Source organism: Jannaschia sp. L-14R (assembly GCF_056857695.1).
In genome coordinates, this window is the sequence record NZ_JBSXNP010000009.1 from 673,144 (window position 1) to 728,416 (window position 55,273).

60 protein-coding genes and 1 pseudogene (2 of these 61 running past the window's edge) are annotated in these 55,273 nt (G+C 63.4%); 35 read left to right on the top strand and 26 right to left on the bottom strand.

Translation table 11 applies throughout. The features are described 5' to 3' along the window. Positions 1-467, top strand: the final stretch of a protein-coding gene (locus AC13C2_RS07745) for an aldo/keto reductase (RefSeq protein ID WP_482886427.1). 559 nt of this gene lie to the left of the window's left edge; 467 of the gene's 1,026 nt are visible here — the last part of the coding sequence; its start codon lies beyond the left edge, outside the window; it ends in the stop codon at positions 465-467. A 30-nt stretch (positions 468-497) separates the two neighbouring features. Here the strand turns inward: AC13C2_RS07745 and AC13C2_RS07750 are convergent, their stop codons facing one another. Both AC13C2_RS07750 and glpD read right to left on the bottom strand, forming a co-directional pair. Further along, positions 498-695, bottom strand: a complete 198-nt coding sequence (locus AC13C2_RS07750) for a hypothetical protein (protein ID WP_482886428.1) — start codon at positions 693-695, stop codon at positions 498-500. A 300-nt stretch (positions 696-995) separates the two neighbouring features. After that, complete coding sequence (glpD, locus tag AC13C2_RS07755; protein WP_482886429.1) at positions 996-2,540, bottom strand: glycerol-3-phosphate dehydrogenase; 1,545 nt, start codon at positions 2,538-2,540, stop codon at positions 996-998. Between the two features lie 150 nt (positions 2,541-2,690). On the opposite strand from glpD, the gene AC13C2_RS07760 reads away from it, so the two are divergent. From AC13C2_RS07760 to AC13C2_RS07785, 6 genes and pseudogenes are all read left to right on the top strand, one after another. Then, positions 2,691-3,320 (top strand): methyltransferase family protein, encoded by a 630-nt coding sequence (locus tag AC13C2_RS07760; RefSeq protein ID WP_482886430.1) that lies wholly within the window; start codon positions 2,691-2,693, stop codon positions 3,318-3,320. An 89-nt stretch (positions 3,321-3,409) separates the two neighbouring features. Beyond that, positions 3,410-3,600 (top strand): annotated as a pseudogene (locus tag AC13C2_RS07765) (2Fe-2S iron-sulfur cluster-binding protein); the annotation flags it as partial. A gap of 23 nt (positions 3,601-3,623) precedes the next feature. Further along, the gene (locus AC13C2_RS07770; RefSeq protein ID WP_092764833.1) at positions 3,624-3,977 is read left to right on the top strand and encodes a hypothetical protein; all 354 of its coding nucleotides are present in this window, start codon (positions 3,624-3,626) and stop codon (positions 3,975-3,977) included. A 102-nt stretch (positions 3,978-4,079) separates the two neighbouring features. Beyond that, the gene (locus AC13C2_RS07775; protein ID WP_482886431.1) at positions 4,080-4,319 is read left to right on the top strand and encodes a hypothetical protein; all 240 of its coding nucleotides are present in this window, start codon (positions 4,080-4,082) and stop codon (positions 4,317-4,319) included. Between the two features lie 173 nt (positions 4,320-4,492). Then, on the top strand, positions 4,493-4,972 hold the full coding sequence (locus AC13C2_RS07780; protein WP_482886432.1) for an HAD hydrolase-like protein: 480 nt from the start codon (positions 4,493-4,495) through the stop codon (positions 4,970-4,972). An 83-nt stretch (positions 4,973-5,055) separates the two neighbouring features. Continuing rightward, the gene (locus tag AC13C2_RS07785; RefSeq protein WP_245737657.1) at positions 5,056-5,520 is read left to right on the top strand and encodes an NUDIX hydrolase; all 465 of its coding nucleotides are present in this window, start codon (positions 5,056-5,058) and stop codon (positions 5,518-5,520) included. A 77-nt stretch (positions 5,521-5,597) separates the two neighbouring features. On the opposite strand, the gene AC13C2_RS07790 is transcribed toward AC13C2_RS07785, so the two are convergent. Next, positions 5,598-5,735 carry a hypothetical protein gene (locus AC13C2_RS07790; protein ID WP_175495925.1) on the bottom strand — a complete coding sequence of 46 codons (138 nt, stop codon included), beginning with the start codon at positions 5,733-5,735 and terminating at the stop codon, positions 5,598-5,600. A gap of 118 nt (positions 5,736-5,853) precedes the next feature. Further along, positions 5,854-6,672, bottom strand: a complete 819-nt coding sequence (locus AC13C2_RS07795; RefSeq protein WP_482886433.1) for a protein-disulfide reductase DsbD domain-containing protein — start codon at positions 6,670-6,672, stop codon at positions 5,854-5,856. 137 nt (positions 6,673-6,809) lie between these two features. Between AC13C2_RS07795 and AC13C2_RS07800 the strand changes: the two genes are divergently transcribed. After that, positions 6,810-7,382, top strand: a complete 573-nt coding sequence (locus AC13C2_RS07800) for a YqgE/AlgH family protein (RefSeq protein WP_339647035.1) — start codon at positions 6,810-6,812, stop codon at positions 7,380-7,382. Between the two features lie 2 nt (positions 7,383-7,384). Here the strand turns inward: AC13C2_RS07800 and AC13C2_RS07805 are convergent, their stop codons facing one another. Next, positions 7,385-8,356 carry an L-threonylcarbamoyladenylate synthase gene (locus tag AC13C2_RS07805; protein WP_339647038.1) on the bottom strand — a complete coding sequence of 324 codons (972 nt, stop codon included), beginning with the start codon at positions 8,354-8,356 and terminating at the stop codon, positions 7,385-7,387. A 74-nt stretch (positions 8,357-8,430) separates the two neighbouring features. On the opposite strand from AC13C2_RS07805, the gene AC13C2_RS07810 reads away from it, so the two are divergent. From AC13C2_RS07810 to AC13C2_RS07835, 6 genes are all read left to right on the top strand, one after another. Next, positions 8,431-10,113: an acyl-CoA dehydrogenase gene (locus AC13C2_RS07810; RefSeq protein WP_482886434.1), complete on the top strand. Its 1,683-nt coding sequence runs from the start codon at positions 8,431-8,433 to the stop codon at positions 10,111-10,113. A 9-nt stretch (positions 10,114-10,122) separates the two neighbouring features. Continuing rightward, entirely contained in the window at positions 10,123-11,175 is a 1,053-nt protein-coding gene (locus tag AC13C2_RS07815) for an MBL fold metallo-hydrolase (protein WP_482886435.1), read from the top strand. Between the two features lie 46 nt (positions 11,176-11,221). Next, positions 11,222-11,719, top strand: a complete 498-nt coding sequence (locus AC13C2_RS07820; protein WP_482886436.1) for a hypothetical protein — start codon at positions 11,222-11,224, stop codon at positions 11,717-11,719. Positions 11,720-11,782: 63 nt separating this feature from the next. Next, on the top strand, positions 11,783-11,920 hold the full coding sequence (locus AC13C2_RS07825; RefSeq protein ID WP_092764849.1) for an aa3-type cytochrome c oxidase subunit IV: 138 nt from the start codon (positions 11,783-11,785) through the stop codon (positions 11,918-11,920). 5 nt (positions 11,921-11,925) lie between these two features. Beyond that, the gene (locus tag AC13C2_RS07830) at positions 11,926-12,549 is read left to right on the top strand and encodes a hypothetical protein (protein ID WP_175495927.1); all 624 of its coding nucleotides are present in this window, start codon (positions 11,926-11,928) and stop codon (positions 12,547-12,549) included. Between the two features lie 117 nt (positions 12,550-12,666). Beyond that, complete coding sequence (locus AC13C2_RS07835; protein ID WP_482886437.1) at positions 12,667-14,085, top strand: MFS transporter; 1,419 nt, start codon at positions 12,667-12,669, stop codon at positions 14,083-14,085. 45 nt (positions 14,086-14,130) lie between these two features. On the opposite strand, the gene rpsU is transcribed toward AC13C2_RS07835, so the two are convergent. Next, a complete protein-coding gene (gene rpsU / locus AC13C2_RS07840) occupies positions 14,131-14,337 on the bottom strand; it encodes a 30S ribosomal protein S21 (protein WP_092764853.1) in 207 nt (68 codons plus the stop codon). Between the two features lie 120 nt (positions 14,338-14,457). Here rpsU and AC13C2_RS07845 point away from each other — a divergent pair, with 120 nt between their 5' ends. The 4 genes from AC13C2_RS07845 to AC13C2_RS07860 all read left to right on the top strand — a co-directional run bounded on the left by AC13C2_RS07845 (position 14,458) and on the right by AC13C2_RS07860 (position 18,822). Then, positions 14,458-15,144 (top strand): COQ9 family protein, encoded by a 687-nt coding sequence (locus AC13C2_RS07845; RefSeq protein ID WP_482886438.1) that lies wholly within the window; start codon positions 14,458-14,460, stop codon positions 15,142-15,144. Positions 15,145-15,198: 54 nt separating this feature from the next. Beyond that, positions 15,199-15,894: a 5,6-dimethylbenzimidazole synthase gene (gene bluB / locus AC13C2_RS07850; RefSeq protein ID WP_482886439.1), complete on the top strand. Its 696-nt coding sequence runs from the start codon at positions 15,199-15,201 to the stop codon at positions 15,892-15,894. Positions 15,895-16,580: 686 nt separating this feature from the next. Further along, positions 16,581-17,567, top strand: a complete 987-nt coding sequence (locus AC13C2_RS07855; protein ID WP_482886440.1) for an NAD(P)H-quinone oxidoreductase — start codon at positions 16,581-16,583, stop codon at positions 17,565-17,567. 112 nt (positions 17,568-17,679) lie between these two features. Next, positions 17,680-18,822 carry an alpha-hydroxy acid oxidase gene (locus AC13C2_RS07860; RefSeq protein WP_482886441.1) on the top strand — a complete coding sequence of 381 codons (1,143 nt, stop codon included), beginning with the start codon at positions 17,680-17,682 and terminating at the stop codon, positions 18,820-18,822. Here the strand turns inward: AC13C2_RS07860 and glpK are convergent. After that, the gene (glpK, locus tag AC13C2_RS07865) at positions 18,819-20,303 is read right to left on the bottom strand and encodes a glycerol kinase GlpK (protein ID WP_482886442.1); all 1,485 of its coding nucleotides are present in this window, start codon (positions 20,301-20,303) and stop codon (positions 18,819-18,821) included. The two genes, AC13C2_RS07860 and glpK, sit on opposite strands and share 4 nt — an antisense overlap. 336 nt (positions 20,304-20,639) lie before the next feature. Between glpK and AC13C2_RS07870 the strand changes: the two genes are divergently transcribed. Further along, positions 20,640-20,975, top strand: a complete 336-nt coding sequence (locus tag AC13C2_RS07870; RefSeq protein WP_092764870.1) for a hypothetical protein — start codon at positions 20,640-20,642, stop codon at positions 20,973-20,975. An 84-nt stretch (positions 20,976-21,059) separates the two neighbouring features. On the opposite strand, the gene AC13C2_RS07875 is transcribed toward AC13C2_RS07870, so the two are convergent. Further along, entirely contained in the window at positions 21,060-21,761 is a 702-nt protein-coding gene (locus AC13C2_RS07875; RefSeq protein ID WP_482886443.1) for an arylesterase, read from the bottom strand. On the opposite strand from AC13C2_RS07875, the gene AC13C2_RS07880 reads away from it, so the two are divergent. The 7 genes from AC13C2_RS07880 to AC13C2_RS07910 all read left to right on the top strand — a co-directional run bounded on the left by AC13C2_RS07880 (position 21,760) and on the right by AC13C2_RS07910 (position 30,395). Then, the gene (locus AC13C2_RS07880) at positions 21,760-22,449 is read left to right on the top strand and encodes an ABC transporter ATP-binding protein (protein ID WP_482886444.1); all 690 of its coding nucleotides are present in this window, start codon (positions 21,760-21,762) and stop codon (positions 22,447-22,449) included. The genes AC13C2_RS07875 and AC13C2_RS07880 overlap by 2 nt on opposite strands. Then, positions 22,446-24,968 (top strand): ABC transporter permease, encoded by a 2,523-nt coding sequence (locus tag AC13C2_RS07885; protein WP_482886445.1) that lies wholly within the window; start codon positions 22,446-22,448, stop codon positions 24,966-24,968. The genes AC13C2_RS07880 and AC13C2_RS07885 overlap by 4 nt, the downstream gene beginning before the upstream one ends. Positions 24,969-25,190: 222 nt before the next feature. Beyond that, complete coding sequence (locus AC13C2_RS07890; RefSeq protein ID WP_092765036.1) at positions 25,191-26,141, top strand: ABC transporter permease; 951 nt, start codon at positions 25,191-25,193, stop codon at positions 26,139-26,141. A 22-nt stretch (positions 26,142-26,163) separates the two neighbouring features. Continuing rightward, entirely contained in the window at positions 26,164-26,967 is an 804-nt protein-coding gene (locus AC13C2_RS07895; RefSeq protein ID WP_423787154.1) for an ABC transporter permease, read from the top strand. Further along, positions 26,964-28,505, top strand: a complete 1,542-nt coding sequence (locus AC13C2_RS07900) for a dipeptide ABC transporter ATP-binding protein (protein WP_482886446.1) — start codon at positions 26,964-26,966, stop codon at positions 28,503-28,505. The genes AC13C2_RS07895 and AC13C2_RS07900 overlap by 4 nt, the downstream gene beginning before the upstream one ends. After that, a complete protein-coding gene (locus tag AC13C2_RS07905; RefSeq protein WP_092764882.1) occupies positions 28,502-28,963 on the top strand; it encodes a hypothetical protein in 462 nt (153 codons plus the stop codon). Before AC13C2_RS07900 ends, AC13C2_RS07905 begins: the two co-directional genes overlap by 4 nt. A gap of 1 nt (position 28,964) precedes the next feature. Beyond that, a complete protein-coding gene (locus tag AC13C2_RS07910) occupies positions 28,965-30,395 on the top strand; it encodes an aldehyde dehydrogenase family protein (RefSeq protein ID WP_482886447.1) in 1,431 nt (476 codons plus the stop codon). A gap of 15 nt (positions 30,396-30,410) precedes the next feature. Here the strand turns inward: AC13C2_RS07910 and AC13C2_RS07915 are convergent, their stop codons facing one another. Beyond that, entirely contained in the window at positions 30,411-30,776 is a 366-nt protein-coding gene (locus AC13C2_RS07915) for a SnoaL-like domain-containing protein (RefSeq protein ID WP_482886448.1), read from the bottom strand. 123 nt (positions 30,777-30,899) lie between these two features. On the opposite strand from AC13C2_RS07915, the gene AC13C2_RS07920 reads away from it, so the two are divergent. Genes AC13C2_RS07920 through AC13C2_RS07930 form a run of 3 tightly spaced genes read left to right on the top strand, consistent with a single transcriptional unit; the run spans position 30,900 to position 32,958 of the window. Then, positions 30,900-31,640, top strand: a complete 741-nt coding sequence (locus AC13C2_RS07920; RefSeq protein ID WP_482886449.1) for an SDR family oxidoreductase — start codon at positions 30,900-30,902, stop codon at positions 31,638-31,640. 33 nt (positions 31,641-31,673) lie between these two features. Beyond that, on the top strand, positions 31,674-31,973 hold the full coding sequence (locus AC13C2_RS07925; RefSeq protein WP_092764890.1) for a hypothetical protein: 300 nt from the start codon (positions 31,674-31,676) through the stop codon (positions 31,971-31,973). Positions 31,974-31,977: 4 nt separating this feature from the next. Next, complete coding sequence (locus AC13C2_RS07930; protein WP_482886450.1) at positions 31,978-32,958, top strand: P1 family peptidase; 981 nt, start codon at positions 31,978-31,980, stop codon at positions 32,956-32,958. A 16-nt stretch (positions 32,959-32,974) separates the two neighbouring features. Here the strand turns inward: AC13C2_RS07930 and AC13C2_RS07935 are convergent, their stop codons facing one another. Then, complete coding sequence (locus tag AC13C2_RS07935; protein WP_482886451.1) at positions 32,975-33,418, bottom strand: nucleoside deaminase; 444 nt, start codon at positions 33,416-33,418, stop codon at positions 32,975-32,977. Between the two features lie 75 nt (positions 33,419-33,493). Between AC13C2_RS07935 and AC13C2_RS07940 the strand changes: the two genes are divergently transcribed. Next, positions 33,494-35,050 (top strand): pseudouridine synthase, encoded by a 1,557-nt coding sequence (locus AC13C2_RS07940; protein WP_482886452.1) that lies wholly within the window; start codon positions 33,494-33,496, stop codon positions 35,048-35,050. 21 nt (positions 35,051-35,071) lie between these two features. Here AC13C2_RS07940 and AC13C2_RS07945 read toward each other — a convergent pair whose 3' ends face one another. From AC13C2_RS07945 to ftsY, 5 genes are read right to left on the bottom strand one after another with little or no spacing between them, the layout of a single operon-like run. Then, on the bottom strand, positions 35,072-35,680 hold the full coding sequence (locus AC13C2_RS07945) for an inner membrane-spanning protein YciB (RefSeq protein WP_339645722.1): 609 nt from the start codon (positions 35,678-35,680) through the stop codon (positions 35,072-35,074). A 47-nt stretch (positions 35,681-35,727) separates the two neighbouring features. Continuing rightward, entirely contained in the window at positions 35,728-36,624 is an 897-nt protein-coding gene (locus AC13C2_RS07950; RefSeq protein WP_482886453.1) for an EamA family transporter, read from the bottom strand. Next, positions 36,621-36,845, bottom strand: a complete 225-nt coding sequence (locus AC13C2_RS07955) for a hypothetical protein (RefSeq protein WP_474520857.1) — start codon at positions 36,843-36,845, stop codon at positions 36,621-36,623. The genes AC13C2_RS07950 and AC13C2_RS07955 overlap by 4 nt, the downstream gene beginning before the upstream one ends. Beyond that, positions 36,842-37,039, bottom strand: coding sequence for a hypothetical protein (locus AC13C2_RS07960; RefSeq protein ID WP_482886454.1), 198 nt, complete (start codon positions 37,037-37,039; stop codon positions 36,842-36,844). The genes AC13C2_RS07955 and AC13C2_RS07960 overlap by 4 nt, the downstream gene beginning before the upstream one ends. Continuing rightward, positions 37,036-38,247 (bottom strand): signal recognition particle-docking protein FtsY, encoded by a 1,212-nt coding sequence (gene ftsY, locus AC13C2_RS07965; protein ID WP_482886455.1) that lies wholly within the window; start codon positions 38,245-38,247, stop codon positions 37,036-37,038. The genes AC13C2_RS07960 and ftsY overlap by 4 nt, the downstream gene beginning before the upstream one ends. A 103-nt stretch (positions 38,248-38,350) precedes the next feature. Between ftsY and AC13C2_RS07970 the strand changes: the two genes are divergently transcribed. Further along, positions 38,351-39,241 (top strand): lytic transglycosylase domain-containing protein, encoded by an 891-nt coding sequence (locus AC13C2_RS07970; RefSeq protein ID WP_482886456.1) that lies wholly within the window; start codon positions 38,351-38,353, stop codon positions 39,239-39,241. Positions 39,242-39,252: 11 nt separating this feature from the next. Here the strand turns inward: AC13C2_RS07970 and AC13C2_RS07975 are convergent, their stop codons facing one another. Then, complete coding sequence (locus AC13C2_RS07975; protein WP_482886457.1) at positions 39,253-41,031, bottom strand: NAD(P)H-dependent oxidoreductase subunit E; 1,779 nt, start codon at positions 41,029-41,031, stop codon at positions 39,253-39,255. Positions 41,032-41,361: 330 nt separating this feature from the next. Between AC13C2_RS07975 and AC13C2_RS07980 the strand changes: the two genes are divergently transcribed. Beyond that, the gene (locus AC13C2_RS07980) at positions 41,362-41,775 is read left to right on the top strand and encodes a hypothetical protein (RefSeq protein WP_482886458.1); all 414 of its coding nucleotides are present in this window, start codon (positions 41,362-41,364) and stop codon (positions 41,773-41,775) included. Positions 41,776-41,904: 129 nt separating this feature from the next. Here the strand turns inward: AC13C2_RS07980 and AC13C2_RS07985 are convergent, their stop codons facing one another. Both AC13C2_RS07985 and AC13C2_RS07990 read right to left on the bottom strand, forming a co-directional pair. Further along, positions 41,905-42,681 carry an FG-GAP repeat domain-containing protein gene (locus AC13C2_RS07985; RefSeq protein ID WP_482886459.1) on the bottom strand — a complete coding sequence of 259 codons (777 nt, stop codon included), beginning with the start codon at positions 42,679-42,681 and terminating at the stop codon, positions 41,905-41,907. Next, positions 42,678-43,001 carry a 2Fe-2S iron-sulfur cluster-binding protein gene (locus AC13C2_RS07990; RefSeq protein WP_092764917.1) on the bottom strand — a complete coding sequence of 108 codons (324 nt, stop codon included), beginning with the start codon at positions 42,999-43,001 and terminating at the stop codon, positions 42,678-42,680. Before AC13C2_RS07990 ends, AC13C2_RS07985 begins: the two co-directional genes overlap by 4 nt. Positions 43,002-43,299: 298 nt before the next feature. Between AC13C2_RS07990 and AC13C2_RS07995 the strand changes: the two genes are divergently transcribed. Next, the gene (locus tag AC13C2_RS07995) at positions 43,300-43,674 is read left to right on the top strand and encodes a peptidoglycan-binding domain-containing protein (RefSeq protein WP_482886461.1); all 375 of its coding nucleotides are present in this window, start codon (positions 43,300-43,302) and stop codon (positions 43,672-43,674) included. Beyond that, the gene (locus AC13C2_RS08000; RefSeq protein WP_092764921.1) at positions 43,671-44,399 is read left to right on the top strand and encodes a heparan-alpha-glucosaminide N-acetyltransferase; all 729 of its coding nucleotides are present in this window, start codon (positions 43,671-43,673) and stop codon (positions 44,397-44,399) included. Before AC13C2_RS07995 ends, AC13C2_RS08000 begins: the two co-directional genes overlap by 4 nt. Before the next feature lie 70 nt (positions 44,400-44,469). On the opposite strand, the gene AC13C2_RS08005 is transcribed toward AC13C2_RS08000, so the two are convergent. The 6 genes from AC13C2_RS08005 to AC13C2_RS08030 all read right to left on the bottom strand — a co-directional run bounded on the left by AC13C2_RS08005 (position 44,470) and on the right by AC13C2_RS08030 (position 51,515). Beyond that, on the bottom strand, positions 44,470-45,873 hold the full coding sequence (locus tag AC13C2_RS08005) for a Do family serine endopeptidase (protein WP_482886520.1): 1,404 nt from the start codon (positions 45,871-45,873) through the stop codon (positions 44,470-44,472). A gap of 351 nt (positions 45,874-46,224) precedes the next feature. After that, positions 46,225-47,310, bottom strand: a complete 1,086-nt coding sequence (gene hflC / locus AC13C2_RS08010; RefSeq protein WP_482886462.1) for a protease modulator HflC — start codon at positions 47,308-47,310, stop codon at positions 46,225-46,227. Beyond that, on the bottom strand, positions 47,310-48,470 hold the full coding sequence (hflK, locus tag AC13C2_RS08015; protein WP_092764925.1) for an FtsH protease activity modulator HflK: 1,161 nt from the start codon (positions 48,468-48,470) through the stop codon (positions 47,310-47,312). Before hflK ends, hflC begins: the two co-directional genes overlap by 1 nt. Before the next feature lie 68 nt (positions 48,471-48,538). Further along, positions 48,539-49,897 carry a glutathione-disulfide reductase gene (gene gor / locus AC13C2_RS08020; RefSeq protein ID WP_482886463.1) on the bottom strand — a complete coding sequence of 453 codons (1,359 nt, stop codon included), beginning with the start codon at positions 49,895-49,897 and terminating at the stop codon, positions 48,539-48,541. A 96-nt stretch (positions 49,898-49,993) separates the two neighbouring features. Next, complete coding sequence (gene rpiA, locus AC13C2_RS08025; RefSeq protein ID WP_092764929.1) at positions 49,994-50,782, bottom strand: ribose-5-phosphate isomerase RpiA; 789 nt, start codon at positions 50,780-50,782, stop codon at positions 49,994-49,996. Between the two features lie 28 nt (positions 50,783-50,810). Further along, on the bottom strand, positions 50,811-51,515 hold the full coding sequence (locus tag AC13C2_RS08030) for a thiamine diphosphokinase (protein WP_482886464.1): 705 nt from the start codon (positions 51,513-51,515) through the stop codon (positions 50,811-50,813). Positions 51,516-51,637: 122 nt separating this feature from the next. Between AC13C2_RS08030 and AC13C2_RS08035 the strand changes: the two genes are divergently transcribed. Continuing rightward, positions 51,638-53,935 carry a midas domain-containing protein gene (locus AC13C2_RS08035; RefSeq protein ID WP_482886465.1) on the top strand — a complete coding sequence of 766 codons (2,298 nt, stop codon included), beginning with the start codon at positions 51,638-51,640 and terminating at the stop codon, positions 53,933-53,935. 766 nt (positions 53,936-54,701) lie between these two features. On the opposite strand, the gene AC13C2_RS08040 is transcribed toward AC13C2_RS08035, so the two are convergent. Both AC13C2_RS08040 and AC13C2_RS08045 read right to left on the bottom strand, forming a co-directional pair. Beyond that, positions 54,702-54,947 (bottom strand): DUF2842 domain-containing protein, encoded by a 246-nt coding sequence (locus AC13C2_RS08040; RefSeq protein ID WP_092764933.1) that lies wholly within the window; start codon positions 54,945-54,947, stop codon positions 54,702-54,704. Positions 54,948-54,950: 3 nt separating this feature from the next. Continuing rightward, positions 54,951-55,273, bottom strand: the 3' end of a protein-coding gene (locus AC13C2_RS08045; protein ID WP_482886466.1) for an adenylosuccinate synthase. Its footprint extends 973 nt past the window's final position; the window shows 323 of its 1,296 coding nt (coding positions 974-1,296); its start codon lies beyond the right edge, outside the window — the gene reads right to left on this strand; the stop codon is at positions 54,951-54,953.

Here is a 55,273-nt window from a genome sequence, read left to right on the forward strand (position 1 = left end):
CGGGCGTGAACGAATGGGAAGTTTGCGAAACACTACTGAAACGCGGCGACTTCGACATCTTCCTGATGGCTGGCCGCTATACCTTGCTGGAGCAGGAGGCGCTGACGTCTTTCCTGCCGCTCTGCGAAGAACGCGGTGTCGGCATCGTGACCGGCGGTCCGTATAATTCGGGCATTCTTGCCACCGGCCCGGTGCCTGGCGCCTATTACAACTATGAACCTGCCACTCCGGTTATCCTCGACCGCGTTACTCGGATCGAAACCGTCTGCAAGGCCCATGATACCCGCCTGATCGACGCGGCTTTCCAGTTTCCGCTGCTGCATCCCTCCACGGTCTCGGTCATTCCGGGCGGTCAGGGTCTGACTGAATCCGAGGGCAACCTGCAAGCGGCCAAGGCACGGATCCCTGCGGGCCTGTGGGCCGACCTGAAGGCGGAAGGCCTGATCCGGCAGGACGCCCCGGTCTGACTGGCGAATCGTGCAATAGACCGAACAGGCTCAGAACTGCTGTTGCCCGCGCTGGCAGACTCCGCGAAAAGCTGGCATCCACTTGCTCTGGGACACATAGAATGACCCATCGTAACGGTTGACGTTGATTGCCTGCTGGTCCACGCCGCTGACCTTGCGACAGGTGTAGGACCGATCCGACGCCGACAGGCTGAAGTCTCCGCCGATGGTCTGATTGGAATCGACCATGCATTGTCGCCCTGCGATTTGAATGGTCATCTGAATGCGCAATGGATCGAAGAGCAAACCCTTCTCTGACTGGCCCCGGCAATCCAGCACTACGCCATCTTGCGCAGAAGCGCGTGTGCTAAGGTGCGTGGCAGTCATAGCGAAGAGCGCCAACGCAATTAGTCTAACGGAAGAAAAACGTAACACGTCATCACCATATAACCTGTTTCGCTAGACAGAACGGATGAGCGATACGGCTAGCACGGCGCGAACTTACGAAATTTCAACCAAAATTGATAGTCGGCCGCCGAAATCTGGTGATTAGGGCGCGGAGGCCATGAACCTCTCCAACTCCGCCACCTGCACCGCATCCATCCGCAGCCCCAGCTTGGTGCGCCGCCACAACACGTCGTCTGCCGTCCGCGCCCACTCCCGGTCCATCTGCCAGACGACTTCCGCTTCGGTCAAAGTATGCCCGAAATCCTGCCCCAGATCATTCGTCGTTTTCGCATCCCCCAGAACCTGAGCCGCCTGCGTCCCGTAGGCCCGCACCAGCCGCAGCGCCCAGTGATCGGTCAGGAACGGATAGAGCGCACGCAGCTTGCCAACCTGCGCCATCTGCCCGTCCACCGGAAAGTCGCCACCGGGCAGCGGCGCGTCATGGGTCCAGGGTCCGGTGACGTTCAGATGCTCGCCGATCTTCACCATCGCCGCATTGGCCAGCTTGCGGAAAGTCGTGATCTTGCCACCGAAGATGTTCAGCACCGGCGCGCCCGTCGCATCTACCTTCAAAACGTAATCCCGCGTCGCCGCCGTCGCCGAGGTCGCACCGTCGTCATACAGCGGGCGCACCCCGGAATAGGTCCAGACCACATCGGCATCGGTCAGATCGCGTTTGAAATAGCCATTCGCGAAATCCAGCAGATAGGCCTGTTCCTCGGGCGTGCAGACGGGCTTGACGTCAGGGTCCATGTGCTCGGCATCGGTCGTGCCGATCAGCGTATAGTCATATTCATAGGGGATCGCGAAGATGATCCGCCCGTCCTTGCCTTGGAAGAAATAGCATTTGTCATGATCATAAAGCCGCTTGGTCACGATGTGCGACCCGCGCACCAGCCGCACGCCTTCTGTCGCATTCGACCTCACCACACCTGCAATCACCTCGCCGACCCAGGGCCCGGCGGCGTTCACCAGCATCCTGGCGCGCACCTTGCCCGCGCGTTCGCCGTTCAGCGTGACGACCCATTCATCGCCGTCCCGCTCAGCACGGGTGACGCGGGTGCGCACGGCGATATCGGCCCCCCGGTTGGCCGCATCGCGGGCGTTCAGAACGACCAGCCGCGAATCCTCGACCCAACCGTCGGAGTATTCGAACGCCTTGATGAACCGATCTTCCAGCGGCGCGCCCTCGGGCGTATCGACCAGCGAAATCGTCGTCGTCCCCGGCAGAAGGCTGGACCGACCCAGATTGTCGTACATCGCCAGCCCCGCCCGGATCAGCCAGTCCGGCCTGCGTCCGCGCAGCCACGGCATCACTATGCCCAGCAGAGTGGAGGTGGGAGTACCGCCCTCGAACCGCATGTCCGACGACAGGGGCAGCACGAACCGCAGCGGCCAACTGATATGTGGCATGTTGCGGATCAGGATATCGCGTTCGCGCAGCGCCTCGCGGACCAGCCGCATCTCCCAGTATTCGAGGTATCGCAGACCGCCGTGGAACAGCTTGGTCGAGGAACTGGACGTCGCGCCCGCAAGGTCGCCCATCTCGGCCAGACCGACCGACAACCCCCGGCCCGCCGCATCGCGCGCGATCCCGCACCCGTTGATGCCGCCGCCGATGATGAAAAGATCGTAGGACTCGCGCATGGGATTCCTTCGAAAGCGAACTTGAACGAACGTCTAGACGGAACCAACCACGCCATCAACGCCAGCCCCGGTCGCGACCGATCATCCGTCATCTCGGACGGCTATGCAAAGCGCTTGCACAGGCGTAGCAGACGGGCATCTATCCTGTGAATGGACCCTACAGTGACCGAAACTTACAGCCAGCCCGCCAACCAAAAACGCCGCATTGCAACGCTTCGGATTTCGATGGCGCTGTGCCTTCCGGCGATCCTGTTCACACGTTCGGCCGATGTCCTGCCTGAATTGGCAATGGAGCTTATCGAATCCACCGGCATCTTGCTGATCATTGCAGGGGTGCTGGGCCGGTTCTGGTCGATCCTGTATATCGGTGGGCACAAGAACGCCTCGATCTTTCAGGACGGGCCGTATTCGATTTGCCGGCACCCGCTCTATCTGTTTTCGACGATAGCTGCGGCAGGCTTCGGCATGATGCTGGGCAGCCTTGTCCTGATGACGGTATTGACCGGTGCGGTGCTGATTATCCTGTCGGACATTGCCGCCAAGGAGGAACGGTTTCTGCGCGACAGGTTTGGCCTTGCCTATGACGCCTATGCCGCCAAGGTTCCGCGCATCCTTCCGCGCGGGCGCGGGTTTTCAACGCCGAAACAGGTGACATTCGATGTTCATGTCCTGCGCCGAAATCTTTCCGACGCGCTTGTGTTCCTCAGCCTGATCCCGCTGGGAGAGTTGATGTCATATTTCAAGGAAGAACCCCTCTGGCCGATGATCCCGATCTACTGACTCAGGATCAGTCCCATGGCCGATCTGAACCGGCTGGTTCACCGTCGCGACCTGCCGTAAGCACTATTCCGGCTTGAACCGGAGACCAGGCCACGCAGGTCGCGCAATGCGGCTACTGCCAGTCCGGCCAGATCATGCAGGCCGCGGCCCTACTGGCTCTGAACCGGCCCCAACGGATGACGAGATCGACGCGGCCATGTCCGACAATCTCTGCCGCTGCGCCACCTATTCCCGTATCCGCGCCGCCATTCGCCGCGTCCTCCAGGGCGAGGGCACATAGATGGGTCGCGCCATTCCGGGGGCGTGGCCTTCGGGGTCCATGCCTATCGCAAGCCGGTCGAAAACCCGATTCTGGCAGACCTGCCCCCCGGTGCATCGTCTCTGAATCCCTTCGTGCTGATCGACGCGACGGGCATCACGCTGATCACACCGCGCGCCGACGTCGGGCAGGGCGCGGTCTCGATCCAGACCCATCTTCTGGCCGAGGAACTGGACGTCGACCCCAGACCGTTCGCACCGGTTTCGGGCCGGTGTCGGGGGCCTACTACAACTCCAGAGTCGCGGCCGAAAGCATTCCGCTGGCCGCATGGGACAAAGGATTTGCGGCGCGTAGCGGACGGGTGGCCGGGGCCGTCGCCACCAAGTTCCTGGGCCTGAACATTCCCCGCGGGTCGACGACAGTGCCGGATTCCCACGACAGGCTGCGGGCCGCCGGTGCCTCGGCCCGCGAAACGCTGAAACAGGCTGCCGCCGACCGGCTTGGTCTGGGCCGCGCCCCGAAATCCGTCCGGCTGGCGCTGGCCGGGCAAACCGTTCCTGCGGACGGACATGGTGGCGAACTCCACCGGCACCTTCCGGTATGGCGGCGATCTGGTGCAGGACCGGATGATCCATGCGACCGTCGTGACCATCCCGGCGATGGGCGGCGGCGTGCTGTCCGTCGATGATCGGCAGGATGGCCGTGACGCCGCCCATTCCGTGGCCGAGAGCCAGATCTGACGCACGGGCCTTCCCGCCATAGGACACGACGTTGCCATCGTCGCTGCCGCCTGGGACGCGCCCTCTGTGCTCCCGGATCGGCGGGTAACGGGCTACCGCGTCCCGGCAGGTGTCAGTATTTCATCCTGGCGGTCGGTCGGCGCATCGCACAACGGCTTTTTCATCGAACCTTCATGGACGAACCGATCCTGGAGGCCGGGGTGGACCCGATCGCCGAACACCTCCGCCTGATCCATCACGAGCTGTCGCGCAGGGTCGTCGAAGCGGTCGCCGAGATGACGTCCTGGGACGGGGCAACGCCCGCGCCGGGGGTCGGACGCGGCATGACATTTACCTTCGCCTTCGGGGTGCCCTGCGCCCGGATCATCGAGGTTTCAGACACGCCCTACGGCATCCGCCTCGACAAATTATGGCTGGCCTCCGATGTCGGTTGCAAGCCGGACCCTGCACCGCTGCTTCGGGTCATTTCCGATCTGGATACCGATCCCGGCAACACGGTTTGTGTCGGCGACTCGGTGACCGATTGGCAGACGGCCCTTGCGGCAGGTGTCGCCTATGCCCATCTTGCCGGAGGGTATCAGCGCACGCCGATCCCCGGCCTCGCACCCTGGCTTAATCTTGCCGATCTGCGGGACCTGAAAAGCGCCTTTTGACGGCTGCTGAAATCCGGCATTTGCATGCGAATCACCTGTATGGCATGATCGGAACCGGCGCGTTGCGCCCAAGGAGCCAATCGGTGAAGAAGCCCAGAGAGCAGATAGCGGCCCTCCCGCTGCGATGGAAAGACGATGAAACGGTTGAAGTCCTGATGATCACGTCCCGTGATACGGGTCGATGGATCGTGCCGAAGGGATGGACAATGAAGGACGTCAAACCCTGGGCCGCCGCCGCGATCGAGGCCCTGGAGGAGGCCGGGGCCGAAGGGCACATAGCGCGCGAGGTATTCGGCACCTACGGATACGACAAGATCCTGGATGACGGGACAGCGCTGCCATGCCGCGTGCGCGTCTACCCGATGATCGTCGATAATCTGAAAACCGACTGGAAGGAAAAGGGCGAGCGCACCCGCAAATGGTTTCCGCTGTCCGAAGCCGTCAAGCTGGTGGATGAGCCGGAACTGGCGGACATGCTGGCCCGTCTGACGGTCAAGCCCAAGAAGGTTCCGGTCGCCGGACCCATGCTGCGCCGGGCCGCATCCTGAACTTCACCTGGCGCGAGACAGTATAAATGTCGCGTAGGACCGGTTGAGCTGATTGGTAAGGTCGTCGCCTGCCTGACCTAGCGCGGGCGGCGCTTATCGGTGCGAACCGGAATCGGAACAGCCTCCGGTTGAGGGACGAGCCCGTCGAGAAGGTCCGAAAGACGGTCAGTCACCGCATCGATCAGTTTTCCGAAGCTACCTTGTTTCACAGCCATCGTAGTCTCCCTTCTCATACATTAGATGGAGCGGTCGCGGCCCCGCTTCAAGTCGGGCCCGGCCGATTTGCGGAAATTCGCCGCCCGTGCCGGTGACATTCCTGCCGGTTGCCATGCCTCAGCCTGTGCAGCCCATCACCTCGACCGCGCCCCGGTCACCGATGACGGTGATCAGGATGTCGCTGCGGTCGACCGACAATTCGCCCTCGCCCATGACCAGCATGTCCGCGACCCCCGTGATCCGGTCGCCCTGTCGTACGGTATCCGCATCCGTGACCCAGATCGTCGGGTCAGGCACCTCGAATACGACTGTCTCGGAGGTGCCCTGATGCGGCACGTCGATCTGGCCGGTCACGGACATTCCGTCCTCGATGGGCCGCAACTGACACCGCGCGGCGGCGCGAAGGCGGCGGGGCCGGTCGGCCAGCGCCGCCTCGATTCTTCTGTCGACGCTGGACGACGGCTCCAGCACGGCGGCGACCGACAGTCGGGCGGGCAGGCAGATGTCCGCGCAGACCCCGACGTCCAGAACGCCATTCAGCCGGATCGGCCCGGCATCACGGGGCGCGATCAGCAACGGCAGGATGAAGTCACGGTCAAAGCCGATCGAAAGACTGCCACCCTGACGGAACACCTGCGGCGTAGGCCACATCGGCGTGACCGAATGCATGTTATCCGACCCGCGCCAGTTCATCTGAGGCGAGATACCCGCCGCACCGGCGGCGCGCCAATACGTCTTCCATCCCGGTTTCAGCGTGATCAAAAGTCCCGCGACATGCACACCGTCGGCGCGCCGCCAGCCGGGCAGAACTTCGAGCTCCATGACCTGCGATACATCGGTGATCTGCGCGGTGGCGGGCCGGGGGATACCCGCTCCGAACGCCAGCAAGGCAGCCGTCAGAAAGGCAAAAGCTAAATGCGGGTAAATTCTGGCCATGCGCCCATCTATGCCCGAAGCGACGCCGGGGGGAAATCACGGCTTTGCCAGTGCGGATCTCCGGGATGCGCGGGATATAATCAATTCGATACTCAGCATCGTTGATTGAAATCGCGAATGGTCGTATCCGTCCCCGCATGCTGATCCAAAATCTGCCCGGATGCCTGACCGGCACCTTGCTGGTTGCCTCTCCCGCCCTCACCGAAGCCGGGTTCCGTCGATCCGTGGTCTTTCTGTTCGCACATTCCCCGGACGGGGCGATGGGGCTGATCGTGAACCGTGCGCTTCGGACGGGTTCGGCCCTTCGTCACCTGCGGGACAGTGGCGTTGCGGATGTGTCAACCGATCCGCGCCCCCTGCACATCGGCGGACCGCTGGATCGGGCGCGATGCCTGCTGCTTCATTCCGATGACTACTACGCCGTCGAAAATACGGTGCGGACGCCTGTCGGTCTGGGTGTGACCGCGTCGGATGATGCCCTGCATGCGGTGGCCAACGGGCGCGGCCCGGAAAATTGGCTTCTGGCGCGGGGTCATGCCGCCTGGGCACCCGGCCAGCTGGAACAGGAACTGAACGAGGGGGCCTGGCTGACGGCCCCGGCCCTGGACTGGACGATCTTCCGGTGTGACGACAACCTGAAATGGCCCGCCGCCCTGCGCGGCCTTGGCATCGCGCCCGAAGGGTTGTCGGCCCAGATGGGCCGCGCCTGAAATTACCGTGGCGATGCGGCGCGGCGCAGCCGGTCGTTGATCGCGCGGCCCAGCCCCGCCTCCGGCACCGGGGCAATGTCGATCCACAACGCCTCTTGCGCACGCGCCAGCCTATCGGCCCGGTGCAGCATATCGAACAGGTTTGCCGCCGCCTCGACAACATCGCCCTCCGCCGACAGGGTCAGGTCGCCCGCGACGGCCCCGAACCCGATCAGCACGGCGTCCGGCGTCGGCTTCGTCACGTCCAGATGAACGGGCCGCGCCGGGGCATAGTGCGACGACAACTGCCCCGGCGCCTGCACCTTGCCCGGCGTGGTATCGCGCGACAGCGGCTGCCCCACCGCCGCCTCGATGGCTTCGGCGGACAGCCCACCCTCGCGCAACAAGGCCAATGGCGCAGTCCTCAGGATCGTCGACTCCAAACCGACCGCGCAGGCCCCGCCATCCAGAACGCCGTCGATCAGATCGCCAAGACCGTCCCGCACATGCTCCGCCCGCGTCGGTGACACACGCCCGGACGGATTGGCCGAGGGCGCGGCCACCGGACGTCCGACCGCCACCAGCAAACGACGCGCAAGCGGTGCGGACGGCACACGGATCGCCACGCTCTCCAGCCCGGCGGTCACTAATGGCGACAGACCATGGCCTTCGCGCAGCGGCAGAACCAGCGACAGCGGACCGGGCCAGAACCGCGCCGCCAGATCGCGGGCAAGATCGTCGAATACCGCCAGACGTTCCGCTGCCGCCAGATCGACCACATGCACGATCAGCGGGTTGAACACGGGCCGCCCCTTGGCCGCAAAGATACGCGCGACCGCCTGCCCGTTGGTGGCGTCGGCACCCAGTCCATAGACCGTCTCGGTCGGAAAGGCCAAAAGCCCCCCGTCCCGCAGGATCTGTGCCGCCAAAGGCACCTGATCCGGTGTCAGGCGACCCTGCTTTTGAGTGTGACGTTGTGTTTTGGTTGATGCCATGCGCGGGCGCACCCTAGGTTGCAGCTAAGTCAGTGCCCTATACTGCCCTTTTTTCCCGAGTGGGAGGTTTCTGAATGCCCTATCGCGCCCCTGTCTCCGAGTTGAAGTTCGTCCTCGACAAGGTAGTCGGTTTCGACCGCGTCGCCGCCACAGACAGGTTTGCCGAGGCGACGCCCGAAACCGTCGACGCGATCCTGACCGAAGCGGGCCGTATGTGCGAAGAGGTCCTGGCCCCCCTGAACCGTGCGGGCGACCTGCATCCCGCGCATCTGGAAAACGGCGTCGTCCGCACGTCGCCCGGTTTTGCCGAAGGCTTCGCCGCGATTGCCGAAGGCGGTTGGCTGGGCATGTCCGCCGACCCGGACTACGGCGGCATGGGCCTGCCCATCGCGCTGACCATGGCGGTGAACGAGATGATGGGATCGGCCTGCCTGTCGTTGCAACTGAACCCGTTGATGACCCAGGGCCAGATCGAGGCTCTGGAGGCCCATGCCTCGCCCGAAATTCAGGCCCTGTATATTCCCAAGCTGATCTCCGGCGAATGGTGCGGCACGATGAACCTGACCGAACCGCAGGCCGGGTCGGATGTCGGCGCGCTGCGCTCCAGGGCGGAACCCAACGGCGATGGCACCTATGCGGTGACGGGCCAGAAAATCTACATCAGCTGGGGAGACAACGATTTTTCCGGTAACATCTGCCACCTCGTTCTGGCGCGGCTGCCCGATGGGGCCGAGGGAACCAAGGGCATCAGCCTGTTCATGGTGCCCAAGCGCATCCCCGATGCTGACGGCAATCCGGGCGTGGCCAACACGCTGAATGTCGTCTCGCTGGAGCATAAGCTTGGCCTGCACGGCAGCCCGACTGCCGTGATGCAATACGACGGCGCAACCGGCTGGCTGGTGGGCGAGCCGCACAAGGGCATGGCCGCGATGTTCACGATGATGAACAATGCCCGCCTGGGTGTCGGCGTCCAGGGTCTGTCGATCGCCGAGGCAGCCATGCAGCACGCCGTCGGTTATGCGCTGGAACGCCGCCAGGGCCGCACGCCTGACGGCCCAGAGGATAATGGCTGCACGATCCTGCAACACGCCGACGTGCGCCGCATGGTTCTTTCGATGAAGGCCGATACGTTTGCGGCGCGCGCGCTGGCGCTGGATTGCGCCGTTGCGCTGGATATGGCCAAGGCGACCGGCGATGCCGACTGGCAAGTCCGTGGCGCATTCCTGACGCCCATCGCCAAATCCTTCGGCACCGATACCGGCATCAAGGTCGCGGGCGACGGCATTCAGGTGCATGGCGGAATGGGCTTCATCGAGGAAACCGGTGCCGCGCAATACCTGCGCGATGTACGCGTTACCGCGATCTACGAAGGCACCAACGGCATTCAGGCGATGGATCTGGTCGGTCGCAAGCTGATGGACGGGGGGGCCGCCGCGTTTGCTGTTCTGGACCGGATCGAGACGACGAAGAACGATGCCCTGCGCGACGCTGTCTCCGACCTGCGCAAGCTGACCGAATGGATGGTCGGGCAGGACATGCAGGACCGCTTCGCCGGATCGGTATCCTATCTGAACGCCTTCGCCCGTGTTCTGGGGGTCCATTATCACCTGAAGGCTGCCGAATCCGACGACGCCCGTGCGCCGCTGGCCCGGTTCGCTGCCGGTCGCATGCTGCCCGAAGCGCTGGCCGAAATGGCCAAGGCCCGCACCGGTGCCGGAGAGCTTTATGCGGTGTCCAACGAGGTGATCGCAGCCTAGAGCGATACCATGAATGATCTGACCCTGCCCGACGGCTATGCCGGACTGAACTTCCCGTGGGACACGCCCCCTTCGGAAGGCGAAGTGATTGAAGTCGCCGATGGCGTCCTCTGGGCACGGCTGCCGCTGCCGATGGCGCTGGATCACGTCAACGTCTTCTTCCTGCGCGAACCCGATGGCTGGGCGATGGTCGACACCGGCTTCGACACCCGACGCACCCGTGCCATCCTGCAAACCCTGCGCGACGGGCCGCTGGGCGGCGATCCGATCACCCGCCTGCTGGTCACGCACCACCATCCCGACCATGTCGGACTGGCCGGATTTCTGCAATCGCAGGGTGCTGAGCTTCTGATGACGCGCACGGCATGGTTGATGGCGCGGATGCTGACACTGGACGATCAACCCCTGCCGACGCCCGAAACGCTGGACTTCTGCCGCAAATGGGGGATGGACACCGATGTTCTGGCCAGGCGTGCAACGGAACGCCCCTTCAATTTCGCCGACATCGTCGCGCCCCTGCCCGTCGGCTATACACGGATCGCAGACGGCGACACGCTGTCCTTCGGCGGCCGGCGCTGGCATGTGGCGCGTGGCGACGGCCATGCGGCGGAACACGCCGTGCTCTATGAAATCGGCGGCGACCTCGTGCTGGGCGGCGATCAGCTTCTGCCCGGCATCTCGCCGAACCTCGGCCTTTATCCGTCCGAGAACAACGCCGATCCGATCGGCGACTGGCTGACGGCCTGCGACCGCCTGACCCCGTTGGCGCGCGACGGCCACCTTGTCCTGCCGGGTCACAAGACGCCGTATCGCGGCCTGCCGACCCGGATGGCTTCGCTCCGGCAGAACCATATTGCCGCGCTGAACCGTCTGCATGCGCATCTGGCAACACCGCGCGTAGGAGGCGAATGCTTCGCTCCCCTGTTCAAGCGCAAGGTCGAAGGCGATATCTATGGCCTCGCCTTTTTCGAGACGATCGCCCATTTGCAACACCTCTACCTGACGGGTCGCGCCACTCGCACCACCCGCGACGACGGGGTCTGGCTCTGGCAGGCTGCCTGATGACGGATGAGTTGCGCCGCCTTGGCCCATTGGCCAAGGTGTGTATATGACTGACCCCAAGACCACGGCCGAAGCCATGGAATCTGACGCCTTGCAGCGCTGCGCCGAGTTGCGAGCCGATGGCATTAACCATGCTGTGCCGGTGCCCGCCAACTTGAAGAACAGTCCGGGCAAAAGCCCGGCAGAATGGGCCTACCAGCGTATCATACTGTATATGAAGGCTTTCGAGGAGGCCCTGAACGACGCGGAGGTCATGGCCATGGGCTTCGCGGGCGGCCCGTCCGGTATTCTGCGGATACAGGGTGTAGGGTTTCATGCCCCCGATCTGGTGACATTTTCGGGTGTGAACGAGGCAGGAGAAATGATGCAGGCGATTCAGCACATCAGTCAACTGAATGTGATGTTGCGCGCCATGCCCCGTCCTGTCGATCAGCCCACGCCCGAAAGGATCGGTTTTCAACTGGCGCGCGCGTTGGAAGAAGCGGAAGAACAGACAGATGAAATAGGGGATGCCGCGCAAGCTGACGCACCCGCGACATCGTGACAGGGGCTACCACATCGGCTAAACGACTGCGCAACAGAACAATCTTGGGACAAGGAAAAACGCATGACCGAGGAACATAAACCCGGAAGCATGGACATTACCGAACAGGAAAAAACCTTCGCAGGCTTCATGACCACGGTAAAATGGACCGTGATCGCGATTATCGCCCTGCTTGTCTTCCTCGCGATCTTCCGGACGTAATCGCTATGATACGTATTTTTGCACTGCTCCTGCTGTTTCCGATCCTGTCCGCTTGCGGCGCTGATAACGTCTACGCTCCGATGACAGAAGTGAACAACCGCGCCTACAAAGCGTCCGGCCCGACCACGCTGACGCTGATGACGGCCATCAACAATCGCAGCGGGGCAGGCGGTCATTCCGCCCTGCTGATTTCCGGCAGTCAGCGGGTGATCTTCGATCCCGCCGGAACCTGGCGTCACCCGAACGCTCCCGAACGGGGTGACGTGCTGTTCGGCATCACGCCGACGATGCTGGATTTCTATATCGATTATCACGCCCGACCGACCTATCGGATGGTCCTGCAAGAGATCGTGATACCGCCAGAAATGGCGGAACGCGCGTTGCAGCTGGTTCAGGCCGTCGGCCCCTCCAACAAGGCCACATGCGGACAGGCGGTGACGGGCGTATTGCAGGAACTGGGCTTCACCCAGATCAAACGGCGCTGGTTTCCCGACCGGATCATGCGCGATTTCGCCACCATTCCGGGGGTGACGGAACGGGTCGTAACCGACGATACAATCGATCCGTATTCGCCTGAGAAAAAGGGCGTGCGCGCGATCACCGACGACGGGATCATCCTCGAGGGATGACGGTTTACCCTGACTGATTGCAAGGACAGGTTCGGCCCCGTAATGCGGGGCCGAATTGCATTGGTGCGAAAGCCCGGGTCCTGACAGATCACACGAAATCTGCCAGTCTTCGACCCGATGACCAACGCCCTTCCCCATCCCTGCACTCCCGTTCCCGTGATCGCTGCTGCCCCGCAGGGCGCGCGTGGCACCCTGATCGCGGCCACCGTCGCCTCCAGTCTGGCCTTCGTTCTGGGCTCCATAGTGAACGTCGCGCTGCCGCAGATGCAGGCCGATTTCGGGACCGGGCCATCGGGGGCGCAGTGGATCGTCAACGCCTACCTTTTGCCACTGGGCGCATTGGTGCTGATGGGCGGTGCGCTGGGCGATCATTTCGGGCGCAAGCGTGTGTTTCAGGCAGGTTTGGTAGTCTTCGCCGCGTCCTGTTTGCTGGCAGCGGTTGCATGGTCTTTCCCGATCCTGCTGTTTGCCCGCGTATTGGAGGGTCTGGGCGCGGCGATGATTGCCCCAACGTCGCTGGCAATTCTGGCCGAGGCGTTTTCCGGCTCCGACCGTGGGCGCGCGGTCGGCACATGGGCCGGTGCCGGGGCGGCAGCGGGTGCAGTGGCGCCGGTTGCCGGCGGATGGATCGTGGACATCGCGGGCTGGCGCTGGGCCTTCATTGCCGTCCTGCCGTTTGCAGCATTGGCCTACGTCATCGCCAGACGCAGCATTCGCGAAAGCGTCGCTGATGTGAATGCACGCGCGCCACTCGACTGGCTGGGCGCGACACTTGTTTCGGGCGGATTGCTGGCCGCTGTCTGGGGACTGATCGCTCTGCCAGACACAGGCACCAGCGGCACGACGATCCCGGCCCTGATCCTGGGCGCGGCGCTGCTGACCGGATTCGTGGTGGTCGAGGGACGCAAGGGCGATGCCGCCATGATCCCCGTGGTCCTGTTTCGCGATGCAGGGTTCTCCGGTCTGACGTTGTTCACGTTCTTTCTCTATGCCGCACTGGGCGGCCTGATGTTTCTGCTGCCCTACACGCTGATCTCCGGTCTGGGCTACGCTGCGTCCGCCGCCGGGCTGGCGATCCTGCCGATGCCGCTGATTATCGGGGCGATGTCGCGGTTTTCAGGCGGCGCGCTGGTCGACCGCTTCGGCACCCGCAATCTGCTGGCAGGCGGCGCGGCCTTGGTGACAGTGGGCTTTCTACTGCTCGCGCAATTGCCTGCGGATGCGACATATCTGCCGGACATCCTGCCCGGATTGCTGTCTTTGTCGGTCGGCATGGCGCTGGCCGTCGCGCCCCTGACATCGGCAGTGCTGTCGTCTGCGGGTGCCGCGCGGTCCGGCACGGCCTCGGGCGTGAACAACGCCGTCAGCCGTATCGGCGGTCTGGTCGCCACCGCGCTTCTGGGTCTGGTGCTGTCGGGCGATCTGCTGGCTGGATTCGCCGTCGCGGCCTGGGCCGGGGCCGCGTTGGCCGGGCTGTCGGTCGCCGTCGCGCTGCGCCTGCCGGACGGGGGAAATGAAAAACCCCCGGACACCTGAACGGCCTCCGGGGGTCAATTCTCAAACTCTGGCAATCAGGGTGACTTACATCATCCCTTCGCGCTGGAGCTTCTTGCGAGCGAGCTTACGGGCACGACGAATGGCCTCGGCCTTCTGGCGTGCTTTCTTCTCGGAGGGCTTCTCGAAATGTTGCTTGAGCTTCATTTCACGAAAGACACCCTCACGCTGCAACTTCTTCTTCAGGGCACGAAGCGCCTGATCGACGTTGTTATCGCGAACGCTGACCTGCATGTGGTTTTCACCACCTTTCTAGGTTTGAGTGGGTCGGATAAATCCGTGCAGGAAGTGGCCATATAGGCGCGGGCCCCTATCTTGTCCAGTGAGTCGCAGCAAACCCAACCGGAGGCCGCCATGCCCAACCTCAAGGACCGCCTGATCGACGCCGCCCTGCCCCACGTCGCCTTCGACGGCTGGTCGGCGGCCACGTTCCGCAATGCCATCCGCGATGCCAAAGTCACGCCCGCACAGGGCCGCGCCGCCTTCCCGCGCGGCTCCGTCGACCTCGCCATGGCCTTCCACCGACGCGGCGACGACCAGATGATCGCCAGACTCCGCGCTCAGGACCTGACCGAAATGCGGTTCCGCGACCGCGTGGCCCACGCCGTCCGCACCCGTCTCGAAATCGCCGAACAACACCGCGAGGCCGTGCGCCGCGGCATGACCCTGTTCGCCCTGCCGATCCACTCCGCCGACGGATTGCGCGCGGTCTGGGGCACGGCGGACGCCATCTGGGACGTTCTGGGCGACAAGAGCACCGACGTGAACTGGTACACCAAACGCGCGACCCTCTCGGGCGTCTATTCCGCCACCGTCCTCTATTGGCTGGGCGACCAATCCGACGGCTACCGCGAGACATGGGGGTTCCTGGACCGCCGCATCGACGACGTGATGCAAATCGAAAAAGCCAAGGGACAGGTCCGCAAATCGCCCCTGCTCTCGCGCCTGATGGCCGGGCCGAACCTGATTCTCGACCGCATCAAGGCCCCGGCCCGTCCCCCGCGCGGCGACATGCCGGGCATGTGGCGCGACCCGTCCTGACGCCTCCGCCCGACACACATTGCCCCTTTGCGGCAGACCCCCTAACCCTGCACCATGTCGGACACATCAAACCCCACAAGCCCCGCCGGACCCTTTTCGCAGGCCGAACGCGACGCCGTCTATCGCGCCATCGAAACCCGCCGCGATGTCCGCAGCCAGTTTCTGCCCGACCCCATCGACCCCGACACCCTGAACCGACTGCTCCGCGCCGCCCACCACGCCCCCTCGGTCGGCCTGATGCAGCCGTGGAACTTCCTCCTCGTCCGCGACCCGGCGATCAAATCGCAAGTCGCCGCCGCCTTCACCCGCGCCAATACCGAGGCCGCCGCGCTGTTCCCCGAAAACCGGCGCGCCCTCTATTCCTCCCTCAAACTGGCCGGCATCGAACAGGCCCCTCTCAACCTGCTGATCACCTGCGACCGCACCCGCGGCGGCAAGGTCGGACTGGGCCGCACCCACGCCCCCGACATGGACCTGTACTCGACCGTCTGCGCCGTCCAGAACCTCTGGCTCGCCGCCCGCGCCGAGGGCATCGGTGTCGGCTGGGTCAGCATCGTCCGCGACACCGACCTGCGCACGATCTTCGCCCTGCCCGACCACATCGTTCCGGTCGCCTACCTCTGCCTCGGCTATGTCGCGGAGTTATACGACGAACCGGAGTTGCAGGCGAAAGGCTGGGCAAACCGCCTGCCGCTGGAGGACGTGGTGTTCGTGGATCGGTGGGGGGCGACGGGTGACGTGAATGCTTGAAGGTCGGCTTCGAGTCCATGGCGTTGGATGCTGCGGACGGCGCTAATGACTGCTGTTGGAGCTACATTAAAAAAAGTGCTTGAGTCTGCTCAGGTTTACAGCTTTCGTTCCCAGAATTGCCCTGATTGAGTTTTGCCGATGAAGTGCCTGCCTTTTCTTGCCCTAGCCACAGTTGTCTCGTTACCGGGGTTGGTGGCCGCGCAAACCACGTGTGGAGTTTGTTTTGATGATCCAGAGAAAGTGACAAGTGCTTATCGACTGGAAAATGAGATGACAGAAGTCGGAATTGATCGTGTGAGACGACTTTTGGCTGTCAGACAACTCTGTGCGCGCAACTCTGGGCTGGACTGCGGCGTTTTGTCAAAAGAAGAGGCCGCCGCCGTAGCAGCCGAGTGGCGAATTTCACGCAGTGAATATTGGGATGTACTTCAGAAGATATTTCTAGCCTTCATAGCTTCGGCAGGCCTAATTCTTGGTGTACTTAATCGGTATTTTCCAAATCTCGGTAGAGACGTGTAGACTAATCGCTCCGGAGTTAGACACATAAAACACCGCACACATTGAAGCAGACGTTGATGAACGAAAGGCCAACGCCCGCTCCGTCCCGCATAGCTGCCATATATCCCCCTACCCAACCCCCACCCCATCCTGCTACCCCTGCCGCAACCCGAGCAGGAGCCACGCCGATGACCCTCCCCACCACCATGCGCGCCGTCGAGATCACCGCTCCCGGTGGCCCCGACGTCCTCCAACTCACCACCCGCCCGGTGCCGACCCCCGGTCCCGGCGACATCCTGATCGCCGTCGATCATGCGGGCGTGAATCGGCCCGATGCCCTGCAACGCGCCGGGGCCTATGACCCGCCGAAAGGTGCCAGCGACCTGCCCGGTCTGGAATGTTCCGGCACCGTCGTTGCCACCGGTCCGAACGTCAGCCGCTGGCACGCGGGCGACAAGGTCTGCGCCCTGTTGCCCGGAGGCGGATACGCCGAATATGTCACCACCCCCGCAGACCACGCGCTGCGCATCCCCGAGGGGATGAGCATGGCGCAGGCCGCCGCCCTGCCCGAGACCTATTTCACCGTCTGGACCAATGTCTTCGACCGGGGCGGCCTGCACGGCGGCGAGCGCTTCCTCGTCCACGGCGGCACGTCGGGCATCGGCACGACCGCGATCCAGCTGGCCCGCAGCTTCGGCGCGCGGGTCTTCTCCACCGCCGGAAGCGATGAAAAGGTCGCCGTCTGCGCCGACCTCGGGGCCGAGGCCATCAACTACAAGGACGTCGATTTCGTCGATGTCCTGCGCGAGGCGGGCGGCGCGAACCTGATCCTCGACATGGTCGGCGGCGATTACATCAACCGCAACATCAGGGCGCTGGCCGATGACGGACGGCTGGTGCAGATCGCCTTCCTGACCGGCCCCAGGGCCGAGGTAAACTTCGCCCAGATCATGGTCCGCCGCCTGACCGTCACCGGCTCCACCCTGCGCCCGCAATCCAGCCTGGCCAAGGCCCGCATCGCCGACAGTCTGCGCGACAAGGTCTGGCCCCTGCTGGATGCCGGAAGCGTCGCGCCGGTGATGGACCAGACCTTCGATCTGGCGGACGCCGCCAAGGCCCACGCAAGGATGGAAGCCGGCGATCATATCGGCAAGATCACCCTCAAGGTGCGCTGAACGTCCCCCGGAACGTCCGACGTGGATCACCCGCGGATCACCCACCGTTTCGACAGCCCATTTCGCATCCGCCCACTGGCATCGCCGCCCGCTCCGTGGCAGGAACACAGGCATGGATCTAGACGTCACCCACCCCGCCCTCTCCGACCTGCGAACCCGCGCCAGACGCCGCATGCCGCATTTCGCCTTCGAGTACCTCGACAGCGGCACAGGCCGTGAAATGGGCCTGCGCCAGAACCGACAAGCCTTTGATAAGGTGAAATTCCGGCCTGCCATCCTGCAAGGCGAAATTGCTCCGGACCTGCAGTGCACCACGCTGGGTCATAGCCACTCCGCCCCCTTCGGCATCGCGCCCGTCGGGTTGGCCGGAGTCCTTTGGCCCGACGCCGAACGCCACATGGCCGAAGCCGCCTGCCGCCTCCGCATCCCTTACGGCCAGAGCACCGTCGCCGCAGCTTCCCCCGAAGACACAGGCCCCATCATAGGCGACCTCGGATGGTTCCAGCACTACCCCGTCAACGACCCCGAAATTCGCCGCGACATGCTGGCCCGCATCAAGGCGTCCGGCTGGCGCGTGTTGACCGTCACCGTCGACGTTCCGGGCGAAAGCCGTCGCGAACGCCAACGCCGTGCTCATGTATCGATGCCGCCGGTAATGACGCCCCGGATCGTCGCATCAATCATGGCATGCCCTGCATGGGCCTTGGGAATGGCGCGCAAGGGCAAGCCTGAAATGGTCTTCCCCGGCAGTTACACCAAAGGCGAAAAGGGGGCCGACAGTTTCACCCACGCGGGCCGACTCATCCGCGCCTTCCCCGACTGGTCGTATATCGAGGCAATCCGCGCCGAATGGAATGGGCCGCTGGTCGTCAAGGGTGTGCAGGACCCGGAGGATGCGGCGCGCCTGATCGACATGGGGGTCGACGCGATCTGGGTGTCGAACCACTCGGGCCGCCAGTTCGAAGGTGGCCCCGCCGCACTGGATGCCTTGCCTCCGGTGGTTGAGCGGGTCGCAGGACGGGTGCCGGTTTATTATTGTTCAGGTGTTGAAAACGGACTGGATATCCTCCGCGCGATCGCCTTGGGCGCAGATTTCGTGTTTCTGGGCAAGGCCTGGTATTTTGCGCTCGCCGCTTTCGGGCCCCGTGGCATCGACCATCTGCACCATATCCTGACGGCAGACATGGTGGCGAACATGACGCAGATCGGAGCGCGGTCGCTCGCCGATCTGAAGGGTCGGCTGGTGACAGGCTAACGCGTCAAGGTGCGGGCGACGGCATCCTGCCAGCCCGCATATTTTTCGGCGCGGTCGGCTTCGTCCATCTTCGCCTCGAACCGTTCGTCCAGCGCCCAGGTCTCGGCGAAGCCAGCCTGATCCGGATAGACGCCCGCGCGCATCCCAGCCAGCCATGCAGCCCCCAGCGCAGTCGTTTCCAATACTTTCGGACGGTCGACCGGCGCGCCCAGGATGTCGGACAGGAATTGCATCGACCAGTCCGACGCGCTCATCCCGCCATCGACCCGCAATACGGTATCACCCAGGTCGCCGCCGACGGTGGCGTAATCCGCTTTCATCGCCTCCAGCAGATCGCGGGTCTGATACCCCACGGACTCGAGCGCGGCACGGGCGAATTCCGCAGGACCGGACCCGCGCGTCAGGCCGAAGATCGCGCCGCGGGCGTCCGGGTCCCAATGCGGGGCGCCAAGACCGGTGAAGGCAGGCACAAGATACAACCGCTGTTGCGGATCGGCCTTGTCGGCAAGCGGTTGTGTGTCTGATGCCTGCCCGATGATGCCCAATCCGTCGCGCAGCCATTGTACGACCGCGCCCGCCACGAAGATCGAACCTTCCAGGGCATAATTCGGCTTGCCATCCAGTTGATAGGCAATCGTTCCCAGCAGGCGGTTGGTCGAGGTCACCGCAGTTTGACCCGTGTTCAGAAGGGCAAAACAGCCCGTGCCATAAGTTGATTTCAGCATTCCCTTGTCGAAACAGGCCTGCCCGACAGTCGCCGCCTGCTGATCGCCCGCGACACCCAGAACCGGGATCGTGGGACCCAGCAGATCGGTTGTGCCGAAGTCGGCGGCGCAATCCTTGACCTCGGGCAGCATGTCCATGGGAATATCCAGAAGTTTGCAGATTTCGGCGTCCCAGCGACCTTCGTGGATATTGTAGAGCATGGTGCGCGCCGCGTTGGTCGCGTCGGTAACATGCGCACGGCCCTCGGTCAGCTTCCAGATCAGATAACTGTCGACGGTACCGAACAGCAGTTTGCCTGCCGCGGCCTTCGCGCGTGCGCCCTCCACATTCTCCAGGATCCAACGCAACTTCGTACCCGAGAAGTACGGGTCCATCAGCAGGCCGGTGCGCGCCGTCACCATCGGCTCGTGGTCTTTCATGTCACGGCAAAAGGCGGCAGTGCGGCGATCCTGCCAGACGATGGCGCGATAGACCGCCTCGCCGGTATCGCGATCCCAGACAACGGTCGTCTCGCGTTGGTTGGTGATCCCGATGGCCGCGATGCTGTCCGCATCGATATCGGCTTTGGCCACGACATCGCGACAGGTCTCGACCACCGTTCGCCATAGATCGGAGACGTCGTGCTCGACCCATCCGCTGTCTGGGAAATGTTGTGGGAATTCCTGTTGAGCGGTCGCGGTAATTTTCATCTGTGCATCGAAAAGTATGGCCCGACTCGATGTTGTGCCTTGGTCGATGGCAAGAATGTGGGTCATGTCGCGGCCTCCCTCTTTGCCAGTTGTTTGGCCGAGGTGGCGACGCGGAGCAAGGCAATCACCGCAGGTGGCACCTCCCGCCCTGTCAGATCGTTACCAAAATCCGGAAATTCTCACAGACCGGAGAGCCAGAAACCCCGTTTCGTGAACCCGGTGCGCAAAGACAATATGATTGTGCACATATGCACCATTACCAGCAAATTATCACGCTTCTGTTCATTGAAAATGAGCATGGCACCCCGCATTTTACCCTCACCAGCAGGGCAATATCGCCCTTCATCACCACCAGGGCCCGCCGCAATTCACAGGGTCCGCACCATGAATAGGACATTCGTCATGAAAACCGTTTTCGCCTCCGCCCTGATCGCCGTCGCTGCGCTTGCTGTTCCGGCGACCGCAGAAGTTGCTTCCGGCTCAGCCGCCGCCGTCGCGCATTTCAATCAGGATTACGACAGCCAGGACAATCGCCGCACCCTGCGCAATGTCGACAACTCCACGTTTGTCTCGACCCGTTCGGGCAACCTCGATGTGGTCTATGGTAAGTTCAACGCCGACTATGACGGTCAGGATAACGTTCGCGGCCAGAACGGCGTGACCGTGATTTCGAACCAGCCGTCATACGGTGCCGGTATCTTCGCCGATATCCAACGCGCCAACGCGGAAGACGAATAATCCAGAGACCGGGCGTGTCTCTCCTCCCAGGTCGCCCGGTCTGGATTGAACCGCCCCCGTCAGAAATTACTGACGGGGGCGTTTTCAATTCTGCGCTGTCGCCTGCGCCGCAAGTTCCACGACGCGCGGTCCGAATGCCGCAACGATCAGGCCCACGCCTTCACGATTCGGATGAATCCCGTCGGCCTGCAGATACCGTTTCCGCGCCGTCGCAAGATCGACTTCGGCAACGAGGGGCGACAGGAAGCTCCGCTCCAGCAAAACGCCGTATTTCCTGGCCAGGTCAGGATACATCGCATTGAAATCAGATTGATAATCCGGGCCGTAATTTCCCGGTGCCTCCAATCCGATCAGCAGTACTGGCAGATTGGCGTCACCGGCAATTCGGCTCAGGATGGCGTCAAGATTTTTGCGAGAAGACGCGACCGGCAATCCGCGCAACAGATCGTTGCCGCCCAGCGCCACGATCATCGCGTCCGTCTCGTCCGACAGTGACCAGTCCAGCCGCGCCAGGCCGCCCGCCGTGGTATCGCCCGATACGCCTGCGTTCACGATTTCGACATCCGCGCCCGCGTCATCCAGCCACGCTTGTAGTTGCGGCACGAAACCCTGACCGTCCGGAAGGCCGTATCCAGCGGTCAGACTGTCGCCCAGAGCCACCACCTGAACCGGCTGGGCCATCGCGGATGTGCCTAAAATCAAGGCAGCGAATGAAAACTGAACCGACTTGTTCATCCGGGTGAATACCCCATATGCCAAGGCACCCAACCGAAGGAGTTTCCCCATGGTCCTGTCACTGCGCGACGTCTCGCTGTCGCTGCAAGGTAACGCCGGTATGGTGGATATCCTGCACAGCATCTCGCTTGAGGTCGCACGCGGTGACACGCTGGGGCTGGTGGGTCCGTCGGGGTCGGGCAAATCGTCTCTCCTGATGCTGATGGGCGGGCTGGAAAAGGCCACCGGCGGCGAGGTCATGGCACTTGGCAATGACCTGACCGCGATGGACGAAGACCAGCTGGCCCGCTTTCGCCGGTCACATATGGGGGTGGTTTTCCAATCCTTCCACCTGATCCCGACGATGACGGCGCTGGAAAACGTCGCCACGCCGCTGGAACTGGCCGGGGTGGTGGATGCGTTCGACCGTGCGCAGGCCGAATTGCAGGCCGTGGGCCTAGGCCATCGCACCGATCACTATCCCGCGCAATTGTCGGGTGGCGAGCAACAGCGCGTCGCACTGGCCCGTGCCGCCGCACCACGTCCCGATATTCTGTTGGCAGACGAACCGACGGGCAATCTGGATCAGGCGACGGGAGAGGCGATCATGGATCTGCTGTTCGGCCTGCGCGACCGGTATGGTGCCACGCTGGTTCTGGTGACGCATTCGACGGAACTGGCAGCGCGGTGCGACCGCACGATCCGGCTGGTCGATGGACGTCTTGATACAGAAACCGTGAACGCAAAGGCCGCAGAATGAACTGGCTGCGACAGGCCGCGACTATTGCACGGCGGGAATTGCGCGGCGGGCTATCGGGGTTTCGCGTCTTTCTGGCCTGCCTGGCGCTTGGCGTCGCGGCCATTGCCGCCGTCGGGTCTGTCCGGGTGTCAATTACCGACGGGCTGGCGCGCGAAGGCAGCGTCATCCTGGGTGGCGATGCAGAGTTGCAGTTCCACTATCGCCGCGCCAGCGACGAAGAACGTGCCGTTCTGGAGGGTCTGGGATCGGTGTCCGAAATCCTCGATTTCCGATCGATGGCCGCGACGGGCGACGGGCCCGATGCCGACCGCGCACTGACGCAGGTCAAGGCGGTGGATGACCTGTATCCGCTGGTCGGTCGGGTTGAGTTGTCCCCCGACATACCTTTGTCCGATGCGTTGGCCGACAACGGCATTGTGGCCCATCCGGTGCTGATGGATCGGTTGGGCATGGCTATCGGCGACGCGCTTTACCTTGGCACCAAGCGTTTCACCCTGCGCGCCGCGCTGACCCGCGAACCGGATGCTGGCGGTGCGGGCTTTGGCCTCGGGCCGCGCACCCTCGTGTCGCTGGCGGCATTAGACGGGTCCGGTCTGGTCTCCGAAGGCAGCCTGTTCGAAGCGCAATATCGCATCGACATGGGCGACGTGTCGGACGAGGTGCTGGATACGACCGAAGTTCAGGTTGGAACCGCTTTCGCCGATGCAGGCGCGCGCTGGCGCGACAGGCGCAATGCCGCGCCGCAGGTGGAACGCTTCGTCGACCGCATCGGCAGCTTTCTGGTGCTGGTCGGGCTGGCCGGGCTGGCCGTCGGCGGCGTCGGTGTATCGGCGGCTGTCCGCAGCTACCTGGAGCGCAAGACCGGCGTGATCGCAACGCTCAAGACGCTGGGTGCCGAAGGGCGCGTGATCTTTGCGGCCTACATGATGCAGATCGGCGTACTGGCCGTGCTCGGCATCGCCATCGGTCTGGCACTTGGCGCCGCGATTCCCCTGGCCATCGGCCCGCTGATCAAGGCGCAGCTGCCGGTCCCGGTGGCCCTGGGCGTGCATCTTGGTCCGTTGCTGGAAGCGGCTCTCTATGGTGCGCTGACGGCTCTGGTCTTCACGCTCTGGCCGCTGGCCCGAACCGAACAGGTGCGCGCCGCGTCGCTGTTCCGCGATGTGTCCGGCGCGGTCCGCATCTGGCCGCGCAAACGGTATATCGCCGCTTTGACGCTGGCCGTAGTGGTGTTGATCGCGTCGTCGGCCATCCTGTCGGGCATTCCGACGCTGGCGCTTTATTCCGCGGGCGGAATTATCGTCGCATTGGCCCTGCTGATCGGCGCGGCCTGGGGGGTTCGGCGGCTGTCGCGGGCCCTGGCCGGAACGCGCGCGGTGCGCGGGCATCCGGCGCTGCGCCTCGCACTCGGCTCCGTCGGCGGACCGGGGGGCGAGGCGACGGCAGTCGTTCTCTCGCTGGGCCTTGGCCTGACGGTTCTGGCCGCAGTCGGTCAGATCGACGCCAATATGCGCGCCGCCATCGACCGCGACCTGCCGGAAATCGCGCCGAGTTATTTCTTCGTGGACATCCAGCCGGACCAACTGCCCGTCTTTCTGGATCGGGTCGAGAACGATCCTGCCGTCAGCCGCGTCGATACCGCGCCGATGCTGGGCGGCGTTGTGCGGTCGATCGCCGGGAAACCTGCGTCCGAAATCGACCATTGGGTCACGCGTGGCGACCGTCGTATCAGTTTTGCGGACACCCCCGGTGAGGGCACCCGCGTTGTCGAGGGAGAGTTCTGGCCCGAGGGTTACACCGGTCCTCCGCAGATCAGCTTCGCCCGCGAAGAAGCGCAGGAGTTGGGCATCAAGCTGGGTGACGAGATCGTCATGAACGTGCTGGGCCGCGACATTACCGGCACTGTCACCAACTTCCGCGAGGTCGATTTCTCCTCGGGCGGGATTGGCTTTGTCATTATCTTCAATACGGCTGCCTTGCAGGGCGCGCCGCATACCTGGCTGTCGACCGTCTATGCCGAGGAAAGCGCCGAGGCGGCGATCCTGCGCGACGTGGCGGGCGACGCGCCCAATATCACGGCCATCCGCGTGCGTGACGCCATCGCCCTGGTGACCGAAGTCCTGGGTGCGCTGGCCGCGGCGACAAGCTGGGGCGCGGGGGCGACCCTGCTGACCGGATTCGTCGTCCTGATCGGTGCGGCGGCGGCGGGCGAGCGCAGCCGCACCTTCGAGGCCTCGGTCCTCAAAACGCTGGGCGCGACCCGCGCGACGATCCTGACCAGTTTCGCCATCCGGTCCGCTTTGCTGGGGGCAGCGGCGGGGACCGTCGCGATTATCGGCGGTGCGCTGGCCGGCTGGGGCATCCTGACTTTCGTGATGGAAGCGCCATTTGCCTTCGAATGGCGCTCGGCCCTGGCTATCGTGCTGGGCGGGTCCTTGGCCACGCTGCTGGCGGGGCTGGCGTTTGCCTGGCGGCCCTTGGCGGCGCGGCCGGCCGGCGTGCTTCGGGCGCAGGACTGACCGACGCACAATTATCGTGCAAATGCGCGATGGCCGATCTCGGTTGACGGGCACCCAAATTGCGGCGCCTCTCTGATCTGGACGGGGTGCGACGATATGGCATGGCCGCCGAGCAAATCGGAGTCGACGCGGTCAAGGCTTCGGCCTTCCGCTGGATTATGACACTGCCTAACCACCATGACGCTCTTTCCAGCGCCTGCCCGCACGTCTAGCGTCGCGGCGATGATGCACATGATCCTGCTCCGGCTGCTGTCCATGACCCTCTCGCTTCTGGTGGCGAGCGTGGTGATCTTCGTCATGCTGCAGGCCGTGCCGGGTGACCCCGCGGCCTTCATGCTGGGTCTGAATGCCCAGCCGGATACGGTTGCAGCCCTGCGCACGGAACTGGGGTTGGAAGGCGGGCTGATCCAGCGCTACGTCGCTTGGGTCGGCGGCATGGTGACCGGCGATTTCGGCACGTCCTATACATATCGCGTCCCGGTCGCCGGACTTGTGGCAGATCGGATCGTCGTGTCGGGACCGCTGGCGGCCTATGCCTTGATCTTGACCCTGATTATCGCAATTCCTGCGGGCGTGCTGGCCGCCGCACGCCGGAACCGGGTCTCCGACTGGGGCATCATGGGGTTCACCCAACTGGGCATCGCGGTTCCGAACTTCTGGTTCGCCATGCTGTTGGTGGCTTTTTTCGCGGTCTACCTGGGATGGTTCTCGGCAGGTGGCTTTCCAGGCTGGTCGACACCTGTGCAGGCGATCAAAGCGCTGACCCTGCCCGCCATCGCGCTGGCCCTGCCGCAAGCGTCGATCCTGGCCCGCGTATTGCGCGGCGCACTGATTGACACGCTGGATCAGGACTATATCCGTACCGCCCGCGCCAAGGGCCTGTCGCGGCGGGCCACTGTTATCCGCCATGCCCTGCGCAACGCCGCGATTCCGGTGCTGACGATCCTCGGCCTGCAATTCAGCTTCCTGCTGGCAGGCGCGATTATCATCGAGAATGTGTTCTTCCTGCCCGGTCTCGGGCGGCTGATCTTCCAGGGCATCACACAACGCGATCTCATCGTCGTGCAATCGGTGACAATGCTGCTGGTCTTCGCCGTCATCGCCGTCACATTCGCGGTCGAGATCGCATACACTCTTGCCGATCCGCGTCTGCGCCGCCGGTCCGCAACATGACGGCTACCGCATGAGACCGGCGATGGCACTGGGCGCGGCCCTGACCGCGATATTCACGCTGGCCGCTATGATCAGCGTTGTCTGGGTGCCCTACGACACCTCCGTTCTGACGATTGCGAACCGCACCCTGCCCCCGTCGCTAGCACACCCGCTCGGCACCGATCATTTCGGGCGGGACTTGCTCTCGATGCTGATGGCAGGCGCGCGCACCTCGATCGCCGTGGCGCTGGTCGCGGTCGGCATCGGCATTGGCGCGGGCGTGCCGCTGGGTCTTGCGGCAGCGGCCCGGCACGGTGGCTGGCTGGACGAAATCATCATGCGCGGCAACGACCTGATCTTCGCCTTTCCCTCGCTGGTCATCGCCATCCTGATCACCGCTGTCTTCGGCCCCTCTGCCTTCAATGCAATCCTGGCCATCGGCATCTTCAACATCCCGGTTTTCGCCCGTGTGGCGCGGGGCGGGGCGCTGCCGCTCTGGACACTGGATTATATCATGGCCGCGCGTGTCGCGGGCAAAGGTTGCGGTCTCATCAGCGTGCAGCACATCCTGCCCAACATCGCCAGCCTTCTGATCGTGCAGGCGACGATCCAGTTCTCTCTCGGCATCCTCGCCGAAGCGGCCTTGTCCTACATCGGCCTTGGCGCGCAACCACCGACGCCGTCCTGGGGCCGGATGCTGGCCGACGCCCAGACACTGATCTATTCGGAACCGCAACTGGCGATCCTGCCCGGCCTTGCCATTGTCGGCATGGTTCTGGGGCTGAACCTGCTGGGCGACGGGTTACGCGATGCGCTGGATCCGCGTCTGCGGCGGGTGCGCGGATGATCGAGCTTGCCGACCTGTCGCTGTCGATCCACGGCACGCCGATCCTGCGCGACGTGGACCTGACGGTCGCGTCGGGAGAGATCACTGGGCTGGTGGGCGAGAGCGGCTCCGGCAAGTCGATGACCGCGCTCGCCATGATCGGACTGCTGCCGTCCGGGGCGACGACGACCGGGGCCATCACCCTGGACGGGCGCGACCTCACGCATCTGCGCGAACGCGACTGGCTGGGTATTCGCGGCACCGACATCGGCATGATCTTTCAGGAACCCATGACCGCATTGAACCCCGTTCAGACCATCGGCGCGCAGGTGTGCGAGACGCTGCGCCTGCGTGGCACCCCCCGGCCCGAGGCCCTGCGCATCGCTCGTGACCGGCTTGACCGGGTGGGTCTCGCCTCCATTCCCCTCGACCGCTATCCGCACGAATTGTCTGGCGGGCAGCGTCAGCGGGTTTGCATCGCGCTGGCCATCGCGCATCGACCCCGTCTGCTGATCGCGGATGAGCCGACAACCGCGCTCGACGTGACGACGCAGGTCGATATCCTTGATCTTCTTCGCGGCCTGGTCCGCGACGGTTCGGATGATGGGATGGCGCTTCTGCTCATCACCCACGATCTGGGCGTCGTCGCCGGACTGGCTGATCACGTCGCGGTCATGCGCCACGGCGAAATCGTCGAACGGGGCCGGACGGAAACCCTGTTCCGCACCCATGCACATGCCTATACCCGCGACCTGCTCTCCGCCTCGCATCCCCTGCCCCGCGCGGCCCGCACCATTGTTCCGTCGCCGGTCCTGCAAGCCACAGACATCACCCGAAGCTATGGCGGCTTTCGCGCCGTCGCCGACGTCAATCTGACGCTGAACCGGGGTGAGTGTCTGGGTTTGGTGGGCGAGTCGGGCTGCGGCAAGTCCACTCTCGCCCGCGCGCTTCTGGGGTTGGAGCCGGTGCAAGGTGGCCGGATCGACCTGCTGGGCAAACCTGGCGGCACCGCGATGACGCGGGCGGATCGCGCGAAGATCAGCGTCGTATTCCAGGACCCCTACGGCAGCTTCAACCCACGCTGGACCGTCCGCAAACTGGTGCAGGAGCCCTTTCACCTTACCGGTTGCCCCAGAGACGCGGAGGCGCGGGCCACCGACGCGCTGAACCAGGTCGGGCTGACGGTCGGAGATCTGGACAAATATCCCCACGAATTCTCCGGCGGCCAAAGGCAGCGTATCGCCATAGCGCGCGCCCTGATCACCGAACCCGAGGTTCTTGTGCTGGACGAGGCGGTTAGCGCGCTTGATGTCCGCGTCCGGGCGCAGGTTCTGGCCTTGCTCGAGAATTTGCAGGAAAGGCTGGGGCTGGCCTATCTGTTCATCACGCATGATCTGACGGTTGTGCGCGCGATTGCCGACCGTATTCTGATCATGCGCGCCGGCCGGATCGTCGAACAGGGGCAGACAGCACAGGTTTTCGACGCTCCGCAACACGATTACACCCGCACATTGATCGCCGCCGCGCCGGTGATCCCGGCAGATTGGCTGGCCGCATGACACTGCTTCGCGTTTCCATCGCCGCCCGCGCCCCTGCCGCAATGGCACAGACGCTGGCCCGCATCCTGGGCGGCGAAGCCCTGCCGTTTCCGCCCTGTCCCGGTGCATGGATCGCCTTCGCCAGGGACGACGGAGGCACCGCGGTCGAGGTCTACCCTGCCGGAACGCGCGTGACGAAAGGCCCGGACGCCGTGGCATTTCAAGGCGGCCCACCACGTCGCGCCGCCAGCGCGACGCATCTGACCGTTGCTTCGCCCCTTGCCGCCACCGAGATCGAGACCCTTGCAGACACCGCCGGATGGACCGCGCGGCCTTGCGAACGTGGCCCATTCACCTGCATCGAAGTCTGGACCGGCGAGGGCCTGCTGATCGAGGTGCTGGACGCCGCCATGCTGTCCGACTACCGCGATGGAATGGCGGCGGCGAATTGGCGCGCGATGTACGGCACGGAGGAATGACATGACGATCTGGTTCGACACCGAGGAAATGCTCATCGGCGGTCGCTGGCTGCGCGCCGCAGATACGCTGACGCTGGAAAACCCGTCGACGGGGCAACCGCTGGCGCAGATCGCGCGCGGCCAGTCGCGTGATATCGACGCCGCCGTCGCCGCTGCCCATCAGGCGCTGTCGGGCGATTGGGGCCGGATGCCGGCGTTGGAACGGGGGCGGGTTCTGACGCGCATGGGACAGATGGTGCTGAACCGCGCCGACGATCTGGCCGTGCTGGAAGCGATGGACGTCGGCAAGCCGCTGAAGCAGGCGCGGGCCGATGCCGTGGCGCTGGCCCGCTATCTGGAATTCTACGGTGGGGCCGCCGACAAGGTGCATGGCGAAACGATCCCTTATCTGGACGGCTATACCGTTTATACCCTGCGGCAGCCGCATGGTGTCACCGGCCATATCGTGCCGTGGAATTATCCGATGCAGATTATCGGGCGCTCCGTCGGCGCGGCGCTGGCGATGGGCAACGCCTGCGTCTTGAAACCCGCCGAGGAAGCATGCCTGACCGCACTGGCCTTCGCGCGTATCGCGGTCGAAGCCGGATTGCCCGACGGCGCGCTCAATGTCGTGCCGGGCCTCGGGGGCGAAGCGGGAGCCGCGCTGACCGCGCACCCCGGTATCCACCACATCAGCTTCACCGGGTCCGTGGCGACCGGCGTAAAGGTTCAGCAATCGGCGGGCGCGAATGTCGTGCCGGTGACGCTGGAACTGGGCGGCAAATCCCCGCAACTGGTCTTCGATGACGCCGACCTGGACGCGGCGCTTCCATTCCTCGTGAACGCGGGCATTCAGAACGCCGGGCAGACCTGTTCGGCGGCTTCGCGCATTCTGGTGCATCGATCGATCCACGATGACGTGGTCGCCCGAATGGCCGAGCGATATGGCGCGCTGAAGGTCGGCCCCGCGATGGACGACCTGGATATGGGACCGGTCATCTCGGCGCGCCAGAAGGCCATCGTGGATGGGTTCCTGGCACAGGCGGGCGACCTGACCGTGGCCGGACAAGGCGAAATCCTCGGGACCGGGGGTCACTACGTCGCGCCGACCCTGCTGACCGGGGTTACCGTGGATCATGCGTTGGCACAGGCGGAAATCTTCGGCCCGGTGCAGGTCGTCATCCCGTTCGAGACCGAGGCCGAAGCGGTGCAGATCGCCAATGGCACCGATTACGGCCTGGTGGCAGGTGTCTGGACCCGCGACGGGGGGCGTCAGATGCGGCTCGCGCGCGACCTGCGCGCCGGTCAGGTGTTTCTGAACAACTACGGCGCCGGCGGCGGGGTCGAATTGCCGTTCGGTGGGGTCGGCAAGTCGGGACACGGGCGCGAAAAAGGGTTCGAAGCCCTGTACGGCTTCAGCCAGTTGAAGACGGTGGCCGCGCATCACGGGTGACGCGGAGCGGCCTTGTCATCCGCCATAGAAGAATTCCTCCCGTACGATCTTGCCATCGGCGACGTGGTACAGGCCAACTTCCTTGCCGTGATGTTCCTTGCCGGAATCCTTGTCGCGGGTGTGCATGGTGTAATAGACGGCGAACCGGTCGTCGCCGTGTGGAAACGGCCCTTCGATATCACCACCCAGCCATTCGACGGTGTTTTGCCACCAGTCGTGCTTGGCCCTGATGGCGTCCACGCCTTTGACTTCGCGCCCGCCGCCCATATCCAGCGCTTCGACCGAAACGGCATCGGGCGCATAGAGCTTACCGAGGTTTTCCTTGGCGCGGTTCTCGCGAACTCCGGCCACCAGTTCGTCAGCGATTTCCTGCAGTGTCATGTCCGATGTCCTTCATGTGCGATGGAACGTCCCGATTTTATCCTATCACACATCGGGCACGACCACAGGACGGGCTGGCGCTGCAGTCAGGGGTCGGGCATCAAGTAAAAAAGGGAGGCTGCAATGCGATTAAGGGACAAGACGGCCATCGTGACCGGCGGCGCCTCGGGCTTCGGACGCGGCATCGTCGAGAAATTCGCGGCCGAAGGCGCGCGCGTTCTGGTGGCTGATATCAACGAAACGGGCGCAGCAGAGATCGCGAAGGCCGTCGGCGGTATATCCGCAGGGATGGACGTTTCCAAAGACGACGATTGGGCCGCCCTGACGGCTCAGGCGATGGCCGATTGGGGGCAGATCGACATTCTGGTGAACAATGCCGGCATCTCGCACCGGCCAATGGCAATGGAAGACGTGACCGAGGAGGATTTCGATCGCGTGCTGGCCGTCAACGCCAAGTCAGTCTTCCTGTCGGCCCGCCATATCGTGCCATTGATGAAGGCGGCGAAATCCGGCGCGATCCTGAATATAGCCTCGACCGCCGGGGTCAGCCCACGGCCCCGCTTGAACTGGTACAATGCCAGCAAGGGCTGGATGATAACCGCGACCAAGACGATGGCAGTGGAGCTTGCGCCCGCAGGGGTGCGCGTCAACTGCCTGAACCCGGTTGCGGGCGACACGCCCCTGCTGGCGACGTTCATGGGCGAGGACACGCCCGAAATGCGCGCGAAGTTTCTGTCGACCATACCGCTGGGCCGCTTTTCCACGCCCCAGGACATGGGCAACGCCGCATGCTTCCTGTGCTCGGACGAGGCTTCGATGATCACCGGCGTCGGCATGGAGGTGGACGGTGGCCGCTGCATCTGACGCAGGCAGGACCGGGGGGCGGGTAGGCGCGACATGAAGTTCCGTGTGTCGATTGGCGTGTTTGCTGGCGATTTCCCGGCGCAGCAGCTTGTCTTCGCGCATTTGATGGACGTCTGCCCTGACGCCGACCTGGATCAGGTTGAAGTATTGGCCCGCCCCTTCGCCCCGCGTCTGGGCCACTTCTTCGACGCGGGCACGGTTTCCGACCTGCCGGAAGACACGCTTGTCCTGACGTTTCCCGGCGCGGGCGTGCCGCTGACAGCCACCGACCGATTGCGCGTCGTCGGACGGTTCACCGGCACGATTACCCGTGCCCTTCTGCCCGAGGATTGACCCGATGCGCCCCGGACCCAGAAACCTGATTACCGATGTCGCGGGCATGCGGGTCGGCAATGCACATGATGTCGCTCTGCGATCCGGCTCCACTGTCCTGCTGGGCGACGTGCCCTTCGTCGCGGGCGTTCATGTCATGGGCGGCGCACCGGGCACCCGCGAGACGGATCTGCTGGCACCCGACAAACTGGTGCAGGAAGTCGACGCGCTGGTGCTGTCGGGTGGGTCGGCCTTCGGGCTTGATGCGGCATCAGGTGTGGCGGACGGGTTGCGCGCTGCGGGACGAGGGTTCGCGGTCGGCGAACAACGGGTTCCGATCGTGCCTGCTGCGATCCTGTTCGATCTGCTGAATGGCGGCGACAAGGTTTGGGACCGCAATCCCTATGCGCCGTTGGGTCGGGCCGCGCTGGAGGGGGCTGCGGTGGAGTTCGACCTCGGGTCCGTCGGGGCCGGGTTCGGGGCGACGACAATGGATTTGGCCGGGGGGCTTGGGTCGGCATCGCTCGTTCTCGATTGCGGTATAACGGTCGGGGCACTGGTGGCGGTAAACGCCCTTGGCCGGGTCTGCGACGATGATGGGCGGTTTTTTGCAGCACCGTGGGAAATCGAGGGCGAATTCGGGGGACACGATGTCGGGCGTCTGTCCCCGACATGGGAACCCTATGGCGACACCACCCCCGGCCAATCGACCACCATCGCCATCGTCGCAACCGATGCCGTGCTGACCCAGGCACAAGCCACCCGGCTGGCCGTCGCCGCACATGATGGCATGGCGCGCGCGATCCTGCCCAGTCATACGCCCATGGATGGCGATCTGGTCTTCGCCGCCGCGACGGGCGCGCGCGATCTGCCCGATCCGGTTTGGGACGGATTGCGATTGGGTCATGCCGCCGCGGCCTGTTTGTCACGGGCGATTGCGCGGGGGGCGTTCACCGCACGCTCCGCGGCGTTGTCATCGTGGCAGGAACGGTTCGGGACGCGATAAGGCGAATCGCCTGACGCTAGCGCCGTTGCGCAAAGAATTCCTTAAGAAGTGCGGCACAGGCTTCTGCGTCGATGCCATCGTGAATATCGGGCACATGGTGCGTCTGGGGGTGTGTGAAAATTCGCGCACCGTGCAAAACCCCACCCGACTTGGGGTCGGAGGCACCGAAATGAAGGCGATCCAACCGGGCGTGTGCGATGGCCTGCGCGCACATCGCACAGGGCTCCAGTGTCACCCAGAGGTCGCATCCAATCAGACGATCCTGAGCCAGTGCCGCGCAGGCTGCGCGGATCGCAAGCATCTCGGCATGGGCCGTCGGGTCGTTCAATTCACGGGTCCGATTACCGCCCCGTCCAATGATATCGTTGCCACGCGTCACCACGGCCCCCACCGGCACTTCGCCGCGCAGGTCCGCGGCGCGGGCTTCGGACAGGGCATCGGACATGAAGGAACGGAACATGGCACCGGGATGCCGCGACGACCCGCGCAACGCAAGCCGCTTCCCCCCGTGCCCCAAGAGGCGTAGAGCGCGCCCATGACCGATGAACAGAACAGAGCCGGCGACCGGATCGCCAAGGTAATCGCCCGCGCGGGCCTTGCGTCGCGCCGGGATGCCGAGATTATGGTGACCGACCTTCGCGTCGCCGTGAACGGACGCACCGTGTCGAATGTAGCGACGAACATCGTGCCCGGCGACAAGATCACCGTGGACGGCGTGCCACTGCCCAAGGCGGACGGCGCGAGACTGTGGCTATACCACAAGCCCGCCGGTCTGGTGACGACGGAGCGGGACGAGAAAGATCGCGAGACGGTATTCGAGACGCTGCCCGAAGAATTGGGGCGCGTATTGTCGGTCGGGCGGCTGGATCTGAACTCCGAAGGGTTGCTGCTGCTGACCAACGACGGCGACCTGAAGCGTCAGTTGGAGTTGCCGTCGACAGGCTGGCTGCGCCGATACCGCGTGCGGGTGAATGGCAAACCCGCCGAGGCGGCATTGCAGCGTCTGCGTGACGGTATCACCGTCGAGGGCGAGGACGGCCCTGAGGATTTTGCGCCCATGCAGGTCACGCTCGATCGCCAGCAGGGCGCGAATGCCTGGCTGACGGTGGGGCTTCGCGAAGGCCGCAACCGCGAGGTCCGCCGGGCGATGAACGCGGTCGACCTGTATGTGAACCGGCTGATCCGGATCAGCTATGGGCCGTTCCAGCTGGGCGAACTGCCCGCTGGCGAGGTCGAGGAAGTGAAGCCCCGCGTTCTGAAGGAACAGCTTGGCGGCACGTGGGATGGTGAATTGGCCGAAAGCCGGCAGGTTTCGACGGCGGCCGAAGACGAGAAAGCCGACCGACGCGGCATCAAGGGCGATAGCCCGCGCAAACCCCGGTCTTCGGGCGATCGCCTGATCGACAAGGGACGCGGGCGCGAGACGTCGGACGCACCGCGCGGCCCCGCCAAGGCCCGGACTGTCAGCCCCGCCGAGGCCCGGTCCGCGCGCGCCGCACGACCCGACCGTCCCCGCACCGGCAAACCGCCGGTGACACGCAATGACGGCGACGGATCACGCCCCGAGCGCACCGCGCGTCCGACCCGCGATGGGGACCGCAAACCTCGGTCGAAATTCGGCGACAAACCCAATCGGGATGGTACGAAACCGCAGCGGGATGGGGACAGGCCCCAACGCGACGGCAGAAAACCTGCCGCCGCGCGCAAGCCCTGGGCAAAAGATGGCGACCGTTCGGCCCGACCCGCCCGCGATGGCGATCGTCCGGGACGCAGCGGTCCAGGTCCGCGCAAGCCGTGGGACGGGAACCCCGATCGTCCGTCGCGCGATGGCGACCGCAGCCCGTGGGACAAGGGTGAAGGCCGACGTGACGACAAGCCGCGCCGCGACGGGGATCGCGCCGGCAAACCCACGCACCGCCCCGGCCATCCGGATCAACCGAAGGAAACCAAGTCGGAACGCACCGCGCGTCTTCGGTCGGACAGTTCGATCAGTCTGCGCAAGGGCGGTCAACGCGGGCGCGGCGTCGCAAAACCCAAGAAGCCCCCTTCGACCAAGCGGATGAAAAAGCCCGACGACGACAGCAAGGACTGAAAAGGCTTCAGGCGGGGGGGATTACTCCTCCTCCACCTTTTCCTCAGGGGTATGTGCCTTGAGCAACCCTGCCTGCGCGATGAAGAATGCGAACATCGCCACCGGCAGGCCGAAGGTCTTGAAACTGACCCAGGCGTCCGTCGACATCGTGCGCCAGATGACTTCGTTCGCGACGGCCAGTCCGACGAAGAACCATGCCATTCGCTTGGTCAGAAGCATCCAGCCTTCATGCGTCAGCGGCAGCGTTTCGGACAGGACCATCGCCAGATAGCTGCGCCCGCGCCATAGCCCGAAAAAGAACACGGCGGCGAACAACAGATAGATCAGCGTCGGCTTCATCTTGAAAAACCGCTCGTCGTTCAGCCAGACCGACAGACCGCCGAAAACCGTCACCAGAACCGCCGTCACGATCTGCATCTGGCTCAGTTTACCGGTCAGCCACCAGAGCGCCGCCGTCGAAGCCAGAATCAGCGGAATGAACAGGGCCGTGACCACGATGAACCCGGCGTATTCGGTGCCGCCGACGGTGAAGGTCTCATCCTTCAGATATATGTACCCCAGGAAGAACAACGCGACCGGTCCAAGCTCCAGTGAGGGCTTGACCCATCCGGGGGTCTGGCGGTCGGTCATGGCTGTCCTCGCAAATATTGGGTGGCTTGAGTTGGCACATAAGGGCTTCAGCCCGCGAACTCCACCACCACCGCGCCCAGCGCGATCAGCGAGATCAGGATCAGGCGGCGGGGACCCACCGATTCCTTCAGCAGGACCCATCCGATCAGTGCGGCAAACACGGTCGAGGTTTCGCGCAGGATCGCCGCCTCGCCCACACTGTCGAGCCGCGTGGCAAGCATGATCGACCCGAACGACCCGAAAGCGATAATCCCTCCGAACAGGCCGAGCCGGATCAGGTGCGGTTCGGGCTTGCGCCATTTGCCGCGGAGGGCTGCAATAAGTGGAAAATCCCAGGATGTCAGCATGAAGAACCACGCGAGGAAGGTGAACGGATCGGCCACCGACCGGATGCCGAAGGCGTTCCATGTCGTATAGACGGCCACCATCAATCCGGTCAGCACGGCAAGTCCCAGTGCCGGTCCCAGCGTCGCCCGGTTGACGGTGATCTTCGCCAGATTATACGCCGACAGGCCGAACAATCCGACAATCAGGATGGCGACGCCCAGCCATTGCGATGCCGTAAATGTCTCGCCGAAAATCGCGCCCGCGCCCAGCACGGTAAACAGAGGCCCGGTCCCGCGCACGACCGGATAGACGACCGTATAGGCGCCCCGCTGATAGGTCGCGCCCTGCAGTGCCTTGTAGAGAAACTGGATCATAACCATCCCGACCAGGACCCACCAAAGGCGCAGGGGTGGCCATGGCACGACGAACAGCGCCACAGGGGTTGCGATGCAGAAAATCGCCACGTCCATCGCAGTGCGCGAGGTCCATGGGTCATAACGCCCCCCCTTTTGCAGTGCACCGAACAACGCATGCAGAAAGGCCGCCGCCAGGGCCAGCCAAAGTGCCGCGTTCCTTCCCGCCGGGGTGCCTTCAATGGCAAATATCCATTCAGTCATCGGAAAGCCGCTTCCGTCAGTCCAGGCGCCCGTCCCTCCAACTCTGTCTTGCAGTAGCTGGGGCGCACGACCGGCAGATCGCGTTCACGCGACGGGATGGCGAAATGACCCATGAACCCGAAGGGACAATCGGCGCAGTCCGAAATGCCAGCAACCCCCAGAAGATCGTTGCGTTCCCTGGCGGTGCGGGGGTCCAGATTTTTCCCAAGGTGCAGGATCATGGGGCTTCGGGCGTGTCAGTCTTGCGGGCGGCCAAATCCGGGGCCATGCCACCGATCCCGACGTCCTGCAGACTGCGCGGGTGCGGCAGCATGTCTTGCATCGCTGTCCCACGCACCGGCATTGTCGGCTTCGGCTTGCGTTGCTGCGACAGCCAGGGGGCCGACATCAAAGCGACCGATATGGCGCGGATCACACGTCCAGCCCCACAAGGGCAGAGGCGAATTCCTCGGGGTCGAAAGCGTCCAGATCGTCGATCTGTTCGCCCACGCCGATGGCATGGATCGGCAACCCGAAACGGTCGGCCAGCGCGACAAGAACGCCGCCCTTGGCAGTGCCGTCCAGCTTGGTCATGACAAGGCCGGACACATCCGACAGTTTCTGGAACACGTCCACCTGTGTCAGGGCGTTCTGTCCCGTCGTGGCATCCAGAACCAGCAGCGTGTTGTGTGGCGCGCTCGGGTCTTTCTTGCGGATGACGCGGACGATCTTGGCCAGTTCCTCCATCAGGTCAGCGCGGTTCGACAGGCGTCCGGCAGTGTCGATCAGCAGCAGGTCGGCACCGTCCGCCTCGGCCCTGGTCATCGCGTCGAACGCCAATGATGCTGGGTCCGAACCCTGAGGCGCGACCATGACAGGCACACCAGCACGGTCGCCCCAGACCTGCAATTGTTCCACCGCAGCAGCGCGGAACGTGTCACCCGCCGCGATCACGACGGACTTGCCCGCGGCGCGAAACTGACTTGCCAGCTTGCCGATTGTCGTCGTCTTGCCCGAGCCATTCACACCGACGACCAGAACCACCTGCGGGCGGTGCGCGGTCAGCGGCATGGGGCGGGCGACCGGATCCATGATCCGGGCGATCTCGGTGGCCAGAAGGCGTTTGATCTCTTCCGATGACAGGCGCTTGCCCATACGGCCTTCGGCAAGGTTGGCGGTGACGCGCATCGCCGTCTCAACCCCCATATCCGAGGCGATCAGCAATTCCTCCAACTGCTCCAGCATGTCATCGTCAAGGGCACGGCGCGGGGCAGACGAGGGCAGCGCGCGCCCGACCAGACGCCCCAGCAGACCCGGTTTCGGCGCGTCTTGGCGCGGCGCGTCGGGTTCGACGTTCGGGGTAGCAGACGCAGGGATCGGTGCCGGCGCCGTTGCCGGTGGAGCAGGAACCGGTACGGGGGAATTATCCTCAAGCGGAACGTGCGAGGCGGGCGGCGAGGCTTGTGTTTCGGATGTGGCGGGAGGTTCGGCCGACGGTTCCGGAGCCGGATCTGGCAATGGCTCGTGCACAGGCCGCGCTTCGACGGCATCGTCGGCCCCCGCATCGACGATCGCGTCCAACCCCTCTTCGAGTTTCGACGACGACCGCGTCAGACGGTCTTTCAGCTTCTTGAAGAACGACATGGCACCGACCCTTTCACACCCCACCTAATATGCCTCGCGGTCCGGCGAAAGTGCGTCTGAAAGGGCAGTTGACAGCCCTGTCCCCAGACCCGACCGTTCGTGCATGTTACGCGCCACTTTCTCTCTGTTTGCCATAACCTTGGCGCTTGCGGTCCCTGTCCAGGCCGACCCTCCGTCGGCCATCGCCTGTTCCGAGGGCGCGAGCGGCAAGCGATACTGCATCCGGCCGGTCAGTTTCGAAGCCGACGTCTGCCTCCAGATCGAGGCCGAGGCGCGGCTGAACGGCCTGCCGCCGGGTTATCTCGCGCGCCTGTTGTGGCAGGAAAGCCGGTTCGATCCGAATGCCGTCAGCCCGGCCCGCGCCATGGGAATCGCACAGTTCATCGCGCCAACCGCACGGTTGCGGGGGTTGGCCGATGCTTTCAATCCGGCGCAATCCATCGAAAGCTCCGCCTCCTATCTGGCCGAGATGACGCGCCGGTATGGCAACCTCGGATTGGCCGCCATTGGCTACAACGGGGGTGAGCGGAGGGTCGAAGGCTGGATAGCGGGAACCGGCGGACTGGCCCGAGAAACCGTCGATTACGTCCGCATCGTCACAGGCCATACCGCCGAGAGATGGCGCGACGATCCGCCAATCGGGCTGACCTTCGCCCTGGACGACAACAGGCCGTTCCAGGCCGCCTGCGTCGCGATGGCCGCCAACCGCCGGATTACACCCTTGGCCGCCCCCGAACCGCCGTTGTCACCATGGGGAGTGCAGGTTGGATACGGGTTGAACCCCACTCGCGCCCGTTCTGCCTATGATGCGTTGAACCCGTCTTGCCGCCGCGTCGCGCCCGCCTCGCGGTTGCAGCTCGTCCCACAGCCCCGGCGGGGTTCTTTGCCACCGATTATCGCCGCACGGGTCGGAGCGGAGAACCGGTCGCAGGCGCTCGAACTTTGTCGCGCGATCAGCGCGGCGGGCTGCATCTGTCGCGCCTATCGTAACTGACGGGCTGCGGGTCAACCGTCCAGCGCATCGTTCGTATCATATCCGTCGCTGTCGGGCATTGGCGCGACGCCACCTCCGACTTCCTCGGCGAAGTGCCTCATCACCAGTCTGATCGGGTTTGGCGCGGCCTGCCCCAGACCGCAGATCGAGGCGTCGACCATGGCTTGACTGACCTCTTCCAAAAGGCCCGTATCCCAGATCTTGGCCTGCATCAGCTTGACGGCCTTTTCGCAGCCCACGCGGCATGGCGTGCACTGACCGCAGCTTTCCGCCTCGAAGAAGCGCAGCATGTTCAGCGCGGCATCGCGCGCCCTGTCGTGGTCGGACAGAACGACGACGGCCGCCGAACCGATGAAACTGCCCAGCGGTTGCAGCGTGTCGAAGTCCAGTGGCACATCGTCGATCGACGCAGGCAGCAGGCCTGACGACGGACCTCCGGGTTGATAGGCCTTGAACATGTGGCCGTCGGCCATGCCGCCCGCCGCTGCGATCACGTCGCGGACCGTCGACCCGGCGGGCAGAAGGTGCACGCCCGGATCGGCCACGCGACCGGACACCGAATAGCTGCGCAGACCCTTGCGGCCATTCCTTTCGACCGATGACAGAATCTCCGGTCCTTCGCGCAGGATACGGGCGATCCAGTGGCAGGTCTCGATGTTGTGGACCAGCGTGGGTTGCCCGAACAGCCCGACCTGCGCCACGTAGGGCGGGCGGTGACGGGGAAGGCCGCGCTTGCCCTCGATGCTCTCGATCATCGCGGATTCCTCGCCACAGATGTAGGCACCCGCACCGCGGCGCAGATCGACGTAGCCCGGTTCGATCAGACCCGCCCTTTCGAGGGCCGCGATTTCGGTAGCAAGGATGTGCAGCACTGCCGGATATTCGTCGCGCATATACAGATAGACACGCTCCGCCTCGACCGCCCAGGCCGCGATCAGCATGCCCTCGAGGAAGAGGTGCGGCACACGTTCAAGATAGTAACGGTCCTTGAAGGTGCCCGGCTCGCCCTCGTCGCCATTCACGGCCATGTAGCGCGGGCCCGCATTGCCGCGCACAAAGCCCCATTTCTTTCCCGACGGAAAGCCCGCCCCGCCCAGGCCCCGCAAGCCGCTGTCGGCAATCGTCTGCTGCACGGCCTGCCAGTCGCCACCCGCGCGCAGGTCGGTCAGCCGCACGTACCCGCCCCCGGCGAGATAGGCGGCGAGGTCTTCGTAGTCTGGGATGACGGCGTGCAGATCGCCCGCCTCAAGCGTCTGGGCCACCAACTCCGGCGTCGCGTGGTCGATGTGGCGGTGGCCGATCTCCAGCACCGGCGCGGTATCGCAGCGGCCCATGCAGGGTGCGCGCAGCACACGAACCTTCGCGGGATCATGGCCCGATTCCAGCGCCGCGATCAGTGTCTCCGATCCCGCCAATTCGCACGACAGCGAGTCGCAGACGCGGATCGTCAGGTCAGGCGGCACCGGGTCGTTTTCGCGCAGCGGATCGAAATGGGCATAGAAAGTCGCGACCTCCCAGACTTCGGCCATCGACAGGCGCATGTCCTCGGCCAGCGCGCGAAGGTGGGCTGCAGATTGGTGACCGTATTCGTCCTGGATCAGATGCAGGAACTCGATCAGCAGATCGCGCCGTCGCGGCCGGTCGCCCAGAAGCGCCCGCACTTCGGCGAGTGCAACATCGTCGTATTGCCGCCCCTTCGGCGTCGCCCGCCCCCGGCCCTTGCCGGATTTCCAGACGCCCTTGCCGGATTGGCCCGTCCCGTCGCCGTCTGTCTTATCGTGATCCAGCATGCCGCATCCTTCCTGTCGTCACCGCGAGCCTAGAATGGAGACGGCGCGTCCCGGCGTGCGATTGCGACGCCGAGCCTTCTGTTTGCGCTGTTCCCTGATGTGTCGCAAGACGCGGGGCGGCGATGCGCGCCAATCGCTCCGCAGAATACGCGCCTATCATACGCCGATGTCGCTGATCGGAGACTGTCATTTTCAATCGTTCTCAGCGGTGCACTGCTGACGGTCGACCCATGACAGTCCCGGAAATCACTCCAAGGCGGGCTGCCTGCGCCACCCTCGGGATGGACACGGCGGTCACCTGCGGCAAAAGTGTTCACAAAGGAGAAGTCGATGCATTCGTTTCTAACCTATCCATTGCTGATCAGCCTGACCTTGTTTGCCGCACCCGCTTTTGCGGAACGCATCATGACTGCGGATGAATTCGCCCAGATCGTGACCGGCAAGACATTGTATTTCAATCGCTTCGGGGAAGCATTCGGAGCAGAACAGTATTTCGACGACAAGCGCGTCATCTGGGCATTCGAGGACGGCCAGTGTCAGCGCGGCATCTGGTTCGAGAATGCAGCGGGTGAAATCTGCTTCATCTATGACAATGATCCAGGGTCGCAATGCTGGAACTTTCTGGAGGGCGACGGCGGCGAGTATCGCGCACGCCTGTCCGGAGCCGATCCGTCGCAGGACCTCGTGACACGGAAGATCGGCAACGACGCGCTGGACTGCCCGCTGCCTGATCTGGGGGTCTGACGCCGCCGGGGACGCAGGTCCATCAGGCGTTAGTCCGGCTGTGCGGGCCGGGCCGCTAGATCTGCCTTTCCGGACGGTCAAGCGCGCCGATCCCCGCTCCCTGCGGAAGCACAGACGGCACGTCCGGTATCATCGGCGGCAGGCCACGGCATCTTTTGCCGCAGCGTTGGACCACAAACCAATTCCGCGCGCGCGGATTGTCCGCCCGTCATAGGTTACGGCCAGCATCCGAGACCGGTCGGCGTCCGACAGAACGATTTCCGGTCCCTGCCCACAGTCGCGCAAGCCGCCGTGGATGACTTCATCGCCGATAGCATGATTGGTCAGCCCGGTTGCGGCCGCAACCTCGCGGAAGTCGCCGGCGGCATAACGCCAGATGCGCAGGATCTTGGCCAAATGGGGCCGGTCGACATAGGCGATCTCGACATATCTGTCGCCATCCAGATCGCCCGCTGCGGCTGGAGCCAACCAGCGGTTGCGTTTCCCGATATAGGGAGTGGCGGCGATTTCGATCAGGGCGCGATCTCTGTGCTGATAGATGACCAGCTGCGCACCACGATCAAGACTGGACCGGACGGCGATGATTTCCGGGGTTCCGTCGCCCGTCACGTCGACCAGTCGCGGGGCGGTATCCTCGAATACGTGCCCATCGCCTGCTTGTGTTATGACAATGCGGCAGCCCCCATCTTCCGTCGCAATTTTAGCAACCAAATCACGTGCATCCGGGACCGACCCCATAATGCCATGACCATAGATGCCGGTCGGAGTGCTATACCACGCAGCATTGGGCTCAGCTTCTGCGGCCTCGACCAGACTGCCTCTGATGACGTCCGCAGGTGGCGGGGCAAGACATGCGGCGGCGGGTCCGGACAAGACGAGCGTCGCGAGAACCGCCAGACGGATCAAATCTGCTTTTCCGGCATCTGCACCACCAATCCGTCCAGTGCATCCGTCACCTTTATCTGGCACGTCAGGCGAGACTTTGTGGCGTCAGGCTCGTAGGCGAAATCCAGCATGTCTTCCTCCATCGCGTCCTTGGCAGGCAGCTTCTCGACCCAGTCGGGCGCGATATAAACATGGCAGGTCGAACAGGCGCAGGCCCCGCCGCAATCGGCTTCGATACCGGGAATGTTGTTGTCACGCGCGCCTTCCATCACGGTCAGGCCGGTGGGGACGTCGACGACATGCTCTTTGCCGCCGTGCTCGATGTAGGTGATCTTGGGCATGGGAACTCCTGCGATTTTCATCTTGTGGGTTAGCGAGGTGGTGACGTATGCGCAACAACCCGCAGGGGCGATCCGGCCGATCTGACAACCTCGTATCTGCTAATGTTTGTCCTTGGCGGCACTTAGTTTAAGGTCGCATGAACGCGCGGCGACAGATCGCGCCTCGAGGCCCGTGCATATGCTCCGAACGACCCCCCTTCTCTTGCTGATGACGGCTTGCGGTATTTCCACGGTCGAGCCTGTGACCAGGACGATCGGTCCTAGCAATGCTCTGCCTGGCACTTGCCATGCGCTTGGTGTGACGCCCGCCATTCTGGAAACGGTGACAGAACAGCGGTTGGAGAGTGCCGAAGTTCGGAACTCCGACGGTATAGTGGTGGAGCCTGCGCGGTTCCGTACCTTGACGTCGACACGCATCGTGCAGGAACGGGGCGAAAACTGGTTCGAAATCCCCTGCGCGCTGCGCGACGGCGACCCGGCCTTCATTGCACAGATTCAACGCGCCCTGGCGGCTCGGGAATTATACTCGGGCGATATAAATGGCATGTACGATCCGCCGACCCGAAAGGCCGTGCGGACATTCCAGGCAGCTCGCGGTCTGGAAAGTGGAATGTTATCGAAAACCTCGGCACAGACACTTGGATTGGTCGAACTGGGACGGAACGGCATATGATTATCACCAAAGGGCGTCTGATCGCGGTCGATTGGATGCGGACGCTGGCTTTCGTTGCCATGGCCATCTTTCATTTCGGACGCGACTTCGAGGTGCTGGGACTGGTCCCGCCCGGCACGACCTTCGGCGGTCTATGGGACATCTCGGCCCGCACCATTGCCGGCAGCTTTCTGTTCTTGGTCGGGTTCTCGTTGTGGCTGGCGCATGGGTCGCGCTTCCGGGCCCGGTCCTATTTCAAGCGTCTGGCCGTGTTGATCGTGGCCGCGGCGGGGGTCAGTCTTGCGACCTATTTTGCTGTGCCCGGGGCCTGGGTGCGGTTCGGCATTCTTCATTCCATCGCTCTCACGTCACTTATCGGACTTCTGTTTCTGCGGGCCCACTGGGTCGTCACGCTGGCGGCAGCCGCAGCCGTATTCTGGCTGGCACCGATGTTGCGAACGCCCGCGCTGGACGGAGCATGGTGGATGTGGACCGGCCTGGGCACATGGGTGCCACCGTCAATCGACTATGAACCGTTGGTGCCATGGCTTGCACCTTTGCTGGCGGGGCTGGCCTTCGGACAGGCCGGGGGAGGCAGACTGATGCAGTGGGGGCCCAAGCAGCCGGGTCAATTGGCCGAAGCGCTGGCCTGGCCGGGGCGCCACGCATTGAGCCTGTATCTGATTCATCAACCAATTCTGGTGGCCGTCGTGTTCAGCGGGGCATGGGTCTGGCGCCAGTTGTGAAAACGGGCGCCCAAAGACGCCCGTTTTACACATTGCTTCAAACCCGAAGGCTGAAATTCATGGTATAAGGTTATTCCCCGTCCAGCGGCAGTGCCACGAACCGGGCGTCCTCCCCGCGACGTATCAGCAGAAGGAAAGACTTCTGGCCGGCATCGCGGGCTTCGGCAATCCTGTCTTCCAGATCGGAAAGGGTTCCGACGGCAACCTGTCCCGCCTCCTCGATCACGTCGCCGATGCGGAGGCCTTTTTCGAAGGCTGCCGAATCCTCTTCGATGTTGGATACGACCAGACCTTCGACATCGACTTCCAGGCCAAGTTGCGACCGCAATTCATCAGTCAGGGTCGAGATGGTCAGACCCATGATCGTGCTTTCGGTTGCCTCATCAGGAGACTGCAGCGAAGCAGGAATCGTCCGTTCCGCATCTTCGCGACGACCCAGCGTAACCAGAAGGGTCTGCGTTTCGCCGTCGCGGAAGATCACGACCCGCACGGCGGTATCGACCGGTGCATTTCCGACGGTGCGAACAAGCTGCTTGGTGTCCACAATGTCGATCCCGTCGAAGGTCAGGATGACATCACGTGGTAATATCCCGGCCTCGGACGCAGGCCCCTCCGGCACATCTGTCACAAGGGCACCGCGCGCGGTTTCAAGACCCAGCGCATCGGCCAGTTCCGTATCCACATCCTGAATGCGCACGCCCAGCCAGCCGCGGCGGGTCTCGCCGAATTCCTGCAACTGGCCCACGACATTGTTGACGACATTTGACGACATCGCAAACCCGATACCGATCGAGCCGCCATTGGGCGACAGGATGGCGGTATTCACCCCGATCACCTGACCGTCCATGTTAAACAGCGGACCGCCCGAGTTGCCGCGGTTGATCGCGGCGTCGGTCTGGATAAAGTCGTCATATGCGCCCTGAAGTTCCCGTCCCAAAGACGATACTATGCCCGCACTGACCGAAAAGCCCTGACCCAGCGGATTGCCCATGGCCATGACCCAGTCGCCTGTCCGCATAGCCTTGCTGTCGCCGAATGAGACGAAAGGCAGCGGTTCGGAGGATTCGACCTTGAGCAGGGCAAGATCGGTGTTGAGGTCGGTGCCGATGATCTCGGCAGGCAGTTCCTGACCCGAGAAGAACTCGATCATGATCTCGTCCGCATTCGCGATCACGTGGTTATTGGTTACGATATAGCCGTCTTCACTGATCACGAACCCGGAACCGAGCGCACTGCCACGACGTCGAGGCATCTCGGGTACATTCCCGTCGGGCGAATTGCGGCGGCGGAATTCCTCGAAGAAATCCTCCAGCGGGCTGCCTGAATTCGGACCCTGATCGGCGGCGGCAATCGAGGTATTCGTAGTGATGTTCACGACCGCGCCAGAAACCTGATCGACAAGATCGGCGAATGTGTCGGGAGCGCGTTGCGCAACAGCCGCTAGGCTGGATGCGACCAGCATCGCTAGCCCCATCACGAGCGTCGTCAGCGCGCGAAGCGCAGCGGTGACTGACAATTGCGGATTCGTGTCTGTAGTCAAGGAAGGTCCCTCCTGAGATACCTGTTCATGCCCTTGGCAGAGCAAATTGGAGTCCCGATTGAACTGACGCTGCCGGGCCCCGGGTCCGTTGCATGTTCGCATCGGTTGCCAAACTTTCAACGCACTCGCCATCACACTCGCGTGAGAGGTCAGGTCCAAACTACAACCTTCGCATCCGCGCGCCAAGGGTGAAGAAAAAACGGCCGCCGCATTACGGAGCCGTGTCTGCCAGGTGGAACGGGCCGACCTGTGAAAGCGGCCCGTTCAGTTTGCCATGGTGACGGACTAGTTGCCGGAGCCAGCCGTGACACCTTCCGCAGGCACGGCAGCGTCGCCTGCGGGTGCAGTGGAATCGTCCGGTGCGATTGCGTTGTCCGCAGGTGCGGTTGCGTCATCTTCGGGCGCAGTGGAATCGTCTGCGGGGGCGGTCGCCTCCTGCGATGATGCTGGGAGAAGCGCGGGCTGAGCCGAACCGATCTCGCGCTGTGCAGCGCCGGAACTGCCCGCAATACCGTCTGTCTGCAGATAGTCGAAAAACTCCGAGTCCGGCGACAGAACGAGCGTCGAGTTCGAACCCTGCAGCGCCCGCGTATACGCCGTCAGCGAACGATAGAACTCAAAGAACTCCGGGTCGCTGCTGAAGGCTTCGGCGAAGATGCTGTTACGACGGGCATCTGCCTCGCCTCGGACGATCTCTGCTTCACGGCCTGCGTCGGACGTCAGCTCGATCACGGTACGGTCGGCCTGGGCGCGGATGCGCTGTGCGGCTTCTTCACCGCGCGCGATCTCGTCAGCAGCTTCGCGTTCGCGTTCAGCCCGCATCCGGGCGAAGGTCGCGTCGAGGTTCTGCGGCGGCAGATCGGTGCGCTTGAGGCGCACATCGATGACCTGCAACCCAAGGTTTGCCGCCCGCGTCCGCGAAGCCGATGCGATCCGCAGCATCAGCGCGGCCCTGTCTTCCGACAGGATCTCGTTCGAGGACACCGAACCCAGGACTTCGCGCATCTGCGACCGGATAATATCGTCCAGACGCTGTTCCGCCTGTTCGGTTCCGCCCGTCGGATTGGCCTCCCGGAACTGGAGCAGATCGGCGATTCGATAGCGCGCGAAAGCGTCGACCACGAGGCGACGATCGTCGCTGGGAGTGACCTCCATCGGGTCAATATCGCGCGACAGAATGCGGTCGTCATAGTAGGCGACGTCCTGGATCAAGGGGATCTTGAAGGCGATCCCCGGATCTTGCTTGACGTCAACGACGCGACCGAATTGCAGCACCAGCGCCTTCTGGCGTTCGTCGACCACGAAGACCGAAGAGAAGATCGCCACGAGAATTAGTGCTGCGATCGGCAGGAGATATGCTGTCCGTTTCATCAGTTGTTTTCCTCGTTACGCGTACCGCGCAGTTCGTTGAGAGGCAGATAGGGCACGATACCCTGACCGCCGCTGCCGCCGACACTGGTGTCGATGATGATCTTGTCGACGTCGCCCAGCACCTGTTCCATAGTTTCCAGATAGAGACGTTTGCGGGTGACCTCGGGCGCGGCGGAGTACTCCGTCAGAACCGAAGTGAAACGGCTGGCTTCACCGGTGGCTTCATTGACGACGCGGGCGCGGTAGCCTTCAGCCTCTTCGAGAAGCTGTGCGGCTTCACCCCGCGCGCCGGCGAGCACCTGATTGGCATAGCGGTCGGCCTCGGACTGGAGACGGTTGCGCTGCTGCTCGGCGGCCTGCACCTCGCGGAAGGCGTCGATCACCTGCTCGGGCGGATCGGCCCGGTCGAAGTTGACCCGAAGGACCTGCATGCCCGAATCGTAGCTTTCGAGCGTGGCCTGGATCAGAGTCCGAAGTTCTTCGGCGATGATGCCCCGGTCCCGGTTCAGGACCGGTGCCAGATCCGACCGGGCGATGATTTCACGCATGGCGGATTCGGACACGGCGCGGATCGTCTGCTCCGGGTCGCGCAGATTAAACAGATATTCGGCCGGGTCATTGATGTTCCAGACGACCTGGAAGTCGATGTCGACGACATTCTCGTCGCCAGTCAGCATCAGGCCCTGTTCGTCGCGGTTGCCGCGGTTGACACCGATGGCCACCGTGCGCTCGGACGTGACCGAGAGAACTTCCTTGGTAACAATAGGCCATGGCGCGAAATTCAGACCGGGTGCGCCCACATCGGAGAATTTGCCCAGAAACAACTCGACCGAACGCTGATCGGCCTGCACGCGATAGAACGACATGAACAGCCAGATCAGGAGAACCCCCAGCAAGCCGATCACGATAGTCGCGCGGTTCAGTTCGAACCCGCCCCCACCGCTGCCACCGCCGTTGGGGTTGCCGCCACCGCGACCGCCCATGAGAACCCGGAGCTGGTCTTGCCCCTTTTTCATCAGCTGGTCGATTTCCGGCACGCCTTGCGGACCTCGGTTCGGGGGGCGGCGCCCGCCATTCGGACGCTGCGAGGCGTCCCGGTCGTCGCCGTCCCCGCCACCGGATTTCCCGCTGCCCCCCCAGGGGCCTCCGCTACCTGCCATCAGGATCGTCCCTTCATTCCATTTATTCTATCACGTGGTGTTACAGATTGGTCCCGCGACCTAACATATCAAGCAAGGTCCCGCACGGGGTGTGTCATCGTCACCAATTCCTCGGCCATCGTCGGGTGGACGGCGCAGGTCCTGTCGAAGTCCGCCTTGGTCGCTCCCATCTTCAGGGCAATGCCGATGAACTGGATCATCTCTCCCGCACCGGGGCCGACGATGTGGATGCCCAGTACCTTGTCGGTCTTTTTCGAGACCAGCATCTTGAACAGCATCCGCTCCTCTCCGCCGACGAAAGTCGTCTGCATGGGGCGAAAAGCGGTGGCATAGACCAGCGTCGGTTCCTGTTCGCAGGCTTCTTCCTCGGTCAGGCCAATGGTGCCCATCTCGGGCTGGGTAAAGATCGCTGTGGGGACAAGCGCATGATCGACGGGGGTCTTGTTGCCCTGAAACACGGTCTGGTGAAACGCGACACCATCGCGGATCGCCACGGGCGTCAATTCGACGCGGCCTGTCACGTCGCCAATCGCATAGATCGACGGAACGGCGGTCTGGCTGTACTCGTCGACGCAAATTTCACCCCGCCGCTCCAGCTCGACGCCCAACTCTGCCAGACCCAACCCGCCGGTATTCGGATTGCGACCCGTCGCCCAGACCAACAGATCGAACTCCTCTTCGTGGCCGTTGGAACCCTTTACCCAAATCCGGTCGCCGCGCTTTTCGATTTTCATCGGGGCGCAGCCGGTGTGAATCCTGACGCCACGCTGCTGCATCGCGTCGCCGATATGGCCCCTCGCCTCCTCGTCGAATCCGCGCAGGATCTGTGCGCTGCGCACGAACATGCTGACCTCTGACCCGAGGCCGTTGAATATGCCCGCGAATTCGCAGCCAATATAGCCTGCGCCCACGATCAGCATCTTTTTCGGAAGCTCGGGCAGATTGAACAGGTCGTCCGACATAACTCCAAGATCGGCGTTCTTTATGTCTGGCAGTATCGGATGACCGCCCACGGCAACAAGAATGTGTTTGGCGGTGTAGGTGGTGCCGTCAGCCAATTCAACGGTATGCGCGTCCATCAGCACGGCACGCTGATCGTGGATCGTGACGCCTGCCTTCTGTAGATTCGTGCGATAGATTTGTTCGAGCCGATCCAGTTCGGCATTGAGATGCGTGATGAAATGCGGCCAGTCGAATTTACCGTTCGAAACATCCCAGCCGTAGTCTTTCGCCTGCTGCATCAGTTCGGCATAGCCCGAGGCAAAGACCATGAGCTTCTTCGGAACGCAGCCACGAATGACACAGGTGCCGCCCATGCGGCTTTGTTCCGCCAAGCCGACCTTGTGTCCATCCTGTGCCGTCAGTCGCGCGGCCCGCACACCGCCCGAGCCGCCACCTATAACGAAGAGGTCATAGTCGAAGTTCATTGTAGATCCTTCCGGGAATGTCGCCGTGGTGGGATATCTGCGCGGGCGCGCACCGCACGCGGCCTCGTCGGATTACGGATGCGGCCTTGCCGCACCTCAGTCCGCGATCGCCACGAAGATGTTGTCATCGTCCTGGATATCGACCTTTTCGTAGGTCACGGTTCCATTGTTGATATCGCGCACTTCGACACCGCCATCCGCATCGCCCATGATCACCACGTCGCAGATATCCAGAAACAGCCCATTCTCGACCACACCGGGTATTTGGTTCAGCACAAGCGCAAGTTGCCGCGGATTACCGATACGACGCAGATGAAGATCGAGGATCAGGTTGCCCTCGTCTGTGCGATACGACGCATCGCGGTTCAGGCGCAGGGTGACCGACCGGCCCGCGACGTCCATGCCGATCAGCGATTCCTCGATCAACGCCTTGGTAGTCTGCCAGCCGAAGGGAATGACCTCCACCGGCAGGGGAAAAGCGCCAAGATGATCGACCTGTTTTGACTTATCGGTAATGACGACCATCATATCCGAGGCTGTCGCAACGATCTTTTCCTGCAACAGTGCGCCACCGCCGCCTTTGATCAACGCCAGATCGGGGTCGAATTCGTCGGCACCGTCAATCGTCAGGTCCAACCACTTCACGTCTTCCAGCGTGGCAATCGGAACACCGCATTGACGCGCCAGTTCCGCCGTGCGTGTCGAAGTCGGCACGCCGGTCACGCGCAAACCGTCCTGACGGATCATTTCGCCCAGACAGCGAACCATCCAGGCGGCGGTGGATCCGGTTCCCAGGCCGACCCGCATGCCGTCCTGAACATAGTCCAGCGCGCGGCGGGCCGAAACGTATTTGGCCATGTCGATAGGGTTCGGTGTGGCGGACATCGCTGCGCTCCTTAAGATCGTCGCTGTCTTATAGACGGGAGATCGCCGCTCCGCGAGGGGTTGCGTCCAGCGATTTGAGCAGGGTTGGCAGTACATCCGACGGAAGGATCAGCGCCATTGGCCCGTCCAGTCGCAAACGCACGTGCCCGATGACTTCATTCGAGGTTCCGGTACGCATGGTGGGACCGAACTCCAATCCGTCGATCGGCCAGCGCAGCCCCTCGGACGTGCCGCGCACCGGACCCATCGGCCAGAGCGACAGGCGCGTACCGGCCTTCAGTGCCAGATCAAGCGAAGGCGGCGCGATGCATATGCAGTCTTCTTCGCCCAAAAGCACGCAATTCGCACCGCTACGAACCATTTCGGTCAAACACGACAGAAAATGATCGACGCGTGCACCGATGAACCCCACCGCAATGGTTAGGGCTGCGGGACTGATGCGCAGCGCCTTGGCAAAATCTGTGCTATTCTGTTCGGCGATGTGATGCAGGCGGTCCGCAAAAGCAGAACGTGCGGCATCCGAGATCGAATCGAGGTCGCCGATCACTGTTTCGGGAACCATGCCTGCGGCAAGTGCGGCATCTGCACCGCCATCCACCGCAATGAGACGGGGCGCGCGACTTAAAGCTTCTTCAAGGGTTCGGATGGTAACAGGCGCCCCACCGACCAGTGTTTGCCCTTCCAGGGTTGGAGGTATGTCGTCAATGAGACCAATTCGTTTCGAATCTGGCAAGAATCCGCCCTCGGCATCGTCAAATGGTCCCGATCCGGGCACGATTTGAATGGAATCGTTTGTTTATGTGCAAGGTGAAGTGAAACAGGATTCCCTCGCGGGAATAAAGTGGAGGCGCCCCGATGGTCCCCGACAAAAAGATTCTCACCGTTGCCTACGGCACGTTTTCCTGCACCCTGGAAGGGTTTGACGATCCGTTCAGTACGATGACAGGCATCGCGGAATATTTCCGGGATCTTGCTGCGGATGACCGATTCTTCGGTGCGGAACCTCCTACCCCGGATATGGCAATGCTGCGCATGATTGCGGAAACCCGCGCCAAGCAATCGGTCGAGGCCAAGCCCGAAGACGGCGGCATACTGCTGCGTCCATCGGCGATGCCTGCCGCCGATGCGGTTTCAGCCGCATTCGATGCCCGCGAAGCCCCCGCCGATATCGCAGCCATGGTACTGGCCGATAAGGCTGAAGCGGTATCCGAAGCTGACGCCGCCGAAAAAGACGACGTCGCCACAGAAGGCAGGAGCGGCGAGATTGACACCGGACAGGACGATGCGCCTGAGGCTGATACCGTATCGGCAGGGCCGGACGAAAATGCAGTTCAAGCCGATGTTGCGGACGCTTCCGACAGTGTTGCAGCGAAACTGGCGCGTATCCGTGGTGTGGTCGAAGCTGATCGCCAGTCATCCGCTGTCTATGCCGAAGATGAACATGCCGACGACATGATGGATGATGCGTCCTACGAGGATGACGGCTACGACGACGCGCCGATGGCAGACGACACGCTTGCCGCTGCGTTTGCCGCCGATGCGCTGGACGATCTGCCGACCGATGCTACCGTGGAGGATGACGATCTGCCGACCGATGCTACCGTGGAGGATGATGGGTCAGAGGAAGCGGACGGCGAGGACACGATGGCCGCTGATCTGGCTGCCATACTGTCGTCCGATCTGGATAAGCCTGCCGAAATCGAACCGACCGAGGAGGCGATTGAACCCGCCGCCCCTGAGACAGTCATTACCGAGGACAGCACGCCCGTCGAAGCTGCCGGAAGCGGGACCGAGACCGACGATCAGGAAAACGACGCACAGGTCGAAGACGATACGGACCCCTCCAATGGGGAAGATGCCGAAGCCGCCGTGCCCCGCCGGATACGGATCCGGAAAATTCGCCGCGCCGAGGCTGCGGCCAAGCGGGCCGCCGAGGAAGATGCCGCCGTCGTGGAAACAACCGAGCTTGAGGCAGAAGATGCGTCTTCCGTACAAGCTGCGCCGCCCGAAGTGGCCGAAGATGTTGCTGCATCCGACGAGGATGAAGGTGACGAGCTGATGGCCGAACTGGCCGCCATCGAAGCCGAACTGACCCTTGATCCGATCAATGCGACGGGCGAAACGGCGATCCCGGCCACGGAAAAAGCTGCCACGCAAAACGCGGCCGATGAAGACGATGACTTGATGGCCGAACTGGCCGCGATCCGTCTGGACGAGGGCGATGACCTGACGGCCGAAGATGAAAATGACGGTATCGTAAGCTCGATTCTCGGGATGGACGACGAGGACGACGACGCAGATCTCGTGGCCGCCCTGCAGGACGACGATGCCGAGCATGATGCCGTCATCAAAGACTCTGCGCCGAAGCATGACGATCCCGTCGTGGAAGATGCCGAGGAAGATCTTGCCCATCCGGTCGCCGAAAACGATCCGAGTTCAGAAAGCGGCGGCGATCTGGTGGAAGATGAAGAAGAACGCGCCGCAGTCCCTTCGGACCCCGACATGGAACGTCTGTTCGCCGCCACAGACAGCCGTCTGTCGGGCGAGGACACGTCGCGCCGCCATGCCAACATCTCGCACCTGAAAGCCGCCGTGGCCGCCCGTCGTGCCGACGGTCCTGTCGAGACACAAGACCAAGACGATACCGGTGCCTATCGCGCCGATCTTGCCAGCACAGTTCGTCCGCGACGCAAGGTCCCCGCCGAAGGCCGCTCCACCCCGCGCCCCGAACGCCCTGCACCGCTGGTCTTGGTGTCGGAACAGCGGGTCGAAGACGCCACACCTGCCGCCGAGCCCGCTCCGGTTCAGCCGCGCCGCGCGCCGCGCACCGCCGAGATGGAAGTTCGTGACGACGCGCTGATGGGAGCTGAAGACTTCGAAGCCTTCGCAGCCGATGTCGGCGCCAGCGATCTGGCCGACATTCTGGAGGCCGCTGCGGTCTACAGCGCCAAGGTCATGGGGCAGGACAATTTCTCGCGCCCCCGTCTGTTGCATCTGGCTGCCGAAGCGGTCGACGACCTGAGCCGCGAAGATGGTCTGCGTGGTTTCGGTCAGCTTCTGCGTGACGGTACGATCCGCAAGGTTAGCCGGGGCACATTCGCCCTGGCCACCGACAGCCGCTATTCCGATCAGGCCGAGCGTCGCGCGGGCTGAACCTGCGGAAATCAACTTCAGAAGGCTCCGTCGTGCAACCGGCGGGGCCTTTTCATTTGTCCTATCGGGTTTCGTAGTTGGTCTTGTCAAAAGGTGGGTGCTGACTTGTGCCGCCCAGTCAAACCGGACTTGCAAACCGGTCTTTCGGATGTGTCAGGTTGACATAATCTCGCGCCAAATCAGCCTAAGGCGGCGACACGGTCTGTTGTCTTGGAAAAAATCTCCTCGGCCAGCCAAAAAACCGGATTGGCATACGACGTCTGGATAGTGTCGACGATTTCCGCATAGCGCCAGTTGCTGCTTGAATGGCCCGGACCCGTCGATCGTGGAGGGAAATCGCCGGACTTCTGGGCTGAGAGCGCCAAACTTCATGCGCGCTGCTCGGGAACTTTGCCTCGAGACGCTCATGATCAACGGGTCATTCGTGCTGTTGGAGCACTCGCCATCGGGTATATGGATGCTGCTGAACCCGATCGAGGCTTCGACATGCCGTAGCCGCAAGTCGACAACCGGGCAGAGCCCCTGCGCTGTGGACCTCGGGTGTGACCATCATATAGGTCTTCGATCGCATCGGTCAGCGGGTTTGCCATGGCAGACAGCCCAGGCAGAGTCGCCCGCAATCAGCAACCGCATCGCGCCCATCAACTCCAGGCCTGCAAACCGGCAAAATCAGCAGTTTGAAGGTGAGGCTCTGGCCTTGATGTCGGGCAAGACACAAGACACCCGGGCCACTGATCGCAGCATAACGGCACATCCATGCAACGGATCAATCGGCATCACCTTCAGACGCATCCGGATCTTCGCGACTTGTGCCCAGAAAGATCGGTTTCAACGGGAAGAACGCCACCACGCCCAGCACGATATAGATTGCCAGCTCGATGAGCAGCGGCGGCTGCCCCCAGCGGTCGTAGATTATCCCCATGATCCCGACGACCAACACGATATACAGCGGCAGCCCGACGACGAGGATGAGAAGCGAAAGACGCTTTCGGGTCTTGTGTGACAAGGCCATGGGTCAGTCCTCGAACGGATCGGTTACCAGGATCGTATCCTCGCGTTCTGGCGAAGTGGAAAGCAGGGCGACGGGGCACTGAATCAACTCTTCCACACGGCGGACGTATTTGATCGCCTCCGCGGGCAGGTCGGCCCAGCTGCGCGCACCTTCGGTCGATTGCGACCAGCCGGGCATTTCCTCGTAGATCGGGTTGCACCTCGCCTGTGCGTCCGCCGCGAACGGCAGATGATCTATGGTCTTGCCGTCCAGCTCGTACCCGGTGCAGATTTTCAGCGTCTCGAACCCGTCGAGCACATCCAGCTTGGTCAGCGCGATCCCATTGA

Coding starts and splice junctions, on each gene's coding strand:
- AC13C2_RS07820 (WP_482886436.1), top strand. CDS start 11,222: ATGACTGACCCCAAGACCACGGCCGAAGCCATGGAATCTGACGCCTTG.
- AC13C2_RS07860 (WP_482886441.1), top strand. CDS start 17,680: ATGGATCTAGACGTCACCCACCCCGCCCTCTCCGACCTGCGAACCCGC.
- AC13C2_RS07895 (WP_423787154.1), top strand. CDS start 26,164: ATGGCACTGGGCGCGGCCCTGACCGCGATATTCACGCTGGCCGCTATG.
- AC13C2_RS07855 (WP_482886440.1), top strand. CDS start 16,581: ATGACCCTCCCCACCACCATGCGCGCCGTCGAGATCACCGCTCCCGGT.
- AC13C2_RS07825 (WP_092764849.1), top strand. CDS start 11,783: ATGACCGAGGAACATAAACCCGGAAGCATGGACATTACCGAACAGGAA.
- ftsY (WP_482886455.1), bottom strand. CDS start 38,247: ATGTCGTTCTTCAAGAAGCTGAAAGACCGTCTGACGCGGTCGTCGTCG.
- glpK (WP_482886442.1), bottom strand. CDS start 20,303: ATGACCCACATTCTTGCCATCGACCAAGGCACAACATCGAGTCGGGCC.
- bluB (WP_482886439.1), top strand. CDS start 15,199: ATGTCGGACACATCAAACCCCACAAGCCCCGCCGGACCCTTTTCGCAG.
- AC13C2_RS07905 (WP_092764882.1), top strand. CDS start 28,502: ATGACACTGCTTCGCGTTTCCATCGCCGCCCGCGCCCCTGCCGCAATG.
- AC13C2_RS07805 (WP_339647038.1), bottom strand. CDS start 8,356: ATGGCATCAACCAAAACACAACGTCACACTCAAAAGCAGGGTCGCCTG.
- AC13C2_RS07810 (WP_482886434.1), top strand. CDS start 8,431: ATGCCCTATCGCGCCCCTGTCTCCGAGTTGAAGTTCGTCCTCGACAAG.
- AC13C2_RS07940 (WP_482886452.1), top strand. CDS start 33,494: ATGACCGATGAACAGAACAGAGCCGGCGACCGGATCGCCAAGGTAATC.
- AC13C2_RS07955 (WP_474520857.1), bottom strand. CDS start 36,845: ATGATCCTGCACCTTGGGAAAAATCTGGACCCCCGCACCGCCAGGGAA.
- hflC (WP_482886462.1), bottom strand. CDS start 47,310: ATGAAACGGACAGCATATCTCCTGCCGATCGCAGCACTAATTCTCGTG.
- AC13C2_RS07880 (WP_482886444.1), top strand. CDS start 21,760: ATGGTCCTGTCACTGCGCGACGTCTCGCTGTCGCTGCAAGGTAACGCC.
- rpsU (WP_092764853.1), bottom strand. CDS start 14,337: ATGCAGGTCAGCGTTCGCGATAACAACGTCGATCAGGCGCTTCGTGCC.
- AC13C2_RS07885 (WP_482886445.1), top strand. CDS start 22,446: ATGAACTGGCTGCGACAGGCCGCGACTATTGCACGGCGGGAATTGCGC.
- AC13C2_RS07980 (WP_482886458.1), top strand. CDS start 41,362: ATGCATTCGTTTCTAACCTATCCATTGCTGATCAGCCTGACCTTGTTT.
- AC13C2_RS08005 (WP_482886520.1), bottom strand. CDS start 45,873: ATGGGGCTAGCGATGCTGGTCGCATCCAGCCTAGCGGCTGTTGCGCAA.
- AC13C2_RS07750 (WP_482886428.1), bottom strand. CDS start 695: ATGGTCGATTCCAATCAGACCATCGGCGGAGACTTCAGCCTGTCGGCG.
- AC13C2_RS08035 (WP_482886465.1), top strand. CDS start 51,638: ATGGTCCCCGACAAAAAGATTCTCACCGTTGCCTACGGCACGTTTTCC.
- AC13C2_RS07890 (WP_092765036.1), top strand. CDS start 25,191: ATGATGCACATGATCCTGCTCCGGCTGCTGTCCATGACCCTCTCGCTT.
- AC13C2_RS07925 (WP_092764890.1), top strand. CDS start 31,674: ATGAAGTTCCGTGTGTCGATTGGCGTGTTTGCTGGCGATTTCCCGGCG.
- AC13C2_RS07870 (WP_092764870.1), top strand. CDS start 20,640: ATGAAAACCGTTTTCGCCTCCGCCCTGATCGCCGTCGCTGCGCTTGCT.
- AC13C2_RS07830 (WP_175495927.1), top strand. CDS start 11,926: ATGATACGTATTTTTGCACTGCTCCTGCTGTTTCCGATCCTGTCCGCT.
- AC13C2_RS07900 (WP_482886446.1), top strand. CDS start 26,964: ATGATCGAGCTTGCCGACCTGTCGCTGTCGATCCACGGCACGCCGATC.
- AC13C2_RS07800 (WP_339647035.1), top strand. CDS start 6,810: ATGCTGATCCAAAATCTGCCCGGATGCCTGACCGGCACCTTGCTGGTT.
- AC13C2_RS07935 (WP_482886451.1), bottom strand. CDS start 33,418: ATGTTCCGTTCCTTCATGTCCGATGCCCTGTCCGAAGCCCGCGCCGCG.
- gor (WP_482886463.1), bottom strand. CDS start 49,897: ATGAACTTCGACTATGACCTCTTCGTTATAGGTGGCGGCTCGGGCGGT.
- AC13C2_RS07930 (WP_482886450.1), top strand. CDS start 31,978: ATGCGCCCCGGACCCAGAAACCTGATTACCGATGTCGCGGGCATGCGG.
- glpD (WP_482886429.1), bottom strand. CDS start 2,540: ATGCGCGAGTCCTACGATCTTTTCATCATCGGCGGCGGCATCAACGGG.
- AC13C2_RS07795 (WP_482886433.1), bottom strand. CDS start 6,672: ATGGCCAGAATTTACCCGCATTTAGCTTTTGCCTTTCTGACGGCTGCC.
- AC13C2_RS07945 (WP_339645722.1), bottom strand. CDS start 35,680: ATGACCGACCGCCAGACCCCCGGATGGGTCAAGCCCTCACTGGAGCTT.
- AC13C2_RS08000 (WP_092764921.1), top strand. CDS start 43,671: ATGATTATCACCAAAGGGCGTCTGATCGCGGTCGATTGGATGCGGACG.
- AC13C2_RS07815 (WP_482886435.1), top strand. CDS start 10,123: ATGAATGATCTGACCCTGCCCGACGGCTATGCCGGACTGAACTTCCCG.
- AC13C2_RS07835 (WP_482886437.1), top strand. CDS start 12,667: ATGACCAACGCCCTTCCCCATCCCTGCACTCCCGTTCCCGTGATCGCT.
- AC13C2_RS07990 (WP_092764917.1), bottom strand. CDS start 43,001: ATGCCCAAGATCACCTACATCGAGCACGGCGGCAAAGAGCATGTCGTC.
- AC13C2_RS07780 (WP_482886432.1), top strand. CDS start 4,493: ATGGACGAACCGATCCTGGAGGCCGGGGTGGACCCGATCGCCGAACAC.
- AC13C2_RS07910 (WP_482886447.1), top strand. CDS start 28,965: ATGACGATCTGGTTCGACACCGAGGAAATGCTCATCGGCGGTCGCTGG.
- hflK (WP_092764925.1), bottom strand. CDS start 48,470: ATGGCAGGTAGCGGAGGCCCCTGGGGGGGCAGCGGGAAATCCGGTGGC.
- AC13C2_RS07915 (WP_482886448.1), bottom strand. CDS start 30,776: ATGACACTGCAGGAAATCGCTGACGAACTGGTGGCCGGAGTTCGCGAG.
- AC13C2_RS07790 (WP_175495925.1), bottom strand. CDS start 5,735: ATGGCTGTGAAACAAGGTAGCTTCGGAAAACTGATCGATGCGGTGACT.
- rpiA (WP_092764929.1), bottom strand. CDS start 50,782: ATGTCCGCCACACCGAACCCTATCGACATGGCCAAATACGTTTCGGCC.
- AC13C2_RS07760 (WP_482886430.1), top strand. CDS start 2,691: ATGGACCCTACAGTGACCGAAACTTACAGCCAGCCCGCCAACCAAAAA.
- AC13C2_RS07975 (WP_482886457.1), bottom strand. CDS start 41,031: ATGCTGGATCACGATAAGACAGACGGCGACGGGACGGGCCAATCCGGC.
- AC13C2_RS07845 (WP_482886438.1), top strand. CDS start 14,458: ATGCCCAACCTCAAGGACCGCCTGATCGACGCCGCCCTGCCCCACGTC.
- AC13C2_RS08040 (WP_092764933.1), bottom strand. CDS start 54,947: ATGGCCTTGTCACACAAGACCCGAAAGCGTCTTTCGCTTCTCATCCTC.
- AC13C2_RS07920 (WP_482886449.1), top strand. CDS start 30,900: ATGCGATTAAGGGACAAGACGGCCATCGTGACCGGCGGCGCCTCGGGC.
- AC13C2_RS07970 (WP_482886456.1), top strand. CDS start 38,351: ATGTTACGCGCCACTTTCTCTCTGTTTGCCATAACCTTGGCGCTTGCG.
- AC13C2_RS07950 (WP_482886453.1), bottom strand. CDS start 36,624: ATGACTGAATGGATATTTGCCATTGAAGGCACCCCGGCGGGAAGGAAC.
- AC13C2_RS07875 (WP_482886443.1), bottom strand. CDS start 21,761: ATGGGGAAACTCCTTCGGTTGGGTGCCTTGGCATATGGGGTATTCACC.